The organism is Chitinivorax sp. PXF-14 (assembly GCF_040812015.1).
Lineage (GTDB): Bacteria > Pseudomonadota > Gammaproteobacteria > Burkholderiales > SCOH01 > JBFNXJ01.
Genome location: NZ_JBFNXJ010000007.1, coordinates 55107 through 112540 on the forward strand (window position 1 = coordinate 55107; position 57434 = coordinate 112540).

The window sequence follows — 57434 nt, forward strand, 5'->3', positions numbered from 1 at the left end:
AGTCATAGCCTTCCGATACCCCCACAATCCGGATGTCGAGAAACTTCAGGCGTTTGAGCGTCAATCCCTGTTCGGTAGCATCGCGCGCCAATCGGCTGAGGTCGTCCACCAGCAGCACGTCGAATGCCTGCTGTTCCGCAGCCTGAAGCATCGCGTTGTAGCCTGGCCGAGCACGGGTGGTCCCCGAGACCTCCTCATCGCTGAAGGTGTCGGTAACCGTCAACCCTTCGCGTGCTGCAAAGGCGCGGCAGTTTCGGGTCTGGTCCTCGGTAGAGGTCTTACGCTGTTTGTCACTGAACCGCCCCGGGTTTGGTGGAGGCTCCAACTCTTGAGAGAATGGAACCATGAAGAAACCCATCAAGTACTCCCCGGAAGTTCGTGAGCGCGCTGTGCGCATGGTGCTGGAGAGTCAAGACAACGCTCTTGAGCCTCATCTTCTCCTGCTTCGAGACCCCCATCGAGCGCTTCCTTACCTGTTCGATGAGGAAACGACTGCTGACGGCATCGCACGGTGGCAGGTGGTGGAAACCGAACAGCGGGTGAGCGTGGCGCGGTTGGGAAATGAAATAGCCGAACTACAGGCGCAGGAAAAGGCAGCTCAAACCACCATCAAGAGCGAGTCCGAGTTGTGGGCGCGACTCACCACCGAGCGGGCTCAGGGGCTTCGGTACCTGGGCGAAGGGGAAGCCCAACGGGAAGCACTCGCCCAAATGCCCATCCTGCGCCAGGCAGCCGATGCCGAGGTGGCGGACCCCGAGTCGCCGGCCCTACCCACCGCCCTGGACCGCATGATGATGAGTGCGGAGCGGGAAATTTCCCATTCGGATGTCAGGCTGGCAGAACTGCGAGCCATTCGTTCCTCCATCGAGGAAACTGGCGTAGCGGGCAGTTCCCGGGACGTGGATTGGGTGGTCTCCGCTCTTAAGAGCCTAGGCGTCCGCTCGGCTCAGCCCTACAACCGCTACATTGCCGGAGCGCTGCCCGATTCAGACAAGGCCCGGACTCTAGTAGCCAGTAATCCCAGCCGCTTCGCTGGGGTGTGCGTGGCGGCCAGCGAGTTCGAGAAAGCCCGGGGCATCACGGAAATTCCCCTGAGCCTGACAGCACCCGTCATGGTATCCACCGCAGCGCTCGATGCGGAACCGGGTCGTAGTGACGCCATCGTACTCTCCGCCGAGGACGATGCCCGGTTCAACGTGGAAGCTGCCAAGGTCCTGCTTGTTTCCCTGGAAAAACAAGCGACAGACGAGGAAGCCCGACGAGCCGCCCAGGTGTGCCTGCGGGACGATGCCTGGAACGGCAAGCAGAAGGTGCATGCCTTCCTGGAGCGTTACAGCGCCGTCAAGATGCAGGAAGCTCGGGTAAAAACCGAGCAGCAGGCACTCGATATTACCGCCGCCAGTGAGCGAATTAACCAGGCGGAACAGACGGTAACCGAATGCCAGACTCAAGTCGGGCAGCGCCAGAAGGCGTGCCAGGAGGCTCTTTCTGCGGCCGAAGACGCCAAGCGCGCGACCGGTGACATCGCCCAGTACCAACAAACCCATGAGTTGGACCATGTCTACCGTCGGGCCCGGCTGCAGGAAATTGACGACGCACTGAAGGTCCACTGGGAGCGTCGCTCCGAAATTGATGTGGCCAAAGCTGGGCTGGAGGACCTCAAGGGAAAAGCCATCCGGCAGCAGCTGGTATTGGAAGCTGCCGCCGACAGGCTGGCCCAGGAGCGGGGACAGCTGAAGCATGTCGACAAGGCGTTTCCGGCCAAGGAAACCTTGGAGGCGCAGCCCGAGAGCCTCGTGACCCTGCGGGACCGGCACTGGACGGCGGTGGAAACCCTGGAAACCCAGGAGAAGCTACGGCTCGGGTTGCTGCAACAGCGGTTGGAGCAGGCACGGGAAGCAGTTACTACAAAGACCCTTGCCTTCACCAAGCAATTTGGGGGAGTGGTCCGCTCCGAAGTCACGCCCTATATGGGCTTGGATTTCGAGCAGGCCATTCCGGCCGTGGAGCACGACATCGAGGCAGCGGACAAGGTACTGAGGGGTAAAGAAAGCCAGCTGGCGGTGGAGAACAGTCGTCTGGCAGACTTCCGGCTTAAACACCCACCGGCCTTCGCTCCGACGGAAACTATGCTGGCCCTGGAGGGTGAAGCCCTCACTGCCCGAATTGATTTGGCTGAGAAGTCCCATCAGGCCTGCCTGGAGGAGGTGGAGTCCTCTCGTGAAGAGGCCAAGAAAGCGAGGCGACTTGCTTTGGAAGCTGAGCAGGACGCGAAATTGGCTCAGAAGCATACGCGGACCCTGACAACCCAGCTTCAGCAGAATCGGGTGAACATCGAGCTGTTTGCCCGGCTGAACCAAAGCAGCCGCAAACGGGTGCCCCTGCAGGAAGTGCGCCGGGCATTCTTCGAACTGCGCCCCGAGACCGCGAATAATCCTGACCGGAATGCCCTGCTGCTGGCTGACCTGCGTGGACTGGAAGTGGCCAAGCTCATCCAGTTGCCGGCAGCCGGAAGTTGGGAGAAGCGCGGCAATCCCCCAATGCCCAACTGGATTCAGCTAGTGAGGACTGAGGAGGCTCCGCACCGGGATTATGCGGCGGTGTCCTGGGTGCCCGAACTTGGGTTCTGGCCTGAATTGAAGTGCAATTCTCTCGAAGCGGCATTTGCTATCAACGAGTTTCTTTTGACGCGACGAGGCACCTTGCGCCAGGTTCCTATCAAAGAGCGGTCTCTTCAGATTTTCGGTGATGAGAAGCGTCTGGACTACCTGCGCACGGGCGACACCCTGTTTGCTGGGCGGCTCCGCCTATCGACGCTTGGGGCTTTCCAGGTACCTTTGCCATTGCCCTACCGGCAGGCAGAAGCACCGGGCAAACCGGTATTGGTTCTTGAGAATCATAATAGCTTCTGGAGCTTTGGAGAGTGGAACCATGAGGCCTGTAGGTATGCTGCCGTAGTCTATGGAGCAGGAGAGGGGTTCCGGAGCAGCGGACGGGCTCTGGGCCAGGTTCTTCAGGAGGTGGATGGTGTGGATGTCGAATACCTCGGAGACCTGGACCCGACAGGGGTGCAGATACCCCTTGATTTCAATACGGCTATCAGAGGTGAGCCTAAAGTGAAGCCTGCAACCCCATTTTACCAGTGGCTTCTGGGTCATGGGATACGTCGGCCTCTGGATACTGAGAGTAATACGCACAGTATGATAATCGTGGCTCAGGAGTGGCTGGGTGTAGAATTAGGAGGTCTACTGGCCTCTCTCTGGACAGATGGCTTCTGGATGCCCCAAGAAGGGTTGGGCATTGAGGCCTTGAATGACCATTTCACCCAGAAATGATTTGTTTCTCCCTTGTGATGAGTTAAAGGCGTTGGCCTGACTTGAGCAGAGTGCGGTATGGCAATCAGCGTCGAACGTTTTGCCACCATCATCCAAGTTCTTCCTATCTGGTAATGAAGAACCCTGCGTGTTCGAGAGAAGGTCTCCGACTCGAGAGACTTCCGCTTGCTGGAATGATGATGCTGATGCGGGGAGCAAAATTAATGTCGAATCCTGCCCCCGCAACCAAGAATATCAAGGCCTTACATGCAGCTGCGTGTAGGGCCTTTTGGTTTTCTGGGCCCTGTATAGGGGTGGTGTAGGGTTTTCCGGTCAACGCTCTGTCACCGGTCTGCGGGTAAACAGAACCACAAGCTGATACCAGATTTATGTGGCGGGTGTTGTTTTGCGCCTATAAAACTTACCGATACCGCGAGCAGCTTAAAAGACCGAGGCAGCGAAGACTGGCTGCCGATCACCTTGGCGGCGTTGGCGCTCCAGGGCTTTCATGATCAAGGCACGGATGCCCTCGTCCTTGTAGCGCTGGTACATCTCGGGATTCACCATGTAGTGCAGCCAGCCGAAGGTGGTTTCCATATCGTCGCCGAAGAGCGCTTCAAGCTGGATGGGAACTTCGTCTTCGTCGAACAGCTCGCCGGTCTCATCCTGAATCCGCCGGGCTTCCGGGCGCACCAGGCCAAGCACGATGATGGCGTTTTCGCGCAATGCCTCTGCCAGCGTTTCGGGGGCTGCCGCCTCGTCGTAAATGATGACGCGCATACCGTATTCCTCCTTGAATCCCTTTCAGGTCGGCCTACACCGGCAAGCCGTGCTCGATGGCCAGCAGTTGCCGTTCGACCTCGTGGCCGCCGTGGGCGGTGTCGAGCAGGGTAAGCGGGGCCGCGCCCAGCAGGCGGTGCGGGCGGATCAGCCAGGCGCCGGCACGGGTGGGGTTACCGAAGGCGGCCGCGGCCTGGTGGGCGATGCGCGCCAGGCGCAGCAGGCGTTCGCTGGCGGTTGGGTCGAGCTGCCCACCAGTGTGCAGGCGGCGGGTCAGCGTGGCCGGGCTGAGGCCCAGTGCCGGGGCTAGGTCGGCGGGGGTCAGGCCGTGGCCTTCGGCCAGGGTGGCGGCGGCGCAAGCTGGCAGGCCGGCGCGGACGGCGGCGATCTGGTCGGCGGGCGTGGCTTGCAGGAGGTCGGTCAGGCTGGGCATGGGCGGCTCGCTGTCGATGGGCGCGATGTACCCATAATAATCCGCCAAGCTTTGCGCCGCCTGGCTTGGCGGGTGGCTTTACGGGGTAGCGTTATAACGGTAACGCGGATGTGGAATAACGCTGGAAGCCAGCACTGGCGCGGGTTTGCGGCGCAACCGGCAGGTTGCGTGATGTGTGATAGAGATGAGGGGCTGCGGGTCTCCCGTGAAACCACGTAAGCCATTGATTGCTTGGCGGTTTGTGACGTTGGGTGGATTTTAGGTGGACAGCCGGGCGTGGGCAGGGGCGATTGAGAGGTAGGACGCACCTGGGACAGTGGCAGAACATTTGCCGAACGATCACCGAACAGAACCCGTAAAACCGATCACCACAACCGAACAACCGCCTAACGACTACCGAACACCCGCCGAACGCGCTACCCTGCCCAGTATCGAGACCGGTATCAGGGGGTGGACGATGAATGTGGCGGACTTTATCGCGCAGGCGACGGCGCCCAAAGGCAAGCTGGGGCCGTGGGAGGCGGAGATCGTGGCGCTGCTGGCGGCCGGCGTCAGTTATCGGCAGGTGGTGGTGTTCCTGGCCAGCCAGGGCGTGGCGGTCAGCGTGGGGGCGGTGCATGAGTTCGTGCATGCCAAGAAGCGCGTCAGCAAGTTGGCGGGAGCTAAAGGTGAACCGGTGGCGCCGACCGTCAAGACCGAGGCGCCGGTGGCCAACCCGACCACCACGCCGGCCAAGCCGGGGGAGCTGCCGAAGTTCGTGTGGGATGCGACCAGGAAGCGGGAGATTGATTGGTAGCGGGCAGCAAAAGCCGGTGCGGATTTCTCGGCACCGGCTTTGGAAGATTGCTGCGCAAAAGCGCGTTCCGCTTTATTTCAACACAACACTCGGCACTATCGCAAAAAGCACGCTTCCTGCATTAGCTCGATAGTTGGTAATGTAGCTTCTTGCCTTGGCAATACTTCGTTCAACGAAGTCAGCATCAGCCTCGCCACCGTCCCGATTGCAGTACCAATTATCGTAATTCGATTCGACATTAGCACCGTTGACCGCGTACACATCGCCACCAAGCACGGCAACTTTGATTGCAGACAGTTGCTCCAGCGCCGCCAAAGCGGCTTCCCTCTCAAGCGCCCAGTTACGCACGCCAACACTGTCCAAAGTGCGGCCAACGCTCAAGATAGAATCAATCTCACTAGACCAAATATTTTCCATAACTATTGCCCTGCATCGGGTCTAAACAAGCGATGGTTGATGGAGCCATCGGATTCTTTGATAAATTCAAACACGCCTTGTTTGCCTTTATATTCGCCTGGTATTTTCAGCATGTCGCGGACTACTCCATCCCCGCCAGTGAGTTTGCTTAGCTGTCCAGCATCCTGGAAGCCTTTCACGCTTTCAGGGAAGGCATGAAAATCTCCTTGCTTCATCTGGCCCAACACCTTGTCCGTGTATTTCGTGCCAGCGAAGAAGTCCTTCTCTACCGTCGCTGCTGCCTTTGCGGCATCTAATCAACGAATTCGTTTTCGAGTTTGTCGATCACGCCATGAAACACCTTAACTGCAGCAGGTTCTCTGTTACTCAGATCATCATGGAAGTATTCGACAAAAAACTCCTCCGGCCATAAAGCAAGCTCAAAATCCCCAAGACGTTTTGCTACCCAGTACTTAGATGGGCGTGAATCAACGATGTCAAACAAGCAGAGCGGAGCAAAAACGCACTTCCCAAAATCGTCTCGCACCTGAAGTATCGGACCAGCGTAATAACCTACTTGATACGCCAACCCGAGCACCACATAGGCAGAGCCAATCGTCAATTGAAATAGCGGATTTTCTGATATCCCAACCCCAAGTACGCGCTTTTGCTCAACAGACAAGGTAGTCGCAACGCAGCTCACTCTCATGGCGTCACCATCGGAATGGATTTAAGTTCTACAACTTGGCCGGTGGCCACGTTTTTATAAGCATGTATTTCAAACTGCAATCCATCAACGGCTCGATAACTGCCGCTACTGATCTTTGCCCAGTCGCTGGCTTGCCCACCGTACTCAGCCGCTAATCGAGGAGCATCCCGCAATACCGTTCGGGTTCCATTGCCTGCAACATTCACTCCGCCACCAGATAGAAGTTCAGCAGCTTGCTGTTCGCTAGCCAATGACTTGTTAAGGCGAAGGCCATTGGCAACGCTTTCTGCCCCTGTCGAAACACCCTTTGCGGCCTCTATCTCATTGGAAACAGCTTTTGCACCAGCAGCGGCACGCCCCGGGGCAGAGCCCACCAAATTACCAGGCGATGGTGTGCCCGTTGCCGCACCGACAACGCCTTCAATAATATCCACACATGGTACACGTGTTGAACAGGCGACAGCTATATCAAGGAGGGTTGCCGCGCCCCAATACAAAAAGGGCAACATCGCATACTTCTGTTGATCCCAGACATATTGGGTACCTGATGGCGGGCCTCGAGGCAAGTCGAAAAGCGTATCTACTCCGGAGCCCTGGGGTAGCCCCTGATTCCCATTCATTGCAACCCCGATCTGATCCCCGGTTGTAGTGGCAATCATTAGCTGCTTCTGGGCCTGCATGGCACTTTGATCAGCCACGCCACTCAGAAACCGTTCACGATTGCTCATGGCATCCGTGATCCGTTGATCCAAGGTGCTGCTTTGTGCAATAAACCCACTCGGATCCGTCAACGTCAGCGGGTTGTTCTGCACATACCCATAGCGGTTGTAGTTCTGCGGATTGTCCGGCGAGCCGATCACCGGGTCGGGCGAGAGGAAGATGCCCAGCCACGGATCCTGAACCCGGCCGTTCATGCGCACCAGGCCCTGGTTTTCCAGGTGTTCCTGTCCGGTGAAGCCGCGGTGCGTGACGATGCCCTTGATGCTGTTGCTGCTGTCGTCGCTGCCGTTGAGCTGGCGGCGCTTGCCCCAGGCATCGTAGGACAGGCGCTCGACAACGCTTGCCGCGTTGTCGGTGATCACCGCGATGGAGCCTAAGTTGTCACGGTGGAAGTAGCGCATGTGCGCCATGCCGTTCTGGCTCTCGAAGCTGCCAATCACCTGGCCCGCGGCATAAACGTAGGCGTTGGTCTTCTCGCTGTCTCCGTTGACGTCCCGCTCATAGGTTGCCCCCAGGTCCAGCCTCGGGTTGAGGTAGACCGTGTAGCTACTGCACCCGGTGGCGCTGACGCAGCGTTTGACGCGGCTGTATGCCGACCCGCGATACGCTGCCGTCAGCGGGGCATTCAACTACGATGGCAACGGCAACCTGAAGAGCGACAATGGCCTGGCTGTTGCCTGGACAGCTTGAGACATGCCCGCAACCATCAAGCGCGGCAAAGCGCCGACACTTCCAGCCCCTGGCCAAGCTTGCGTTTGATCATGCGCTATCTCCTGCCATCGCCCGGCGTCCTCGTGACTAGGCGGCTTCGCCAACGGGCGTCGCAATGCGCTCGACAAACGATTGCTCGAGCGTGGCGAGTTTGCCCTGATCAAGCCCGCGGGCCTCAAAGAAGGCCAATGGCGTGGCATACCGCATGCCAACATAGTGGGCGCTGGCTTTCATCGGTGTCAGCACGTCTTCGATCGTGCTGCGGATGAGCCCTGCCTCGGAGTAGGTGTAGGCAGACGCGCCCGCGGTCACCACAGCCAGCATCTCCTTGCCTTGCAGCGCGGTTCCGCCGGGGCCAAAGGCCCAGCCATAAGTCCAGACCTGATTCAGGTAGGCCTTGAGCATCGGCGTGAGGTTGAACCAGTGGATCGGGAACAGATAGACGATGCGGTCGGCCTCTTCACAGGCCCGCTGCTCGGCAGCGACATCGATCGCTGCCATGTCGTTGCCGTATAGCGATTCCAGGTTGCGTATTTCAACGTCGGCAAGGTGGCTGGCGGCTTGCTGCAATGCCTTGATGGTTTGGGACTGCTCCGGATACGGGTGGGAAACGATGACCAGTGTTTTCATATTGATGTCCTTGGAGTCAGGGATAGTGGGGATGTGGCGGCCTGTTTAAGCAACACCCTCGACGAAATAGGCGCGGCTCTCCGCTGCGGCCTGGCGATAAGCAAGGATGGCTTGGTAGGCAGCCGAGTCATGCCAGGCGTGCGCGAGCGCCAGGCTCGGGAAGCGCAGGATCACGATGCGGCCGGCCGGTGGCAGCCCCTCCAGTGCCTCCGGCTGGGCGCCGACGACGATACGCTCGCCGCCAAAGGCCTTGTAGGTGTCCTCGACGCGAGCTTGATACGGCTTGATGCCTTCCGGATCGGTGATCTTCACGTCGATCACGAAATAAGCGGGTGTTGTCATGGTGAGTCTCCTTACTGTGTGGCTGCGAATATCTGGCGGCTCACGGCCGGCGTCATCGCGCCGCGCTCGCCGAATCGGGTGGGACAAGCTTGTCCAGTGAAGGCACCGTTTCCTTGCCGAAAACGATGCGGGTCGGCTTCTGGTCATCAAAGTTGAGCATGGCGGAAGTCCCTGCACGACATTGCGATGGCTGCATTCTGGGCAATGGCATTGATTACTGGAACGGCACGTGTGGTTTATGATTCATAAACCTGAAGTTGATAATCGAACCCCCGAATCGGGAACACGCCATGGATTCCTCGCAACGCGTACGCGCCATCCTGTCCTTCATTCACGTCGCCGACGCCGGCAGCTTCGCGGGCGGCGCGCGGGCGCAGGGGATTTCGTCGGCCGCGGCCAGCAAGAACGTCGCCGGGCTCGAAAAAGCACTCGGCGTGCGGCTGATGAACCGGACGACACGCACCCTGAGCCTGACCGAGGAAGGCAGCGCCTTCCTGCGCCAGGCCCGTATCGCGCTGGAGGCACTGGACGCGGCAACCGATGCGGCCATTGCGTACCGCGCGACACCCAGCGGTAAGGTGCGCATTTCAACCAGCGTGGACTTTGGCCGCGACCAGCTGGCGCCGATCCTGCCTGGGCTGCTCGAGACGTATCCGGGACTCACAGTGGAAGTGGATTTCGACGACCGACTCGTCAATCTGATCCACGATGGCTACGACCTGGCCCTGCGCGGTGGGCGCATCGTGGACTCGTCACTGGTATCGCGTCCGGTGTGCCAGTTCCATCTGGTATTGGTTGCCGCCCCGGCCTATCTGGCACATTACGGTGTGCCGCGCACGCCGGAGGATCTGGCCCGGCACCGCTTGCTGACACGACGTTTTCTCGGTGGCCGTGTATTGGCGTGGAATTTCCGGGCGGCAGACGACAGCATCATCACCTTGAATACCGACAACGCGGTGATGACCCTGTCGTCACCCGAGACGCTTGCCGAGTCTGCCGTCGCCGGCGTCGGCATTGCCGAGGTCGGCGTGCATCATGTCTGGCGACACCTGCTGGCCGGGCGGCTCAAACTCCTGTTGCTGGATGCCCACCATCCCGGCAGCTTCGAGATGACCCTGCAATATCCGCACCGCGCACTGCTGGCGCCGCGCGTCAGGGTGACGGTGGAGTATCTGCTGGAGCGCCTTGCCAGGCTGGAAGAACTTCACGTACCACTTTCCGCGCTGAGAGGCTACGCAGCCTAAGCACCGACACGACGACAGGTTTTCCTACGGCAGAGCAATGTGCTCTCACCCTGACGGGCCGGGCCCCCCTCTCCGCACCCAGTGTTCTCCACCGGCCAGCGGCTCGCATTGCGGGGCGTCGGCCCGGTCGGCTTTGATCTGCCTCAAGTGGATCATCTCCCCTGTCTTTTTATATTCGTCAAATCGAATATACTAAAGCAGTCAGATTTTTCAGGAGGAATGACGATGCGCTTGAAACCATTGGTTCTACTTGCCGGCTTGTGCCTGCCGATGCTGTCGCCAGTCAGGGCGGAGGATCTGCCACCGGGCATGACGCCACAGATGCTGCTGCAGATGCTGGTGACGCGGAGCGCCGCGATGCAGGGCAACCCACAGCAGGAACAGGCCGCGCCGCTGGCCATCGAGAGCCGCACCGAGGCGCAGCTGGCAGCATGGCCCAAGGCGCCGAGCGGGCTGGTCATCGAGGGCATGCGCGACGGTTTCAACGTCAACGGCAAGCGCTTCATCGACCCGGAAGGCCGTATCGTCAAATATGGTTCCGACGCCATGACGGGCAATGTCAGCTACCTGGTGGAGCAGAGCAGCCAGTCCTACCTCGTCAAGATGGCGCGCGCCGGCGGTGCCGTGGAGCCGGTAACGATCGCCGTGGCGAGCCGCGCCGCCGGCAATTGGCAGGTTACGACGGCATCCGGCAAGAAGCTCGTCGGCGACCGCCTGATCCCGACCTCCACCGGCCTGCTGGTGGGACGCGGCAATACCGGCTTTCTGTATGAAACCGGCAAGGGGGCGACCAGCTTTGCCGGGCAGGAGGATTTCGACATCGCCGCCTTCCAGTCCGGCGACATCGGCAGCACCGGCTATGTGCTGCTGGAACGGCGCCAACAGGTGGAAGCGCAGGACAGTGCCTCGAAGCTGTTCAATTCGGTGAAGGCGCTGGGCAGCATGGTCGGCGTGACGGAAAAGCAGGATTACCAGCTGCTCAACGTCAAGACGGGCAAGGCGGTGTCGCTCAATATCCCCATCGACAACAAGTCCGTGACTGTCGGGGCGTCGGGCTGCGTACAGCAGAACCGCTTCGCCCAGCGCTGCACGAACTTCGAATTCGCCGAGTCGCTGTATGACACGAGCGGCTTGCCCAACTACGGCCACTACTTCTGGCGCATCCGCAGGTACAAGACGGCGAACCGCAGCGTGGTCTTCGCGCTGGAAGACGGCCTGCGCCACCTCAACGCCATCGACCTCGACAGCCAGGCCAAGGTCACGCTGTTCGACCGCGTGCTCGGCATCGGCGGCTTCCGCACGGAAGTAAACGGCGAGGGCAAGATCAGCGTGATCGCCAAGATGGGCTTCAGCGAAGAGCGCAAGGACGACGCGGTGGGCGCGCTGAATTAAGACACGGCCCTGCTGCCAAGGCATCGATTCACCGGCTGATTTCTCGGGAAATGGCCGGTGAATTCACATCCGCCTGATCGGCCACGGCCAGCGGCATGGCGTCGCTGCGATGGTGAATGCGCATCTGGCATCAACGCGCCAGACGCATCGATGGCAACGATGCCCGCATCCGCTGATTGGGCCGTGCCGGCCTGTAGCACTGGTGGACGCGGCCAGCCAACATGTAAAACTATTGGGGAGAGATATCATGAAGAAACGGCTGACAGGGATTCTGCTGTTGCTGGCCGCCAGCCTGGCAATGGCGGGCAATAATGCGACCCCGCTAGGACTGGAAGTCGGCACGGCGACCTACGCGCAAGCACAGGCCGCGCTGGGCAAGCAGGTGGCGCTGGAGCAGGAAGGGACCAACAAATATACCGGCGGCCGCATGGTGAAGGCTGACGGAGCGGGACTGGATATAGACGGCCTCCACACGGTACTGTTGATTTTCAACAAGGCCGACGTGCTGGAAGGTGTCGTCCTGACCATGAACAAGGACCCCAAGGGCATCTACAAGGCGTTGTCACAGAAGTACCAGGCGGTCAGCAATCGCATCGATACCTTCATGAACAATGGCTATGCCACGTTGCAAAAGGGCAACTCGTTCATCGAAATCGATACCAAGCCCCTGATGGATGCCTACGGCCAGGCGGTGAACAGCGAAAACGCAGCCAAACAGCAGAAGAAGGCGAACGCCCTGTAACGCGCTTCACCTGGGCATCGTAGGCACGTACGAAAAATTGGCTGGCAACAGACGCTTAGTTGCCAGCAAAAACCGGGGGCGGCAGCGCTCCGGCGTCATCTCGGCTACATTCGATAGCAAAGAGACCAAGCAGCGAGCATGTCGGGCGCTCCGGCCCGGCCAACCCTCTGGACACGGCATGCCGTGCCGAAAGCACTCAGGGCGAGCCCGCATCGCGCTGCAGGCTGGCGGCGGCCGGCAAGGGCATGGCCAGCAGATCGGCGGCCTGCAGGATGCCGGTGCCGTACTCGTTGGCATTCCATGCCACCCCCTGTGGCGGCTTCGCGCTGGCCTTGAGGTTGGCGACGAAGGCCGCCACCCGCTGCCAAGGCTCGGCATAGGCCGCCAGTGCGTCGCGGTGGCGGGCCAGCCACAACGCCGCGGCGCCGCCGACGAGCTGGGTGGCGAACGAGGTGCCATCGCCCTGGCCGTAGCCGAAACGCCCTCCCCTATCCACCGAGCCGCGCCGCACCTGGTCGGCCGGCGCGCTGACATCGACGGTGGCGCCATGGCTGCTGCCCGACCACGGCACGCCGCCGAGCGTGGTGCCGCCCACCGCCACCGTGCGCGGGTAGCGTGCCGGCGCCACCACCGCGTCGATCAGGTTGCCGGCGGCACACACATAGATGATGCCGCGCTCGTAGGCGCGGTCGATCTGCCGCGTGACCTTGCCGGGCAGCACCGGCGGCAGCGCCACACCGAGACTCATGGTGATGACCTGGCAGCCGCGCTCGATCAGCCAGTCGAGCGCATCGGCGAGGCCGTCGGTGTTGTTGTTGATCCACACCGAATTGGTGATGCGCACCGGGATCAGGGGCACGCGCGGCGCGGCGCCGTAGTAGTTCGCATCGGGTGCATAGCCCGACAGCACGCTCGAGGTGCGCGTGCCGTGGCCGCCGTTGGGGCCGGTGACCGGGTCCTCCGCCGAATTGGGGTCGCGCGGGGTGAAGGTACCGATATTGTGGGGCGTCGGGTAGAGCTCGGCGTAGTAGAAATTACGGTCGCGGTCGGTCAGCACCCACGGGCTGCTGCCGTCCTGCCAGCCCAGGCAGGGGTGGGGGGTGAAGCCGGTATCGATGTGGCCGACGATCACGTCGCCATAGTCGATGTGCTCGACGCCGCCGAGCAGCGCCCACGCGGCGGGCAGCTGGCAGGCATCGAGGTGCCAGTCAAAGGTGTCCGCAGCGGCGACCAGCGCGGCAACGGCCGGTGCCGGGGCGGCGGCGGTGCGCGTCGGCAGTTCGAGCACCTCGCGCCATTGATGCAGCTCGACCAGCTCGCCCGGCGCCACCGCGCGTGCCTCGACGACCCCGGCTGTGCGCTGCAGCCGGCGCAGCAGCGGGCGCCCCGGCTCGCGCCGCGCCAGCTCGTTGGCCGCGCTGGCCGGCAGCACCGAGCGCATCGCGCTCAGCGGGTACAGCGCATTGCCGCCGAGGCGCTGCCCATCCGGCTGGAAGGCGGCATTGAGGCGCTGGAACGCGCCCTTCTGGTGGACGATCAGATAGGCTGGTTCACTCATGGCAGGTCTCCGCGGCGATCATGGGTCATGATGGGTTCGGCTCCAGATGTAGTCCCAATCGCGCGCCCAGGCAAATGGATTCGACCATGCGCAGAAACGGAGGCCGGTCGCGCCATCCGCGCCGGCTGTGACACAATGCGGGCAGCCATCCACCGCCCCTTCCACACATGAATCCAGCCATCACCCCGGGCCTCATCGTCCTGCACGGCAACCAGCTCGAACTGCTGCGCGACGCGGTATTCGCCTGGCTCAGGGAGACCCCGCTCGGCCCGCTGGAACAGGAAACCTTCCTAGTGCAATCGAACGGTGTGGCGGAGTGGCTGAAGATCGCGCTGGCCGAACGCCAGGGCATCTGCGCGGCGACCAGCGTCGCGCTGCCGGCGCGTTTCCTGTGGGATTGCTACCGCGCGATGTTCGGCCAGGCCGAGGTGGCGCGCCGCTCGGCCTTCGACAAGGCCGCGCTGAGCTGGCGGCTGATGCGCCTGCTGCCCGACCTGCTCGGCGAGCCCGATTTCGAGCCGTTGCGCCATTTCCTCGCCGACGGCGAGGCCGAACGCCGGCTGCAGCTGGCCAGCCGCCTGGCCGACCTGCTCGACCAGTACCAGGTCTACCGCGCAGACTGGCTCGCCGACTGGGCCCAAGGCCGCGACCAGCTCAGGCGCGCACAGGGCGACGTGATCGAGCTGGCGCCCGATCAGCGCTGGCAGGCACGGCTGTGGCGGGCCATCCTCGCCAGCATGGACGACGCGGCCCGCGGCAAGGGCCGCGCGCACCTGCACCGCCGCTTCGTCGATGCCATCGAGTGCGGCGAGCAGCCGGTGGCCCCGCTGCCGCGCCGCGTGGTGCTGTTCGGCATCTCCGCGCTGCCGCACCAGACGCTCGAGGCGCTGGCGGCGCTGGCGCGCCACACCCAGGTCATCCTCGCCGTGCCCAACCCCTGCCAATACCACTGGGGCGACATCATCGACGGCCGCGAGCTGCTCAGGAGCGAGCGCAGGCGCCAGCAGCTCAAGGGAGGACAGGAGCTGGCCTGCGTCCCGCTCGAAGCGCTGCACGCAGCGAGCCACCCGCTACTGGCGGGCTGGGGCCGCCAGGGGCGCGATTTCATACGCATGCTCGATGCCTTCGACGATGCCGAGGCCACGCGCGGGCGCTTCGCCAACCTGCGCATCGACCTGTTCAGCGAAGGCGATGGCGATACGCTGCTGGCGCAAATGCAGGCGGCGATACGCGACCTCAGGCCGCTGGCCGAGCACCCGCACGGCGTGCCGGCCACAGCCGACCGCTCGATTGAATTCCACATCGCGCACAGTGCGCAGCGCGAGGTCGAAATCCTCCACGACCGTCTGCTCGGCCTGCTGGCCGAGCCACAGGCGGCGCCGCTCAAGCCGCGCGACATCGTCGTCATGGTGCCCGACATCGAGTGCTTCGCGCCGGCCATCCGCGCCGTGTTCGGCCAGTACAGCCGGCACGATGCGCGTTACCTGCCGTTCGAGATCGGCGACGTGCGCGACCGCAGCGTCAACCCACTGCTGGTTGCACTCGACTGGCTGCTACGGCTGCCGCAGCAACGCTGCCGGCAGAGCGAGGCACGCGATCTGCTCGACGTGCCGGCGCTCGCTGCGCGCTTCGGCCTCGACGCCGAGGACCTGCCGCTGCTCGGCCAGTGGATCGAGGGTGCCGGCGTGCGCTGGGGCCTCGACCTGGCGCACCGCGAGGGCCTCGGGCTCGGCGCGGCAGGCGAGCAGAACGCCTGGCTGTTCGGCATCCGCCGCATGCAGCTCGGCTACGCCAGCGGCGGCGAGGCGAGCTTCGCCGGCATCGAGCCCTATGCCGAGGTGGGTGGTCTCGATGCCGCGCTGGCCGGCTCGCTCGCGCTGTTCGTCGAGGCACTGCTGCGCTGGCGGGCCTTGCTCGCCGAGCCGGCGTCGCCGGCCACCTGGGGCCTGCGCGCACGCGAGCTGCTGGCGGCGTTTTTCGCGGCCGACGACGAGGCCGACAAGCTCACGCTGGCGCTGCTCGACGGCGCCCTGCAGCGCTGGCTCGAAGCCTGCGACGACGCCGGCTTCGTCGAGCCGGTGCCGCTCGCGGTGCTGCGCGAGGCCTGGCTCGGCGCGCTCGACGAGCCCACGCTCAATCACCGCTTCGTGTCGGGCGGCGTCACTTTCTGCACGCTAATGCCGATGCGCGCGATCCCGTTCCGCGTGGTGTGCCTGCTCGGCATGAACGATGGCGACTTCCCGCGCCGCGCGCCGCGCGCCGACTTCGACCTGCTGATCCAGCCCGGCCTGGCGCGCCCCGGCGACCGCTCGCGCCGCGACGACGACCGCTACCTGATGCTGGAGGCGGTGCTGGCCGCGCGCGACAAGCTCTACCTGAGCTGGGCCGGCCGCAACGAGCGCGACAACAGCGTGCAGCCGCCATCGGTGCTGCTGTCGCAACTGCGCGACTACCTCGCGGCGGGCTGGCAGCTCGACCTCACCACGCTCACCACCGAGCACCCGCTGCAGCCGTTCAGCCGCCGCTATTTCGAACAGGGCGGGTTGACCACCTATGCACGCGAATGGCGCGCCGCCCACGCCGGCCCCGACGCGGCCCCTGCCGCACTGCCGGATGCCGCGCTGGACGAGGATTTCCGGCTCACGCTGGGCGAGCTCGCGCAATTCGTCCGCAAGCCGGTGCAGTATTTCTTCCGCCGCCGCCTCGGCGTGGTGTTCGCCGACGATGCCGTGGCCGGCGAGGACGACGAGCCCTTCGGCCTCGATGCGCTCGAGCACTACCACATGGCCGACACCCTGCTCGACGACAGCGGCGAGCGCGAGACGCCGGCCGAGATCCCGGCCAGGCTGCGACTGCGCGCCGAACGGCTGCAACGCACGGGCCTGCTGCCGGTCGGCGAGCTCGGCAGCCTGTGGCGCGACGAACTGGTGCACAGCCTGGCCCCGGTGCGCCAGGCCTGGCTCGCGCTGTGCGAGCGCTTTCCGCTCGAAACCGGCAAGCTGCCGCTGAGCTTCGAACACGCCGGCATCACGCTCGACGACTGGCTCGACCGGCTGCATGGCGACGGCCGGCGCAGCGTCTGGCTCGCCCAGACCGCGAGCAAGACGATGAATGGCAAGGACGAACCGCGTGCCGACAAGCTCGTCGACAGCTGGCTCAAGCAGCTCGCGAGCGCCGCCGCCGGCCACGACACCGGCGGCTACCTGCTTGGCCGCAACGCCATCATCGAGATGCAGCCCTTGCCAGCCCCCGAGGCCCGAGCCACGCTCGCCGCGCTGATCGACTGCTGGCGCGAGGGCCTGAGCCGGCCGCTGCCAACCGCGCTCGCCACCGCACTGGCCGTACTGCGGGACGGCAACGCGCAGGAGGCCTACGACGGCGGTTTCGAGCGCAGTGGCGACGTGGCCGAGCCCTGTCTCGCGCGGCTGTGGCCCGATTTCGAGGCCTTGAGCGGCGAGCCCGACTGGGAGCCATGGTCGCGCCGGCTCTATGCGCCATTCGCCGACTGGCTCGCACAGGTGAACGTCGTGGCGATCGCCACCGACGCGGAGGACGAGGCATGAGCCATATTCTTGAACCGCTGGTGTTCCCTCTGCACGGCTCGCGTCTGATCGAGGCCAGCGCCGGCACCGGCAAGACCTGGACCATCGCGGCGCTCTACCTGCGCCTGGTACTGGGCCATGGCGACGAGCAGGCGTTCGCGCGGCCGCTGCTGCCGGCGGACATCCTCGTCATGACCTTTACCCGCGCCGCCACGCGCGAGCTGTCCGACCGCATCCGCGCCCGCCTGGTCGAGGCGGCGAAGTGCTTTCGCGGCGAGGCGCAGGCCGAGGGCGACGCCTTCCTGGCCGCGCTGATCGACGCCTACCCGCCCGGCACGCCCCGGCTGCAGGCCGCCTACCGCCTGACGCTGGCGGCCGAGGCGATGGACGACGCGGCCATCTTCACGATCGATGCCTGGTGCCAGCGCATGCTGCGCGAACACGCCTTCGACAGCGGCAACCTGTTCGACGAAGCGCTGCTGAGCGACCAGACCGCACTGTTCGACGATGCCGTGCGCGACTACTGGCGCCAGCAGGTGTACCGTCTCGACGGCCCGGCACTGGCGGCGCTGCTGCAATGCTGGTCCGATCTCGGCGCGCTCGCGCAGGCCACGCGCCATCTGGTGAACCACGCGGGGGAACTGGCGCCGCCGGAGATGCCGCTCGCACCGCTGATCAACGGCTTCCGGCGCGAGCAGCAGGCCGCGCTCGCGCAGCTCAAGCACGGCTGGGTCGAGCGCGCCGGACGCATGCAGGCATGGCTCACCGCACAGCTGGCGGACAACCCGAAATGCTTCAACGGCACCAAGCTCAAGCTGGAGCGCGCGCTGGGCTGGTTCGACGCGCTACGCAGCTGGGCCGCCGACCCCGCCCAAACCCGGCCCGAACTGAACGACACCGCCTGGAACCGCCTCGCCCCGGACGGCCTGCTGGACGCCTGCAGCAAGGGCGTCAGCCTCGCCGTGCCGGCCGATTTCGACGCGGTATCTACGCTGCAGGCAGCGCTGGCGGCGCTGCCTGAGCTCAAGCCGCTGCTGCTCGCCCACGCCAGTCACCGCATTGCCGCGCGCATGGCGGAACTCAAACGCTGGGGCCGGCAATTCGGCTTCGCCGACATGCTCGAGCGGCTGCGCGCGGCGCTTGAAGGGCCGCACGGCGCAGCCCTGCGCACGCGCATCGTGGGCCAGTTCCCGGTCGCGCTGATCGACGAGTTCCAGGACACCTCGCCGGCACAATACCGCCTGTTCGACCTGCTCTACCGCGTCGCCGACAACGAGCCAGCCCACGCGCTGCTGCTGATCGGCGACCCCAAGCAGTCGATCTACGGCTTCCGCGGCGCCGACATCCACAGCTATCTCGCCGCGCGCCGGGCTACCAGCGGGCGGCACTATGTGCTCGACACCAATTTCCGCTCGACCGGGCCGCTGGTCGCGGCGGTGAACCGCGTGTTCCTCCATGCGGAGGGTGCCGACGGGCGGCCGGGCCACGCGGCGGGCGCCTTCCGTTTCCGCCGCGACGGCGACAACCCGCTGCCCTACGAGGCGGTGCAGGCACGCGGCCGCGCCGAGCGGCTGTGCGATGGCCAGGGCGAGCAGCCGGCGCTGACGCTGTGGCAGGCGCCGGCCGACGACCTCAAGGCCGATGACTACCGCCGGCTGTTCGCCGCGCGCTGCGCCGAGCACATCGTGCAGCAGCTCAACGATGCGGCCGTCGGTTTCCGCCGCGACGCGCCCGACGCAGCTTTCACGCGCCTCAAGCCGGCCGACATCGCGGTGCTCGTGCGCGACCGCAACGAGGCCCAGGCGGTGCGCCGGGCGCTGCAGCAGCGCGGCGTGGCGAGCGTCTACCTGTCGGACAAGGAATCGGTGATGGAAGGCCAGGAGGCCGCCGACCTGCTGCGCTGGCTGCAGGCGGTCGCAAACCCGCTCGATGGCCGTCTGGCGCGCGCCGCCTTCGCCACGCCGAGCGCGGACCTGCCCTTGCCCACGCTGGCCGCGCTGGCGAGCGACGATCACGCCTGGGAAGCACGCGTCGAGCAACTGAAGGCGCTGCACCTGAGCTGGCAACGCCAGGGCGTGCTGGCCATGCTGCGCCGGCTGATCCACGAGCTCGACCTGCCGGCGCGGCTGCTCGCCACGCCGGGCGGCGAGCGCCGCCTGACCAACCTGCTGCACCTGGCCGAGCTGTTGCAGGGCGCGAGCCAGCAGCTCGACGGCGAGCAGGCGCTGATCCGCTGGCTCGCCGAGCAGATCGAGAGCGGCGGCGAGGCCGGCGACGAGCGCATCCTGCGGCTCGAAAGCGATGCCGAGCTGGTCAAGGTGATCACCGTGCACAAGTCCAAGGGGCTCGAATACCCGCTGGTCTACCTGCCCTTCGCGGTGACGGCGCGCCCGGTCGAGCGCCGCAATCGCAGCTTCGTCGATTATGTCGATGCCACGGGTCAGCGCCGGCTCGATCTGGCGCTGTCGGAGCCGGCCATGGCGGCGGCCGAATCGGCACGCCTGGCGGAAGACCTACGGCTGCTCTACGTGGCGCTGACGCGGCCGCGCCATGCGCTGTGGCTGGGCATCGCCGCGCTGCCCGCGCGCAGGAAGGGCGAAAACCGCCTGCACGAATCGGCTCTCGGCTATCTGCTGACCGGCGGCGCCGCGCTGGCGGCCGGCCAGCTGGCCGCCGCGCTCGATGCCTTGCGCGGCGGCAATCCGCATATCGCGATCGAGACGGTGAGCCGCGATGTCGGCCACACCATGCTGTCGCGTATCGAGGCACGCCCGCCGCTGATCGACGCGCCGGTGTACCGCGCCGATTTCGAACGCGACTGGGGCATCGGCAGCTTCAGCGCGCTGACCCGCGCCATGGCCACGCCTGTCCACGCCCTCCCGGTGCCGATCCACGCGCTGCAGCAAAAGCTCATGGATGCGGAGATCGCCACGCCGGCGCCCACCGCCGACGAGGCGCCGTGGCACCGCTTCCCGCGCGGCGCCCTGCCCGGCAACTTCCTGCACGAGCAGCTCGAATGGCTGGGCCACGAAGGCTTCGCCAGCGTCCACGCGCCAGCTTTCGACGTGCGTCTCGCGGCCCGCTGCGAGCGCGCCGGCTGGGAACACCGCCAGGAGGACGTGATCGCCTGGATCAAACAGGTAGCGGTGACACCGCTGCCGCCGCTCGGTGCGGCGCTCAGCGACATCCGCCACGCCGTGCCCGAGATGGAGTTCTGGTTCCCGGCCGATGGTCTCGATGCTGCCGAGCTCGATCGCCTGTGCCACGGCAAGCTGCTCGACGGGCGGCGCCGGCCCGCGCTGCCCGTGCGCAAGCTGCAGGGCATGCTCAAGGGCTACATCGACCTCGTGTTCGAGCACGAGGGCCGCTACTGGGTCATCGACTACAAGTCGAACGCGCTCGGCGCCGGCGATGCCGACTATCACGCTTCGGCGCTGGCCGACGCCATGGCGGCCCACCGCTACGAAGTGCAGGGCGCCCTCTACCTGCTGGCGCTGCACCGGTTGCTGAAAAACCGCCTCGGCGCACACTATGACCCGGCGCGGCAGCTCGGCGGCGCGATGTTCCTGTTCCTGCGCGGCATCGCCGGGCCCACGCACGGCTGCCACCTGCTGCCGGCCGACACGGCGCTGCTCGATGCACTCGACAGCCTGATGGGCGATGCGACGGAGGCCACGGCATGAACACCACGCTGCTCGACCATCTCGACACTCTGGCCGAAACAGGCCAACTGCGCCGCCTCGGTGCCGCGTTCGCGCGCTTTGTCGCCTCGCTCGGCGAGGCGGGCCCACCGCTGATCGTCGCCAGCGCCCTGCTGTCCGAGCTTGAAGGGCGCGGCCACAGCTGCCTGCAGCTCGATGAACTGGCCCGCGAGCCCGGCACGCTGCTCGGCTGGCCGCCGGAGACCTGGCAGGACCTGGCCGCCAGCGCCGGGCCGCTGCCTGACGATGTCGACGGCTGGCGCCGTGCGCTCGCCGTCTGCACGCAGGTGTGGAACTGCGATCTCGCCGACTGCGCGCAACCGCTCGTGCTCGACGGCCAGCGCCTCTACCTGCGCCGCTACTGGCGCGACGAGACGCGGGTGGCGCGGGCGGTGCGCGAGCGGGCGGCGATGGCACGCGAGGTGGATACGGCGGCCATCCAGCACTGGCTCGGCCGCCTGTTCGATACCGGCGACGACCGGCCGGACTGGCAGCAGGTCGCCTGTGCCGTCGCGGTGCGCGCCGGTTTCTCGGTGATCACGGGCGGCCCCGGCACCGGCAAGACCTACACCGTGGCGCGCCTGCTGGCGCTGCTGTTCGCGCTCGCCGACGAGCCAGGCCGCCTGCGCATCGCACTCGCGGCGCCAACGGGCAAGGCGGCGGCGCGCCTCAAGCAGGCGATCGACCAGGCGCTGACGGCGCTGGCCGGCAAGGTCGGCACGGCCCTGCCGCTGGCCGCGCTGATGGCGCGCATGGGTGCGGCGCGCACGCTGCACAGCCTGCTCGGCGCGCGGCCCGACACGCGGGCCTTCCGCCACCACGCGGGCAACCCGCTCGACGTCGATGTGCTGATCGTCGATGAGGCCTCGATGGTGCATCTCGAAATGATGGCCTCGCTGCTCGACGCGCTGCCACCGCAGGCCATGCTGATCCTGCTCGGCGACAAGGACCAGCTCGCCTCGGTCGAGGCCGGCGCGGTGCTCGGCGACCTGTGCCGCGACGCCGAGACCGGTGCCTACGATGCGGATACCGCAGCGTTTGTCGCCAACGTCACCGGCCATGCGCTGCCCGACGCCTTTCTCGGCCATGGTGGCGCACTCGCCCGGCAGACCGTGATGCTGCGCAAGAGCCGCCGCTTCGGCGGGCCGATCGGCGCGCTCGCGCTGGCCGTCAATGCCGGCGACCCGGTGGCGGCGGAGGCCTGCCTGCGTGCCGGCGCCGACCCGGCCCTGGCCTGGCATGCCGGCACCCACCAGGCCGCGCTGCTCGATCTCGCGCTGGCCGGCCGGCCCGGCGCCGAGGGCGGCTACCGCGCCTACCTGTCGCTGCTCGGCCAGCCGCCGGCCGACGCCACCGCGCACGAAGACTGGGTGCGCCAGGTGCTGCTGGCCTTCGAGCGCTTCCGCATCCTGTGCGCAGTGCGCGAGGGCGAGTGGGGGGTGAGCGGGCTCAACCAGGCGATCGAGCAGCATCTCGACGCACAGGGGCTGATCCGCCGCCGCGGCGAGTGGTATGTGGGGCGGCCGGTGATGGTGACGCGCAACGACTACGGGCTCGGCGTGTTCAACGGCGATATCGGCATCACGCTGGCCGACCCGCAGCGGCCCGATGCGCTGCGCGTGTACTTCCTCGAGGGCGAGGCGGTGCGCTCGGTGCTGTCGACGCGCCTGCGCGATGTCGAGACGGCCTACGCGATGACGGTGCACAAGTCGCAGGGCTCCGAGTTCCTGCACACGGTGCTGGTGTTGCCGCCCGAGCCGGTGCCGGTACTCGCGCGCGAACTGGTCTACACCGGCATCACGCGTGCGCGCGAGCGTTTCACGCTGGTATCGCCCGAGCCGTCGGTGCTGCGCATCGCCATCGAGAAACGCACGCGCCGCGCCAGCGGCCTGCGCGACCGGCTGGCCTGAGCCGCTTCTAGGCCTTGCCGACTGCCGCGCGCGGCGCGCCGAATGTCGGCAGCCGCTCCGCCAGCTTGCGCGTCACCAGCGAGATGGCGAGGATCAGCAGCAGCGAGACGGCGAAATCGACGGCCAGCCAGCCCGTCGGGTGGATGAAGAAATGCGTGTGCAAGATGTAGATTTCCAGCACGCAGGCGGCAAACGGCTTGAACGGCGCGTGCACCCAGGCCGGCAGGTGCAGCCGCAACAGGCCCTGGATCACGAACAGCGCCAGCGCCGAAATCGCGACGAGCGAGGTCACCGGCGCGCCGAAGCCAAAACGCGCGATGGCGGCGGCCACGGCCAGTGCCACGAACAACAGCACGCTGTGGCGCACCGACGCCTGCCAGCGCTGGTTCACATAAGCCACACCGAAACAGAACGAGAACGCCGTCAGCCACAGCATGTGGCCGTAGCGGATGCGGTCGGACAGCACGAAGGCCGCCAGCAACAAGGCGAAGGTCGCCACGGTGCCGCCCGCACCGGGCCGCAGCAAGCGCGCCAGCAGCGGGTAGGCGATGTAGAACAGCAACAGCAGCGTGAAATACCATAGGCCACCGCCGAAGGGGCTCGGGTTGGGCAGGTAGAACCAGCTGAGAAAGCCGCTGAGCCCGGTCACGCCGAGCAGCGACTGCCAGCTGAAGATGCCTGCCCGCCCCTGCACCAGGAACAGCACCAGCAGCAGCAGATTGATCGCCAGCAGATCGGGCCCGAGCCGGCTCAGCTTGTTGCCGATGAAGCGGCCGGCGGCCGGCGTGGCGCCGTAGATATGGGCGGTGAAATAGCCCGAGGCAAAACCGAACAGGCACAGCGCGGCCGACACGACGATCCAGAACGCCGACGGCGGAAAGAAATGGCCGGCAGCAACGATGAGGATGGATGCGACCTTGGCGCTCTCGAAGTTGCGGCTGACATCCTGCGAAAACGCCATGAAATCTCGACTCCTTGCCTGGAACACGCGGCGGACATGCCTGCGTCATCGCCAGTGTCGCAGATTTTGCCGGGCAGGGGCAGTCGCGTCGGCGTCAGGCGCGCAGCTCGGCGAGACGCGCGTTGTGCTCCCTGAGCCAGCCGGGCAAGGCGTCGCCGGCCATCGGCCTGGCGATCAGGTAGCCCTGGCCCAGCGTGCAGCTCGATGCCTGCAGCAGGCGCCAGTCCTCCATGGTCTCGACGCCCTCCGCCACCGTGGTCAGCTTGAGGCGGTTGGCCATGTCCAGCGCCGACTGCAGGATCACGCGCAGGTGCTCGCGCTGGTGCGCGCCATGCACGAAGGAGCGGTCGACCTTGAGCTCGGTGAACGGGATGCGCGACAGCTGCTGCATCGAGGCAAAGCCGGTGCCGTAGTCGTCGATCGACAGCCCGAAGCCCTTGAGCCGCAGCCGCGCCAGCGTGCCGAGCGACATGCCGAGATCGGCCACGATGGAGCTCTCCGTCACCTCCCACACGATCTGCTCGGCCGCCAGCCGGTGGGCGTTGAGCAGCTCGGCCACCTCGGTGACGAATTCGGGTCGGTTCAGCAGCAGCGGCGACAGGTTGACGGCAACCGACAGCTTGAGGCCATGCGCGTTCCAGACCGCGGCCTGCTCGAAGGCCTGGCGCACCACTTCGAGCGTCAGATCGTGGATCAGCCCATGCGACTCGGCCAGCGGGATGAACTGCACGGGCGGAATCCAGCCGTGCTCGGGGTGCTGCCAGCGTGCGAGCGCCTCCACCCCCTTGATCATGCCGGTCTTCATGTCGACCTTGGGCTGGAAATGCACCGAGATCGTCCGCGACACGATAGCGTGGGCCAGCTCCGCGATGCTGGCCACGGGCGCCGGGCTGGTCACTGGCGTGTAATGGCCGGGGGTGTCGCGGTGCCGCAACAGCGCGGCGCGCAGCTGCGCCTCGGTCAGCGGCTTCTGCAGCGCGGCCAGCAACGGCAGGCCGAGCGCCTGGGCCATGGTCTCGACCGAGCTGATCAGCGTGCTGTCCTTGCTCGACGCCACGATCAGCAAGGCCGGCAGATGATGTTTGGCGAGCTGGTGGATGAACTCGACGCCATCCATGCCCGGCATTTCGAGGTCCACGATCACCAGCCGCGGGTGCGGCAGGGTGGCCAGTTTCAGCAGCCCCTCGGCGCCGTCCGCCGCCTCGTATACCTGGGCCATGCCCACCTTGCGGCACAGCTCCACGGCATGCTGCCGCTGCAGCGGGCTGTCGTCGACCACCAGCACGATGTCGATCGGCGGGTTGAGCGGATCAACGGCCATGGCGCTCGATCACTGTGGCAATGCGGTCGAGCGGGATGACCTCGCTGACGCCGCCCAGTGCAATCGCCTCCTTGGGCATGCCGAACACGACACAACTCGCTTCGTCCTGGGCATAGGTGGTGGCCCCCGTGCCGTGCAGCTCCTTGAGCCCGCGCGCGCCGTCGTCGCCCATGCCGGTCATGATGAAGCCGACCGCGTTGCGCCCGGCCGCCTTGGCCACCGAGCGGAACAGCACATCGACCGATGGCCGGTGGCGGCTCACCAGCGGGCCGTCGACCACCTCGACGTAGTATTGCGCACCGCTGCGCTTGACCAGCATATGCCTGCCGCCGGGCGCGATCAGCGCCAGGCCGGGTACGATGCGGTCGTTGCTGGCGGCCTCTCTCACCTCGATGCGCGACAGGCTGTTGAGGCGACTGGCAAAGCTCTGCGTGAACTTCTCCGGCATGTGCTGTACGACGACGATGCCCGGGCTGGTGGCCGGCAGCGCCGTCAACACCACCTCGAGCGCCTGGGTACCGCCGGTCGAGGTGCCCAGCGCCACGATCTTCTCGGTCGTCGGCAGGTGATGCGCCGCACCCGGCGCATCGAGAATGGCGTCGGCCGACAGCTTGGGCGCCGCCATGCGCTCGTTGATCAGCGCATCGACGCCGCCGGGGCGTGCCGCTGGCCGCTCGGCCCCGGCAGGCGCGGGCCGCAGCCGGTTCATGCGCGCCTGAGCTGCGGCGCGCACGGCCGAGATCAGGTCGGCGGAGCTGTCCTGGATGAAATCGCGCAGGCCGATCGAGGGCTTGGTGATAACACCGATCGCGCCGGCAGCGAAGGCCTGCATGGTCACGTCGGCACCCTTCTCGGTCAGCGACGAACAGATCACCACCGGGGTCGGGCGCGAAGCCATCAGCTGCTTGAGAAAGGTGATGCCGTCCATGCGCGGCATCTCGATATCGAGCACGATCACGTCGGGCCACACCGTCTTCATGCGCTCCATCGCGAACAACGGGTCGGACGCGGTGCCGACGATCTCGATGTCGCGGTGCTTGCCCAATACCTCCTGCATCACCTGCCGCACCACGGCAGAGTCGTCGACGATCAGTACCTTGATGCTCATGGCTAGGCCGGCACCGCCTGCGGCATGGAGGCGCCATAGCGCACCCACACGTCGCCGGTATCGAGTTGAAATCGCAGGTAGCGGTAGCCGCGGCCGCCGAGATCCTGGTTGATTGCCTTCAGGCCGGTGTCGGCGATCAGCGTGCGGGCGAACTCGGCGTTGATCTGCCCGACGCCCTCGGCCTGCTCGCGGTCGAACACGCGCGCGCCGCCGAACAGCTTGACCTCGCAGCCTTCGATATCGGCACCGTGCGCCGCCATCTGCCCGCACAGCAGCGCCATCGCCTCGTCGCCATAGCGCCCGTCGAGCGCCGCCGGAGCGCGCTGCGGCATGCCATGCCTGGGCAGCAGGAAATGGCACATGCCGCCGATCTGGCGGCGTGCATCCCACAGGGTGATGGCGACGCAGGAGCCGAGCACGGTTTCGATGCGCTCGTCGGGGCGGCCGACATAGACCTCGCCCGGGTTCAGGTAGACGCGGATGCTCATGGCGCGCGCTTCCGGTAGATCGACGGCATCACCAGCTCCAGCCCGCTGTCCATGCCGTGCAGGCTTTCCGAATGGCCGACGAACAGCCAGCCGCCCGGGCGCAGGTGCTCGGCCACGGCACGCACCACGCGCGCCTTGGTCGGCAGGTCGAAATAGATGATCACGTTGCGCAGAAACACCACGTCGAACAGGCCCAGGGATGAAGGCAGCCCCATCAGGTTGAGCTGCCGGAATTCCACTTTCTTGCGCAGTTCCTGTTGCACCAGGAACTGCCCCTCGTACTGCCCCAGCCCCTTGAGGCAGAAGCGTTTCAGGTAATCCTTGGGGATCTTTTCCCCGCGCGCCATCGGGTACAGGCCACGGCGCGCCGCCGCCAGCACGCGGCTCGAGATGTCGGAGCCGAACACCGCCCACGGCAGATGTGCGCGCGTCGCTTCGAGCAGCATCGCCACCGAGTAGGCTTCCTCGCCGGTCGAGCTCGCCGCGCTCCATATCTTCAGTGTATGCGAGCGATCGGCGCTCGGCAGGATTTGCTGCCGCAGAAAATCGAAATGCTTGTGTTCGCGGAAGAAGTAAGTCTCGTTGGTGGTGATCAGGTCGATCGCCTGCTGCCGCTCCTCGTCCTGCTCCGGCGCCATCAGCAGGTTGTAATAGTCCTTGAAGCTGGGGAGCCCGAGCATCCCCAGTCGCTTGACCAGGCGCCCGCTGACCAGCGATTTCTTCGAGCTCGACAGGTGCAGGCCGATCTCGCTGTGGAACAGCTGCCGCAGCAGGCGGAACTCCTCGTCGGACAGCGTGGATGGCGGCAGCATCATCGCACCCAATGGGGAGCCCCTCAGTCTGCGGTTTCTTCACCGTGCGTCAGGCCGATCAGCGCCGACATCTCGTCCACCGACAGCACCTGATGGATGTCGAGCGTGATGACGAAACGGTCGTTGCGGCTGAACATGCCCTCGATGAAGTCGGCGCGGATCTTGGCGCCGAACGAGGGCCTGGGCTCCATCTCGCTGCTGTCGAGCGTCAGCACCTCGTTGACGGCATCGACGATCACGCCGAGCGGCTGCATCTCCTCTTCCTGCGCCACCTCCAGGATCACGATGCAGGTGCGCCGCGCGATCTGCGTCTCGCTGCGGCCGAAGCGGATCGACAGGTCGATCACCGGCACCACCGCCCCACGCAGATTGATCACCCCGCGCAGGAAGGCCGGCATCAGCGGTATCTCGGTAAGGCCGCCAAATTCGATGATCTCGCGGATATGCTCGATCTGGATCGCAAACAGCTCCGCTCCCAGGGTGAACGTCAGGTACTGGCGCGTCTGTACCTGCTCCTTGGCCTTGACGGCCCTGCCGTTCTGCGTCGCAAGCTGGGACATGGGCGTATTCCTCAGAAACGGGTGAACGAGGTTTCGTCGACCGTCTCGTCACCCCGGCTCGCCTGTGCCGCGCGCGCGCGCGGCTGGGCGGCTGCGGCCTTGCGCTGGGCCGGGCGCTGGCCGACGACCTTGCGCCCCTGGCCATCCACCTTGAAGAAGGTGATCAGCTCCTGCAGCTGGATGGCCTGCGCGCTCATTTCCTCCGATGTCGACGACAGCTCTTCCGAGGCCGAGGCGTTCATCTGCGTGGTCTGCGCCAGCTGGGTCACCGCGGTATTGATCTGCTCCAGCCCGTTGGTCTGCTCGCGCGAGGCGGCAGTGATTTCCTGCACCAGGTCGGCCGTCTTGCGGATCGACGGCACCATCTGGTCGAGCAGGCCGCCGGCGCGCTCGGCCAGCGTCACGCTGTTGCCGGCCACCGAGCCGATTTCCTGCGCAGCGACCTGCGAGCGCTCGGCCAGCTTGCGCACCTCGGCCGCCACCACGGCGAAGCCCTTGCCGTGCTCGCCGGCACGCGCGGCTTCGATCGCCGCGTTGAGCGCCAGCAGGTTGGTCTGGTAGGCGATGTCGTCGATGATGCCGATCTTGTCGGCGATCTGGCGCATGGCCACCACCGTCTGTTTCACCGCGTCGCCACCTTCGGCCGCATCGGTCGACGATTTGCTCGCCATGCCGTCGGTGACGCGGGCGTTCTCGGCGTTCTGCGCCACAGTGGCGGAAATCTCCTCGACCGAGGCGCTGGTTTCCTCGACGTTGGCCGCCTGCTCCGAGGCATTCTGGCTGAGCGCCTGAGCCGAGGCCGACACCTCCTCCGAGGCCGAGGCCAGCGAATCGGCCGAGGTGCGCACGTCGGAGATGATGTCGGTCAGCTTGGTCACCACTTGGCGCAGGCTGAACAGCATGCTGCTGCTGTCACCCTGGCGCACCGGCACATCGACCGTCAGGTCGCCCTCGGCAATGCGCTGCAGCAGATCGACAGCATATTCGGGCTCACCGCCAACCTGGCGCGTGACAATTCTTGCCAGCAGGATACCCAGGGCGATCGATAGCCCAAAAGCGATCAATACCGCCACAATGGTCAACAGCCGTACGCTCGATACCATCTTGCTGTTTTGCTGGTTGGCGTCTTCGGCCTGCTTCTCGTTGTCGGTGGCAATCTCGTCAAACACCTTGTCGATCTTGCCGATCAGGATACGCAAGTCGCCGTTGATCAGCTTGGTCGCCTCCTGCTCCTGCCCGCCCCTGATCAATTTGATGGCGTTGTCGCTCATCTTGAGATAATCGGCTTGCATCACCTTGAACTCCTCGCGCCACCGCACCTCATTGGCGGAGGGCTCGGTTTTCAGGTACAGGTCCCAGAATTTGTTGGTCTTCTCGTTATACCCTTCGTATCTGGACACGGAGGCATTCAGGCCCTCGGGGTCGGCCGCCTGACTCATCATGCGCACCACCGTGCGTGCCGAAGCGACCATATTCACATTGGCTCGTCCCAGATTGCTGATGGCCAGCAGGTTGGTGACATAGATGCTCTCGCCACCCTCGCCGACCCGCTGGATGTTGATCACACCCCACGCGCCGATGATCAAGGTCAACATGGACGACAACACGAATGCCACCAGCAGCTTGGACCCCAGCTTCAACCTCATGAACCATCCCATTGCCGTCTCCTTAACCAATATTTTGTTGTGGACTGGACTGCTGCGACAGCGACGCGTCCCTAGCCGCCCCCTCGCTACGACTGGCACTCGTCACCAAGTGCGGTACATCGAGAATCAGCGCCACCCGCCCGTCGCCGAGAATGGTCGAGCCGCCGATGCCCTTGACCCGGGTGAACAGGCTGCCCAGCGGCTTGATCACCGCCTGGAATTCACCGAGCAGGCGGTCCACCACCAGGCCGGCGCGGGTCTGCCCGTACTGCACCACGACCAGGCTTTCGCGCCGTGGCGCCTCGCCCGGCAGCTCGAACAGCTCGCGCAGGCGCAGGTAGGACAGCGGCTCGCCGCGCAGATTGACGATATGGTGGGCATTGCCGGCCGAACTGTGGTCGGCGCATTCGATCACCATGTCGAGCGGGATGACGAACACGGCATCGTTCACCATGACCTGGAAGCCGTCGATGATCGCCAGCGTGAGCGGCAGGCGGATGCGCACCGTGGTGCCCTGGCCGAACACGCTGAGGATATCGACCTCGCCGCGCAGCGATTCGATGTTCTTTCTCACCACGTCCATGCCGACGCCGCGCCCGGACAGGTTGGTGACGGCCTCGGCGGTGGAAAAGCCGGGCTCGAAGACGAGGTTGAAGATCTCGCTTTCGCTCAGCACCTGGTCGGCGCTGACCAGGCCACGCTCGATCGCCTTGGCGAGTATGCGCTCGTGGTCGAGACCCTTGCCGTCGTCTGACACCTCGATGACGATGCTGCCCGACTCATGATAGGCATTGAGGCGCAGCGTGCCGGTGAGCGGCTTGCCGCGCTCCAGGCGCACCTCGGTGGGTTCGATGCCGTGGTCCATGGCGTTGCGCACGATATGCATCAGCGGGTCGGCGAGTTTCTCGACCATCGATTTGTCGAGCTCGGTCTCGGCGCCGGTGATGACCAGCTCGATGTTCTTGCCGAGATCCTTGGAGATGTCGCGCACCACGCGCGGAAAACGCTGGAACACCTCGCCGATGGGCACCATGCGCAGCGTCAGCGCGGCATCGCGGATCTGCTCGACCAACGCAGACAGCGTCTGCGTGGCCTCGTCGAACTGATTGTCCTGTTTCTTCTTGGCCACCAGGTTGGCGCCGGCGCCAGCGATCACCAGCTCGCCGACGAGGTTGATCAGCTGGTCGAGCTTGTTCACCTCGACCTTGATGAAACGCTGCTCCTGCGTGCGCTTCTCCTCGCCCTGCTTCTGCTTGGAGAGCGCGGCGGCGACCACCGTGCCGGGCACCAGCTTCTCTTCGACCAGCATGGTGCCGATCGGCTTGGGCGGGATCGGCTGCGCCTGTTGCTTGTCGAGAATGGCTTCAAGCTCGTGCTCGGTCAGCGCGCCGCCCTTGACCAGTATCTCGCCCAGCCGCTTGGGTGGCTCGGGCAGGGTTTCGATCAGCTTGATGTATTCGGCGATCTTGCTGTGCGGCGGAATGATGTGGATCTGGCTTTCATCGCGCACGAACTCGAAAACCCCGTCGATGGTCTGGCGGTCGGCATCCGACGCAAAATCGATCTCGAAGCCGAGGTAGCAGCTTTCCGGGTCCAGCTGCTCGGCGTCGGGCAGGTTGTCGACCAGCGTGTGCAGGTAGGTGATGCGGCCCAGCGTGGCGAGGTAGCGGATGAAGGACAGCGGGTCCATACCGTTCCTGAGCACGTCGATGCCGAAACGCAGCGACAGGTGCCAGGTGTCGGCATCGACATGGCCGCCGCCCTCGATCTCGACTGCCGCCTCGCTCGGCTCCGCCTGCGGGCTGGTGGTGGCGGGCAGGTGGACGGCATCCTTCACGCCGAGATAGCCGTTGAGCCCCGCTTCGAGGTCGATGCGCGCCGCTGGATCGGGGTCGTCGCGTTCACGGCCGTCCTCTATCATATCGATGAGCGCCGAGATGTAGTCGCCGCAGCGTAGCAACAGCGACAGCATGGCCTCGTCGATGGCGAGCTTGCCGTTGCGCACGCGGTCGAGCAGGCTCTCGACGATATGGGTGAAGGCCACCACGCCGTCGAGCGCGAACAGCCCGGCCGAGCCCTTGATGGTGTGGGCCGCGCGGAAGATGGCGTTGATCGCCTCGGGCGTCGCGCCACCCTGTTCGATATCGAGCAGCGCCGCCTCCATCGCGGCCAACAGCTCCCTCGCCTCCTGCACCAGCGCACTGCGTGCGGCATCGAGCTCCATGGCGGCCCCTAGTTGAGATGGGTGATCAACACCGGGTCGCCCAACACCCCGGCCAGGTTGAGCAGGTCGATCACGCTCAGCGCCGCGGCACTATGACGCACGAAGCTCAGCTGCCTGGCGGTGCGCGCCGCCTCGCGCTTGAGCATGAGCATGAGCTGCACACCCGAGGTATCGATCTCGTCCACGTGCGACAGGTCGATCTCGATGTCGTGGCCGCTCGCCAGGCACTCCAGCAGGGCCGGCTTGAGCTCCGCGGCACGAAAGATGTTGAATTCACCTTCGATGCGAGCCAGGATACGCTCGCCTTGTTGCTCGATGACCAGCGCCATGATTGGCCCTCAGCGGGTGCGGTGGGTTAAGGGAGAATCAGCTTGGCTACGGCATCCAGCAGGATAGGCGGCTGGAATGGCTTGATCACCCAGGCACGCACGCCGGCCGCCTTGCCTTCGGCCTTCTTGGTCTCGTCGGCCTCGGTGGTAAGCATGATGATGGGCGTGAACTTGTAGTTGGGCAGCTGCTTGGCCGCCTTGACGAAGGTGATGCCGTCCATGTTCGGCATGTTGACGTCGGAAATGATCAGGTTGAACTTGCGCCCGTCGAGCTTGGTCAGCGCGTCCTTGCCGTCCACCGCCTCCACGACCTCGTAGCCGGTACTTTTCAGGGCAATCGCCACGGTCTGCCGCAGGCTGAAGGAGTCATCCACGATCAGGATGGTCTTGCTCATTACTCGATACCTCGGTGGTTGGCATACCTAGCGTTATAGGTGAGCGAACGGCAGCTAGACAAGATGAGACGCGCAGGTCGTCCGGGCTATTTCATGACCATGAAATCGGCGCCGCGACCTCAGAAAAACTCGACCGATGACGTCGCCACGCCGGCCGTCGCGCTGCCCGCATGCGCCTCGCGCTGTTCCAGCGTGGTATAGGTTTTTTCCAGATCGGCCAGCCAGCGCTCGCGGTCGAGTGCCGGTATCAGCCCCTGGCGCCCGGCCGTGTCGATGGCATCGCGCAGCTTGTCGATATCGCGCTGCACATGGTCGAGAATCTGGCTCACCCGGTCCTGGAACTGCAGGTTCACCAGCACATCCTGCACCTCGCGTTCCACCGCCTTGCTTTCGCCCTCGAGCTGCTGCACGGTCTGGTTCAGCCTGACCGCGGTTTGCTGGAAACCCGAGATCACGGCACGGATCACCGTGTTGGAGTTGCCGATCAGCGCGGCGTCGTCCTGCGCCAGCCGGTCGGCCACCGCCGACGCAGAGCCGATGGCCTGGTTCACCGCATCCACCTTCTCGCTGATGCGCTTGCCCGTCTCGCCCGACATGGTGGACAGCTTGCGCACCTCATCGGCCACCACGGCAAACCCCCGTCCCGCCTCGCCCGCCCGCGCCGCCTCGATGGCGGCATTGAGCGCCAGCAGATTGGTCTGCGTGGCGATGGCGCCGACCTCGGAGGCCATCCGCTTGAGCTCTTCGTTGAATTGCCCCAGCTCACTGATCTCCTTGAGCAGCTGGCTGCGTGCCCCCAGCGCCTGTTCGAGCGCCTGCACGATGCCGCCGAGCTCCTGCTCGGATTGCGAAATGGCGTGCAGCACCTCGCCGCCGCTACTGGCAGAGGCCAGCGATACCGCCGCGCCGAGCCGCTCGTTGATGCCGGTGAAGCGCATGGCCAGGGTATCGACCGCCTCCCGCGTCTGGTTCCGGCCCAAGTCGATGTGGCGGCGCCACAGCGGCAGGATGCTGGCCAGCAGCGGCGACAGGGTATCGGCTGCCGGCTCCGGGCCGGCCTGGGCTGCATCGCCCACGGGCGGCATCCCTTGGGCGACAGTGGGCGGCTTCGACAGCCACAGCCAGGCAGCGCCGATCAGCAGACCGGTAATCAGCCCCTGCCACCAGCTGGCGGCAAGCACGCTCATCAGCACTAGGTTGACCAAGGCGAGCACACCCGCCAGCAATAGATTTCTCGGTAAGGACATGTTCGGCAATCGCAATGGTCTCTGTATCGTGCTAGTTGATCGCGCAGACTAAAGCAAGCCGGCCAGGGGCGGCCCCGCGCAGCATCGTGAAAAAAACCTGCACCGCGCGCAAAATTCTTGCGTATCACGCGATTGGCATATCACGTTGACAATCGCTGCCGGGCACGGCAATATCTATTTGATACATCAGTCTTTTCTACTATTCCCGCATTGCGGGATTCGCATCTTCTTCCCGCAAAACCCCATCAGCCGGGGCTTGGCGGCTCACAGAACCTTTGCAATTCCGGCCAAACAGTGGTTCGATACGCAGTCAGGCCATGTCCCGGCCCTGCTCCGACAATACCAAACGAGGATTCCATGAGAACCAAGAAAGAACTGATCGACCTGGTCGCCGAACGTACTCAACAGCCAAAAACCGTTGCCGAAGCTTTTGTTGACGCGCTGGGCGACGCCATTCGCGACGTGCTGGCCAAGGGCGACGAATTCGTACTGCCAGGCGTCGGCAAGTTCGCGGTGAAGGCCAAGGCTGCCAAGACCGGCCGCAACCCGAAGACTGGCGAAGCGATCGAGATCGCCGCGCGCAAGGCTCCGTCCTTCAGCGCCGCCAAGGCACTCAAGGATGCCGTGAACGTCTGATCGTTCACCCGGCACCACCCAGACAGCCCCGCAAACGCGGGGCTGTTTGTTTTCACGGGGCGGCGAAGGCCGGATCGCTCTCCGCACCCGGCCTCGGCTTCCAGGCAATCGAGTAATAGTGACCACGGGCGCGCGCCCACGGGTCGAACACATTGCGCACCGACTGTAGCTCGGGCGCCAACTCGGGCATCGCACGCAGCAGCACGCGCTTCAGCGGCGACACCTCGACCGCGTGGCCGTTGTCGGCCTCGGGCTCCATCTTCCGCCCATCCGGGCCGTTGTTGTTGACCCAGTCCACCCCAAGCCTGGTGTAGAACTCCGGGCGGAAGCTGGAGGTAAAGAAACGGTCGCTGAACAGCCGCCGCGAGGCGTTGAGGATGAACACCTGGAACTGCGTCTCAGAGATCGCGAAGCCATGTGGCCGCGTGAATTCCGCCAGCCAGCCGACCACGGTATCGACATCCTCGATGTTGTCGACCAGGCTGCCATCCGGGTGGCCCAGGCAGTCGTTGATCGGCGAGCCGTCGTCGTTGCGCTGTGAGCTGGTGATCACCTTGGTGGCATCGCAGCGATGCTGGCCGTAGACCTCGCGCATCACGCCGATGATGCGCTCCTGCTCGTGCCGCTGCGGCGAATCGGCCGGCAGTGTGTGATCGACGAAATCGTCGAAGCCCGTCAGTGTCTTCAGCCCGTACTGGCGGCGGAACTCGTTGAAGCGCGGCACACCGCGCTCGCGGTCGCGCAGGATGTCGAGCGCGGCGATATCGGCCTGCCGGATCGGCGCGGGCTGGCGCGTGATGTCGAGATTCTGCAGGAATTGCGGCGTGTTCTGCAGCGTCAGCAGGCCCAGCCGCTGGCGCCCCATCGACAGTGCCCAGCTGGCCAGCCCGTGATCGCGCATGGCGGCGGTGGCGCGGCCACGGAAGGTCTGCACCACGGCCACCTTGTTGCGGATCTGGTTCGGGTCCTGGTTCCACTCGCGGTATTCGATCAGGTCCGGCACCAGGGCGTGCAGCCGGTACACCGACACGAATTCCTCGGGGAAGTTGAACGGTGAGCCGAAGTGGTTGATGCCGCCGTTCACATGGTCGGGATTGGAGATGCGCCACAGGTCGTCCTTGGCCGGGTCGTATGCGGCGAATACCCTGTCGTCGGCGTAGACATGGCTGCCCAGGCCGAAGATGCCCGGCCCCGAGGCAAAGGCCGAGTACCATTGCGTGGCTTCCTTGGCCTCCTTCGACTTGCCGAAGTTGTCCGTCACGATCTTGGCCAGCGCGCGCTCCACCAGCTCCTTGCCGTCGAACAGGCCCTTCCAGTTCGAGTTCATGCCCAGGTAGAGCGGCTCGTCGTAGAGCAGCTGCGGCGTCCACTCGGTGGTATGGATCTTGGCGATCTCGGCCGACACCACCAGCCGTGCCGCCTCGAACAGCTCGCCCGCGCTCACATCGCGGTTGGTGATCACGCGGTCCGGCTCGCTCGGCCGACGCAGACCCGAGTCCTCGTCCGGCTTCGCCGCGGCCAGCTGGCGGAAGGCATCGACAAAGGCATTGTGTTCACGCGCGAACAGATTGGTGTAGAAGCTCGTGCCAATCGACCAGTTGTCGGGGAAGGCCGTCGCCTCCTGGCCCGACCACTGCGGCGCGATCGGGTCACCCGCCTCGAACACCGGCAGATAGCCCTTCGCCTCGCCCTCACCGGGGCGCTTGCCCACATGCACCAGCAGCAGCCTGGCCGGGTCAGCCGGCGAGCGCTTCACGCGGCGGCGCGAGGTGTCGTCGTAGCCATAGATCTGCGAGGCATCCCACCAGGCCGTGACATTGTTGCGCATGGTCTTGTAGGCGCGCGTGAGGTGCGGCTTGCCATCTACCGTGATGACAGCCGGCGCGCCGCTGTCGGCGACGTAGCCGCGGTCGATCACGTCCGCCGGGCGGCAGCCCAGCCGCGCGACATCGGCCGGGCTCAGCGGCTGCTCGACATTGCCGACGCGCTGCGAGGAGCAGCCCAGCGGCATCGTCGCGGTGTCGTTGTGGCCGTCTTCCAGATGCGAGAACCAGTCGTGGGTCATGAACTGGATCCAGAACGCCGCCAGCACGTTGAAGAACGGCGCCTTCTGATAATCGCAGCTCGCCGCCGGCGAATCCCCGGGCAGGCCGTAACCGTGCTGGCACTTGTCCGGCTGCGACTGCTGGCGCGTCAGCAGCTTGCGGCTGATCACCTGTGGGTCGGGCCGCAGCAGCGCCAGGCGGTCGCCATGGCGGTTGCGCGCGAGCAGGTTGTCGCTCAGGTCGGGAAAGGTGGTCTCGAACTCGACATTACGCGCAAACAGCTGGTGTGACGCCCCCATGGCCGGGTTGCGCAGATCGTTGCAGCTGCCGTCGAGATTGCGGAAGCGGATCAGCTCGCCCTGGCACAGCTGCGGGCCGGCGCCGCCGACCGCGGCGTAGAACGGATGGCCGCTGGCGAGCCGCATCTCCGGCCAGGTCTTGATCGCAGGCCCGGCGACACCTTCACGTCCGAGCAGGTAATCGCGGAAGGTGCCGCTGTTGTCGAACAGGTTGAACTTGATCAGCTCCATGCGCTGGTATTCGAGATCGAGCAGCGCACCGTCGATGCCTCGCCCGTTCGCCCCGAGGTGGCCACCGACACCATCGCTGCCGGGCGTGAGGCTGCCCGTGTCGGCGGTGGCCCAGTAATGCGCCCAGTCGACGTAGGGCAGGCCCATATAGGCCTTGGCACGAGGCCCGCCGCGGCAACCGGCGGTCGCCGGCTGCACCTTGCCGAGAAAGCGCTGATCGCGCTCGGCGGCGATCGGGCGGAAACCACCCAAGAGCATTTGGCCACAATCGCCGGCATCGGCCGGCGCCTCGTCCTGCGGCGGGTTGCTTGCACAGCCGGCCAGCGTGGCCACCAGAAACAGCAACAGTCCCAAACAGCGCGTCGTCATCGCCCGCCCTCCTGCTGGTTGGTCAGCGCCTGCACAGCGGCCGGGCGCTCAGATTCTAAGCATTCGCCAAGAAACCACGGCCTTCAAGCCCCGATTGGGGGTGCACATTACACCGCCAACGTCACATCCGCCCATGGCGATGTCAGGCCGGCAAATGGCCAGCCAGCGCATAGCTCCGCCCAATATCGCATGCCTGCATGTGGACTTGCACACATGGCCTGCAGCACAAAAAAACGGCCCCGAAGGGCCGTCGATGCGTCGATGCCATGCCCGCTCAGGCAGACCAGTCCACCATGCCGGTGTAGTAGGTCAGCAGCACCAGCCCGCCAAAGGCGATGCGGTACCAGGCAAAGGCAGTGAAATCGTGGCGGACCAGGAAGCGGATCAGCGCCCGCACAGCGATCAGCGCGAAGATGAAGGCAACGATGAAGCCGATCGCGAACACCCCGATGTCCGAGCTGCTCAGCGCCTCGCGATGCTTGTACAGGCTGTAGAGCGAGGCCGCGCCCAGCGTCGGGATGCCGAGGAAGAACGAGAACTCGGTGGCCGTCTTGCGCGACAGGCCGAGGAACAGGCCGCCAATGATCGACGCACCCGAGCGCGAGGTCCCCGGGATCAGCGCCAGGCACTGCGCGAAGCCGACCTTCAGCGCATCCTGCCAGCTCATGCGATCGACATCGTGCACGCGCACGGTGTGCTCGCGGCGCTCGGCCCACAGGATGATCAGGCCGCCGACGATGAAGGCCGACGCCACCGGCACCGGCTTGAACAGCACCGCCTTGATATGCTCGCCGAACAGCTTGCCGAGAATCGCCGCCGGGATGAAGGCAACGATCAGGTTGGTCAGGAAGCGCTGCGCGCCGAGGTCACGCCGCGCATTGGCCAGCGCGCCGAACAGCTTGGCGCGGTATTCCCATACCACCGCCAGCATCGCGCCCAACTGGATGAAGATCTCGAAGACGTCGCGCTTTTCCTTGTCGAGGAAATTCAGTAGATCGCCGGTCAGGATCAGGTGGCCGGTCGACGAAATCGGCAAAAACTCGGTGATACCCTCGACCATGCCCATGATCAGGGTTTTCAGAATCAGAATGAGGTCCATTGGAAATTCAGGGTTGATTGAAGAAATCGCAGGAGCGCGGGATTCGCTCAGCGCCATGACACGCAAAAAATGTTCCCGGCATATCGCCGGATGATACCGTGATTGTGTGACAGCCGCGCCAAACAAATGGCCCACCCGCGTTGGGTGGGCTATTGCCGATAACGCTTGAACGAAGCGGCGGTTTACCGCGCCCGACGACTCAGTTGCCGACCGCGAGCCGCACGCCGAAACCGACGAATACCGTGCCCAGCAGCTTGTTGAGCAGCTTGGAGAAGCGCGGCGCCTCGGACAGATGTGCACCGATGCGCGAGGCAAAGCAGATCAGCGCCGTCTGGTACAGGCAGTTCATCGCCAGGAAGGATGCGCCGAGGATCAGAAACGCCGGCGCCCCGGCATCGCGCGTCACGAACTGCGGAAAGAAGGCCATGAAAAACACGATCGCCTTGGGGTTCGACAAGGTCACGATCAGCCCGCGGCGGAACGCATCGCCATCGGTCGGCGGCACCGTCAGCACCGCGTCGCGCGCACGCCAGGCGCTGAAGCCAAGCCATACCAGATAAGCCGCGCCGGCATACTTGACTGCCTGAAACGCCACCGGGTTGGCCCGAAGCAGCGCCGCCACGCCGACCGCCGCCAGCGTCATCAGCGTCGCATCGCCCGCGCTGGTGCCGGCCAGCGCCATGAAACCGGAACGGCGCGAACGCATCGACCAGCCGAGAATATTCATCGTCCCCGGCCCCGGCGACAGGATCAGCAGGATCGAGGCGGCGATGAAGGCCCAGATGTCGACGATACCCATAATGTACTCCAGATGGCAAAAACAACCATTCTATCAGCGGCTTGGGATCGCGGCAGGGGCAGATCGACGGCAAATGGCCCGACACAGCGCGTGGGCTGATTAGGTTGGCGCGAGGCGCGTCCGGCTTGGGCTCCCTGTGCACCGAGATCGGCGCGCGCGGCGACCGGGAGGCCCCCCGTACAGGCCCGGCTCACACCAGCACGTGGCGAGCCGATTCGAAATAGGCAAATACCTGGCGCTCGATCTCCGCATCGACGTAGTGTTCCGGGCGGCGGCCATGCGGGCACGGCAGGCGCGGCGTGGTACCGAACAGCCGGCAGATCAGCGGCCGCTCGGCATACACCGTGCAGCCGCACTCGCCCAAGTGCGGGCAATTCAGCGCCGCCAGCGCCGCCGCATGCTCGGCCTCGGTCTTCACCGGCAGCCGCGCCATCTCCACCGTCGAGGTCGTCACCGGCCCGCAACAGTCATGGCAACCCGGCACACACTCGAAATCGGGGATGCGGGTGCGAAAGAAACGGACTTTCTGGATATTGCCTATCATGGCGCATTCAACTTATTGAGAGCTGCAACCGTCAAGCTAGCAGCACGAGGTATTGCAACACAACCGAGATCGGTGTCAGTCGTGCAGACGGAATGGCCGATGGGCCACAGCCTGAATCTGGTGAAGGCAAAATGCGGGGATGGCACATCGCAGGAGACGAAATCATCCTTTTCTATGTCGCCGGCTCATTTGCCGTCCATCACGGATGTTCAGTCCCATGAGGAAAAGATTGGTCGCGCCAGCCATCAATTCCAAGCACTGCACAATGTAAAACCAGGTATCAAATTCACCGGCCTGCGCCTTGATTCTCAGAAAAACTGCTGCTGGAATCAGAATAAGCACACCATTTGCGCCAATGATGGGCATACGCCGACGCTTTGTGACGAGTAAGGGGAAGGTGCTTTTTCCACCCATGGCCAACCCTGTGGCCCCTGTCATCGCCATACATGGAATGAAGACAACGAGCGCATAAGTAACGGCGATCTTTACGTTGGTGACAGCGCCATGGTCCAGGAACAGTTCTGAAATAAGTGTGGAAATCCAGAATGTGGCAATAAACAGGAAGGACGCAATGCCTGCAACTACGTGAATATTACGTTTCATCACGTTCTCCTCGAACCGGAACGCAATGAAGCTTGGCAAGTTGAGCCAGGGTTCGTTGTGTTGTCGCTATGTCATTTTCGGAGAATGCCTCAGCTATCTTGGCAGCGTGTTTCTCCCACGCCAGATTCACCCGCTGAAATAATGAATCACCCTTCTCGGTAAGATAGTAACGCGGGGAGCGTTGATGCGAGGGATTCGGGCGCTTTTCAATCAACCCATCTTCAACAAGGAGATTGAGTTGCTTCTGTGCCCCTTGGCGCGAGACGCCCATCTGCTCGGCGATTTGTGGGGCTGTCTGTTCTTGTCCGGCCCAAGCGATAGCGCCAAGTATTTGCCAGCGGGCACTGGTCAGGTTGAACGGGGCGGTAAAGGCATCCCCCCACTCCAGCATCTTGCCGTTCGCATGGAAAAGTGCGAGGACGGTCTCTGAAATGAGTTGGGTAGTCTTTGCTTGCATACGATGAGTCTCACGGCAACTAACACGACAACCAGTTTCCATTAACGGAAACTGGTTGTCAATCACTATCTCATCTCGGCAATGCCGCAACCAATGAAACACAATGCAGTGAGAACAGTTAAAGCCATCTGACTGGCCGCTATGAGGTCAAATGCAGACTTGCCAAAGTTGGAGAGTGGCTGTCGGCCGGTAGCGATAATTCTGTCGCCCAGCTTCAAAAGCCCTTTTCGCTCGACCGCAGTTGAGCTGAGGACGTTTCAAAGGGCAATCTCCGGCCCCCTCACCCGAACCGCAGCCCAAAAACAAACCGGCGCGGCATCCCGCTCATCGGGACACCGCGCCGGCTTCGAGTCATGGCGGTGCGGGTGGCCCCCACCCGCCTCGCCTACTTCTCCAGAATCGCCGTCACACCCATGCCGCCTGCCGTGCACACCGAAAGTAGCGCGCGGCCGCTGCCCTTCTCGTTGAGCAGCTTGGCGGCGGTAGCCAGCACGCGGCCGCCGGTGGCGGCGAAGGGGTGGCCGACGGCGAGCGAGCTGCCCTTCACGTTCATTTTGGCGGGGTCGATGCTGCCGAGTGCGCGGGCCAGGCCCAGGCGCTCGCGGCAGTACTTGTCCGATTCCCAGGCGCGCAGCGTGCACAGCACCTGGGCGGCGAAGGCTTCGTGGATTTCGTAGAAGTCGAAGTCCTGCAGCGTCAGGTTTGCGTCCTTGAGCATGCGGGCAACGGCGACGGTCGGCGCCATCAGCAGCCCTTCCCCACCGACGAAATCGACCGAGGCAGTCTTGCCGTAAGTCAGGTAGGCGAGCACGGGCAAGCCGCGCGCACGCGCCCATTCTTCGGATGCCAGCAGCACCGACGAGGCGCCATCGGTCAGCGGCGTGCTGTTGCCGGCGGTCAGCGTGCCCTTGCCCGAGCTCCTGTCGAAGGCGGGCTTCAGCGTCGCGAGCTTGTCCAGCGTGGTGTCGGGGCGCAGGTGGTTGTCGCGGGTGACGCCGGCACAGGGCACGATCAGGTCGTCGAAGAAGCCTTCTTCATAGGCCTTGGCGGCCTTCTTGTGGCTCTCGTAGGCGAGCTTGTCCTGATCGGCGCGGGCGATGCCCCACTCCTTCGCCATCAGTTCGCAATGGTCGCCCATCGCCATCTTCGTGCGCGGCTCGCCGGCGCCCGGCGATTGCGGCTTGAGTTCGCCAAAGCCGAAACCCTTGAACGCAGCCAGCCGCTCGCCGAAGGTCTTGGCGTTCGAGGCCTTGATCAGCCGTTGCGCGAACTTGCGGCCGAACACGATGGGCGCGTCGGAGGTGGTGTCGGCGCCGGCGGCGATGGCCGAGTCGATCTGGCCGATGGCGATCTTGGCGCCCAGTTGCAGCGCGGCCTGCAGGCTGGTGCCGCAGGCCATCTGCAGCGTGTAGGCGGTGGTCAGCGGCGACAGCCTGGTGCCGAGCACGGCCTCGCGCGCGAGGTTCCAGTCCTTCGAATGCGAGATCACCGCGCCGGCGCCGACCTCGTCGATCTCCAGCCCGGCAAGGTTGAACTTGTCCGCCAGGCCGTTGATCGCAGCCGACAGCATGTCGAGGTTCGTCAGGTCGGCGTACAGCGTGTTGGAACGGCAGAACGGGATGCGGCTACCGCCGACGATGGCGACGCGGCGCAGGGAACGGTCGGACATGATGGGCTCCGGCTGGGGTGGGCGACGCAGCCATCATAGCACCGATTCGATCAAACGCTTGATTGAAATCAAGGTAAGTCAGCAGCAGACGCGATGCTAGCTTGCGCCCGGCACCGCGGCCCAGCGGCCTGTTTGCAGGCACCGGAGATAGGCGCTCATGGCCCGCCGACTGGCGGGCACGGTATCTGGCAGCCTGGCTTTGCAAGGTATCTCAGCCCCTGCTATCGGGGCGCGCCGAGCGGAACGGGCGACGCACTTTCGGCCATGCCGGCGCAGCCAGCCGGGCGGCTCACCACCCGGCGCGGCCAGCCCCGGTCGTGCGGATCAGCCGCAGACAGGCGGTCGTGTCGCCGTCAGAAGCCGTTCTCGGTCACCAGATTGCCCGGCTGGCCACGCCGCGGCACGTTGAGGCCGTAGCGCTCCTGCAGCAGCTGGCGCAGGTCGGCCACCATATTGGGGTTGCCGCAGATCATCACGTGCGAATGCGCCTTGTCGACGGCCACCCCGGCGACGCGCTCCAGCTCGCCGCTCGTCAGCAGCTCGGTGATGCGCCCCTTGAGCGTGCCGGGCTTTGGCTCGTCACGGGTGACGGCACGCAGGTAGCGCAATTTGTGCGTGAACTCGCCGACCATCGGGTGCTCGGCAAAGGCGGCGATCTCGGCCTCGTAGGCCAGCTCGCTTTCGTGGCGCGCACCGTGCACCAGCACCAGCCGTTCGTAGTGCTGCCACACGGCCGGGTCCTGCAGGATGGACAGGAACGGCGCCAGCCCGGTGCCGGTGGACAGCATCCACAGGTCGCGGCCGAGCTCGAAGCGATCGGTGGTCAAATAGCCGAAGGCCTGCCGGTCGAGGTAGATGTCGTCGCCCACGCCGAGCCTGGCCAGCTCGGGCGTGAATTCGCCATCGGGCACCACGATCGAATAGAACTCGAGAAAGTCGTCGTAGTCGGCCGAGGTCATCGAATAGGCGCGCCACACGATCTGCTCGCCCTTCTTCACGCCGAGCCGGGCGAACTGCCCCGGGATGAAGCGGAAGCCGGGGTCGCGCGTGATGCGGAAGGTAAACAGGCTCGGCGCCCAGGTCTGCTTGGCGATGATGGTCTGGCGGGTATACTTCTCGTTCTGGCTCATGGTCGGATCCGGCTTGCCGCGCTGGCGGCGGCGCTGATACCGCCATTCTACTTGGCCGGCCCGGACGATTCACCCACGATGGCAGCAGGGTTGCCATGGGCGGTACGGCAATCTGCTAAAACGAAGACATGAACGCTACACGATACGGCAACGAGCCTGCCCCTCCGACCCAGCCGGGTAACGGGGCCATGCGCAAGGCCGAGGCGCTACGCCAAGGCCAGGCGCAAGTGCTTGAGATGATCACCAGGGATGAGCCGTTGTGCGTGACGATGGCCCTGCTGATGCGCCTGATCGAAGCGCAGGGTGATGGCATGCTGTGCTCGCTGATGCTGCTCGAGGACGACCAGCAACATGTGCGCAGCTGCGCCGGGCCCAGCCTGCCGCCAAGCTACCTGGCCCTGCTCGATGGCCTGGCGATCGGCCCGTGTGCCGGCTCCTGCGGCACGGCGATGTATCGCCGCCAGCCCGTCGTCGTCGCCGATATCATGAGCAGCCCGCTATGGGCACCCTACCTCGATCTGGTGAAACCCTACGGGCTACGCGCCTGCTGGTCGACGCCGATCATGCTGAAGGATGAACAGGTGCTCGGCTCGTTCGCCATGTACTACCGCGAGCCACGCAGCCCTGGCCCGGCGGAACTGGCGTTGACCGCGGTGGCGACCCATATCGCGGGCATCGCCATCAAGCGCGAGAAGAACGAGAGCGAGTTGCGCCGCCATCGCGAGCAGCTCGAAGCCCTGGTGCAACAGCGCACGGGCCAGCTCGAGGCCTCCAACGCCGAGCTGACCACCGCGCTGGTACAGCTCCAGCACACCCAGCGCGAACTGGTGCGTACCGAGAAGCTCGCGAGCCTGGGCTCACTGGTTGCCGGCGTGGCACACGAGCTGAACACCCCGCTCGGCAATGCCATGCTCTCCGCCGGATCGCTGGTGGCGCATGCGCAGCGTATCGAGGCGGCGGTGGTACAAGGCGTACTCAAGCGCAGCGACCTCAGGCAGTTCCTGGCCGACATCGCGCAGGGTGGCACGCTGTTGACCCACAATCTGGCCCGCATCAATACGCTGATCCAGCACTTCAAGCAGCTGGCGGTCGACCAGACCACCGACTTGCGCAGCCAGTTCGCGCTGCATGCGCTGGTAGTGCGCGCGGTCGACGCCATGTCGGCGCGCGCCGACATGGCCAAGCACCAGGTCGAGGTCGACATCGACCCCGCCATCGTGATGGACAGCTACCCCGATGCGCTAACCGAGGTCCTCTGCAACCTGCTCGACAATGCGCTGATGCATGGCCTGCCGGCCGGGCAGGCCGGCACCGTGCGCATCACCACCGGCATAGCGGATGGCGGCAACATCCGGCTGGCGCTCGAAGACAGTGGCCACGGCATCGCTGACGAGCTGCTGCCGCGCATCTTCGACCCCTTCTTCACCACACGGCTCGGCCAGGGGACATCCGGCCTGGGTCTGTACGTCACCCACAATCTGGTCACCGGCGTGCTCGGCGGCCATATCAACGTGGAAAGCCAGGTCGGCCACGGCACGCGCTTCCTGATCGAGCTGCCGCAGACGGCGTCACGGCCGTAGCGGCGCCCGCCGGCGTGCCGGCTACACCGCCCCACCGGCACGCAGCGCGGCAATCGCCTCGTCTGCATAACCGAGCTCGCGCAGGATCGCCTCGGTATGTTCGCCCAGCGCCGGACCGAGCCATTCGGTCGCGCCGGGCGTGTCGCTGAGCTTGGGCACGATGCCGGGGACCTTGAACGGCTTGCCGTCTGGCAGCGTGGCGCTCTCGATCATGCCGCGCGCAAGGAATTGCGGGTCGCGGAACATGTCGGCAACCGAGTAGACGCGGCTTGCCGGCACCTCGGCCTGCTCCAGCACCGCCAGCACCTGTTCCTCGTCGTGGGCCGCGGCCCAGCCGTCGATCACCGCGTACAGCTCGGCGCGGCGCGCATCGCGGCCGGCATTGTCGGCGAGCGTCGGATCGGCCGCCAGGTCGTCGCGGCCGATGGCCAGCATGAAACGCCTGAAGATGGCGTCGCCATTGGCGCCGATCTGGATGTGCTTGCCGTCCCGGGTGGTGTGGATGGACGACGGCGTGATGCCGGGCATGATGTTGCCGCTGCGCTCACGGATGAAGCCCATCACGTCGAACTCGGGCACCAGGCTTTCCATCATCGCGAACACCGCCTCGTACAGCGCGACATCGACCACCTGACCGCGGCCGCCGTTGACCTCGCGATGCCGCAGCGCCATCAGCGCGCCGATCACGCCCCACAGCGCGGCGATCGAATCACCGATCGAGATGCCGGTGCGCACCGGCGGGCGGTCCTCGAAACCCGTTACGTAGCGCAGGCCGCCCATCGATTCGCCGACGGCGCCGAAGCCGGGCTGGTCCTTGTACGGGCCGGTCTGGCCGAAGCCCGACAGTCGCAGCATGACGAGGCCCGGCTTGATCGCCGACAGCACGTCCCAGCCTAGGCCAAGCTTTTCCATCACACCGGGGCGGAAGTTCTCGATCACGATGTCAGCCTCGACGACGAGCCGCTTGACGATCTCGACCGCCTCGGGATGCTTCAGGTTCAGCGTCAGCGACTGCTTGTTGCGCGCCTGCACGAACCACCATAACGACGTGCCCTCGTACAGCTTGCGCCATTTGCGCAGCGGGTCGCCACCGTCGGGCGACTCGATCTTGATCACCTCGGCGCCGAATTCGGCACAGATACGGGCCGCAAAGGGGCCGGCAATCAGCGTGCCGAGTTCGATCACCTTGAGGCCGGTGAGGGGTTTGTTGGGTGGGGTCATGGCGGGGCTCCATATGCGATGAGTGAGTCTAGTGCCGGTCGCCACCGCAACTCAAGGCGCCAGCCTTGCGTATGGCGAAATTGGGGTACATCGCGGGAACGCTCGTGAAGCGACTCCATGCTTGGGCAGCCATCATCACCGGCCTGGTATCCAGCCTCGGCCACGCAGCCATTCATGGCGTGATGCGCGGGCGGACATGCTCGCAGACCCCATCCCACGGATACCGGGCGAGCTGGCGTCAAGGCCATGCACAGGGCTGTGTGCGGCCCATCGTACGCGCATCGTCTTTCCTGCCCATGCGAAGCTGCTATGGTACGTAGTGAGGGCCTGCCTGGTATTGGCGGAGCCGTTCAATCAACGGGTATTGCGCAATTTCCGCGCTGTGCGGCGCGGCTGATCGGGGACCATGACAAGATGAACGACCATGTGAAGACGGTACAGGCAATCTATGAGGCATTCGGCCGGCGCGACATCGAGGCCATGCTCGGCTATCTGGACGACGACGTGAGCTGGGAAGAGTGGGACGACAACCAGGCGCAACTCGCCGGCGTGGCATGGATGGCGCCGCGCCGCGGCAAGGCCGGTGCGGCGGAGTTCCTGCGCATCGTCGGCGGCTTCACCTTTCACAGCTTCAATGTCGTGAGCCTGCTGGCGGGTGAGGACAAGGTGGCGGCCGAGGTGACGGTCGAGGCCTCGGTACCATCCACCGGCGGCCATTACCGCGACCAGGAAATGCACCTGTGGTGCTTCAACCCGGCGGGCAAGGTGGTGAGCTTCCGCCACTACCTCGACACGGCCAAGCATATCGCCGTGGCGAAAGGGAATAGCGACCTGCAGAACCCGGTGTAGCGGCGGGAGGCAGTCCACGGGCCGGACCGGCTGGTTTCACGTGAAACCAGCTATCAGGCCTGCCCGCCCAATAGTGCCGCCAGCTCGACGGCGGTCTTCACGCCCATCTTTTCGAGGATGCGGGCGCGGTGCACTTCCACCGTCTTCATGCTGATGTCGAGGTCGTCGGCGATCACCTTGTTGAGCTTGCCGGCAATGATCAGCTTCATCACCTCGCGCTCACGCGGCGTGAGCTGCGCCAGCCGCGCCTCGATGCCCTGCCTCGCGTGCCAGCGCCGGCGCTGCTCGGCGTCACGCTCGAGGCAGCGCTCGGCCATGTCGACGAGGTCGTTGTCGTTGAACGGCTTCTGGATGAAATCGGCGGCCCCGCCCTTGAGCGCGTTGACCGCCATCGGCACGTCGCCATGGCCGGTCAGGAAGATCACGGGCGGGTGATAGGGCTGGGCCTTGAGCGCATCGAACACCTCGAGGCCGGACATGCCCGTCATGCGCACATCGAGCAGGATGCAGCCGAACTTGTCGGGGTTGAAGTCGGCGAGAAACACCTCGCCCGAGTCGAACGCGACGGTTTCGTGCGCACGCGTCGAAAACAGCCAGGCGAGCGCCTCGCGCGTGTCCTGGTCATCATCGACGATACAGATGGGGCGCTCATTCGACATGGGCGGGTTCCTTTTCCACAATCACCGGCAGGGTAAAACAGAAACAGGCGCCGCCGGTGGCTGCCGCTTCAAACCAGAGATGCCCGTGATGGCTTTCGACGATGGAGCGACAGATATTGAGCCCCATGCCCATGCCTTCGGACTTGGTACTGTAGAACGGCATGAACAATCGCGCCACGTCGGCCTCGCCAATGCCGGGGCCGCTGTCCTCGATGCGCACCGCGACGCGGCCTTCGTCCAGCCGGTAGCGCACGGCCAGACGGCGCTGCCGCGCGGGGGTATCGGCCATCGCCTCGATGCCGTTCTTGATCAGGTTGAACAGTACCTGTTCGAGCATCACCCGGTCGGCCATCACGGCAACCGCGGCATTCGGCCGCTCGACGCTGAGCTTGACCGAGGACTTGCGCAGCTCGGCGGTCAACAGGCCGAGCACGGTATCGAGCATCTCGGCGAAATCGCAGCGGCTGCGGTGCGGCTCGCGCTTCTGCACGAATTCGCGGATGCCGCGGATGATCTGCCCTGCCCGCTTGGCCTGTTCGCCGATCTTGGTGAACGCCTGGCGCAGCATGCCCATCGACGGCTTGTCGTGCTCGAGCACGTTGAGGCCACCGGTGCTGTAGCTGGCGATCGCCGACAGCGGCTGGTTGAGCTCGTGCGCGAGGCTGGAGGCGATCTCGCCCATGCTGATCAGGCGTGCGGTCTGCTGCAGCTTTTCCGCCTGCTGACGCTCGAGATCGGCCGCATGCCTGGTTTCGGTAATGTCGGCCGCAATGTCGAGCCATACCTCGGCGCCATCGACCCAGGCGCTCTTGCGTCGATGCATGTGATACCAGCGCTGCGACGGCGCATGGTAGACCTCGATGTCGGCCGCCTCGGCCTGCGGGAACGGCACCATCGGCAAGGCGCACAGCGGCGGGCCATCGTCGGCCAGGCCGAACACGTTGCGGAAGGGCTGGTTACACATGAGCAGCTGGCCGCTCGACACCTGGCTGACCGACACAGCCGCGTCGAGCCCGTTGAGCAGCGTGACGAAGCGTTGCTGCGAGGCCCTGAGCGCCTCGCGCTCGCGCTTGAGCTCGGTGATGTCGTAGAGCGAGCCGACCCAGCCGACATGGCGGCCATCGGCGTCGATCAGTGGCGAGGAATACACGCGCACATCGATGCGGTTGCCGTTCTTGTGCATCATGCGCGTGGTGTAGCCGGTGGACGACACGTCGCCGCGCAGCACCGCGTTGAGCGAGTCGGCGCATTGCTTGGCGTCCTCGGGCGGCCAGTAGGGCAAGGGCGGCTCGGCACCGACCAGCTCGCGCTCGTGGTAGCCGATCAATTCGCAGAAGGCGCGGTTGACGTAGGTGATGCGGCCATGGCGGTCGAGCGCCGTCATGCCGGTGCGCATCGAGTCTTCCATCGCCTGGCGCCAGGCCGTCTCGCGCTTCAGCCGCTGCTCGACCGCCAGCCGCTCGCGCATGTGCTGGCGAAGGCTCCACAGCGAGGCGAGCATCAGCAGCGACAGGCCGATCAGCGTCACCGGCAGCGCCTGGCCGAGTATCCCGCTGCCCCGCTTGTAGTTGTCCGCGCGCAGCTTCAGTGTGTAGCCGAAGGCATCGAAATTGATGACGTGGAAATCGTCGCTGCGTTCGAGGTTGAGATCCACCTTGCTGGCGATCAGCCTGCCCTCGATATCGGTGATGCTGATCTGGTAGCGCTTGGCGATCCACCACGGCACCAGGTTCTGCAGCAGGCTCTTGAGCGAGTAACGCACGGTCAGCAGGCCGACGACCCGCCCCGTGTCGATGATGGGCGTGAACAGGATCACCGCCGGCGAGCCGTTGGGCGAATACACCACCGGCGAATAGTTGGGCAGCGCGGTGCGCAGCGTGCGCTGGCGGGTATCGACCAGGTCGGACTGGCTGAACAGGGCCGGCGCCATCGCGTCGATCGGCATCTGGCGCTCCACCCTGCCCTGCACGTCAAGCTGGGCGGCGGCCGTCACCTCGGCGCTGGTCGCGGCCAGAATGCGGATGTTGGAGCGGAACTTGATGTCGTCCATGCCGCCAGCGGCAATCTGGCGCGCGAGGTTCTCCAGCGTATGCTGGTTGGTCTGCAGCTGCAGCCGGATGGCCTGCTCCAGCCACAGCACATCCTCGATCAGGGCATCGCGCCGCTTTTCCTGCTCGTTGGCATGCAAGAGCCACAGGAAGCTCAGCAGCGCAGCGACGAACAGCAACACCGAGACACTGGGCATGAGCCAGAGCCAGCGGTTGCGTTGCGGCAGGGACAGGCGGCGCGCTTTCATCGAGTCAGTCAGGGGAGCCGGTTGCGGGATTCAACCCCGATTGTACCGCGCAACCAATATTGGAATTCCCCTACATGAAGCAAGCCGCCGCAGGCGACGCCGTGCCCCGGCTGGCTCGCCGCCGTGGCACCCACCATCCCGCCTGTCGGGGCTATCCGCCAAGCAGGCCGGATTTCAGCACGTTCAGGCCCTGGTCAAGCAAGCCGCCCTGCTCGATGCTGCCGTTCGGCGTGAGCTTGTCGACCACCTGTGGTAATAGCTGCGCCAGATGCCCGCCCACCTCGTCTGGCGACACGCCGAGCTTGCCGGCGATGTCCGCCAGCGGCCCGCTGCCGAGCACCTGCTGTAACTGGTCGGCCGAGATCGGCTGGTTCGCGCCCGTCCCCACCCAGGACGCGACGACATCACCAAGCCCACCCTGCTGAAATTTTTCCACCAGGCCAGACAGGCCACCTTGCTGGTTGATCAGCTGGCTCACCGAACCCAGCAGGCCATCCTGCTGCGCCCCCTGGCCCAACAAGCCACCCGCGATTTGATCGAGCAATCCCATGTCGGTCTCTCCATACCGTATCGATGCGCTTTATATATAGCGGACTTTCCGTCTGCGGACAGAGTTGGGCAGATTTCCTATACTGCATATGTTCAAGCCAAGATCACCCGGACCCCGCATGCTCAAGAAAATCCACGTCAGCCAACTCAAGCTTGGCATGTACATCCATGACCTGAATTGCGACTGGTTCACCCATCCCTTCGTGGTCAGCCGTTTCAAGCTCAGCACGGACGAAGAAATCGAGCGCATCGTCAAGGCGGGCATCCACGAGCTGTCCATCGATACCTCCAAGGGGCTGGACGTCGCCGACGCGCCAACGCAGGAAGAAGCGGATGCCGCCGTCGAGGCCGAGATGATCGCCGTGGCCGCCAGCATGAACAGCGCGCCGCTGCGCCTATCGCTGGCGGAAGAACTGGCGCGGGCGCAACAGGTCAAGAACCAGGCCCACAAGCTGGTACGCAACGTGATGCAGGACGCACGCCTGGGCAAGGCCATCGAGCTCGATCAGGTCGAGCCGGTGGTGGAACAGATCACCGAGTCGATCCTGCGCAACGCCGGCGCGCTGATCGGCCTGATGCAGATCAAGAGCAAGGACGACTACACCTTCCTGCATTCGGTCAGTGTGTGCACGCTGATGGTGGCATTCTGCCGCTCGCTCGATCTCGATGCCGAAACCACGCGCCAGGCAGGCCTCGGCGGGCTGCTGCACGATACCGGCAAGGCGCTGGTGCCCGACGCGGTGCTGAACAAGCCCGGCCGCCTGACCGAGGAAGAGTTTGCGATCATCCAGCGCCACCCCAAGGATGGCTACGACATCCTGCTCAAGACGCCGCAGATCGGTCCGATCCCGCTCGATATCACGCTGCACCACCATGAGCGCATGGATGGCAGCGGCTATCCGGACAAGATGCCGGGCGACCAGATCAACACACTGGTGCAGATGTCCTCGATCGTCGATGTCTACGACGCGATCACGGCCGACCGCTGCTACCACAAGGGCATGCCCGCCACCGACGCGCTGCGCAAGCTCTTCGAATGGAGCAAGCACCACTTCAACCCCAACCTGGTGCAGGCCTTCATGCGCTGCGTCGGCATCTACCCGGTCGGCACCCTGGTCAGGCTGGAGAGCGGCAAGCTGGGTGTGGTGACCGAGCAGAACGAAAGCAATCTGCTGTCGCCCAAGGTCAAGGCATTCTTCAGCACCAAGTCGAACGTCTACATCAAGCCGGTCGAGATCGACCTCGCCAAGCCCATGGGCAAGGGTGGCGCAGACAAGATCGTGAGCCACGAGAGCCCCACAAAATGGGGCCTCGACCCCATGCGATTTCTCGCTGCAACCTAGTCCTGGCGCGGGGTCTCGGCCTCCGCCGAGCACACCCGCCGTAATCGTCAAATGCCCCGTAGCGGGGCATTTTTTTGCCATTGCCCACGATTGGTGCAAATACTCGAAATCCTGGCGGAAAACCCCGAATCGCCGCCGGTTATGGCCGGAATACCTTGTCAGTACTTATCGTTAGATGTTACCGAGATGTAAATTATGCCAACATGTTGTGCTGGCGCCACTTGCTCCACGCTATATATTCAACGCCCAAAAAAATATAATTTGGTTTTACCTGCTGTAGGTGGAATTACCTATACATCATATAGTTGACCTAACACGCAAGGCTAATGGCATAATTCGGTCGGGAGTCTTAAATCTGGATCGAGAAAGGAAAACTCATGAAGTTCTCGCGTAAATTGATGGGCGCAGCTGTCGCTGCCGGCTTGGCCTTCGCCGCCGCTGGCGCGCAAGCCGCTGTCGACCACACCTTCAGCGTCGGCTCGCTGCCCTACAGCCAAGCCGTTACCTACACCAACAGCACCACGTTCTTCGACGACGTATTCAACTTCTCGCTGAGCCACGGCAGCGATGTGAACGTCGGCTTCGGCGAAATCACGTCGAGCGCGTTCCCCAACCTGTTCAAGCTGTCCATCCTGGACGCTGACGTTTACCAAAAAGTCGGCAACAGCTACTCGCTGGTATACGACGGTATCGCTCAAGCCGGTTCGCAAGAGCTGTTCAGCTCGTTCAACACCGGCCTGCTCGGCGCTGGCAACTACATCCTGAAGGTCAGCGGCGCCGTTTCCGGCATCGCTGGCGGTGGCTATGTTGCGCAAATCGCTGCTGTACCGGAACCTTCCGAGTACCTGATGATGCTGGCTGGCCTGGGCATCGTTGGCTACGCAGTTCGCCGCAAGCGCGCTGTCTAAGCAGTAAACGCTCCTGCAGAAACGGGCACCGATGGTGCCCGTTTTTGTTTGGCAAGATGCAGCCGGTGGCCCGGCTGCCATGCGTCGTCACTGCCGCAGCGTGAAATCGGCCCGGCTGGCCGGCCCGCTGCCGTCCTTGTCCTTGCCGTCGAGGTGGGGCGCGATCAGGAACACCCTGTCCTCGCCAAGCCTGGCGGACTTCAGCAGATAATCCTTCACCAGCTGCGCGCGGCGATTGGCGAGCAGGCGCAGGTCTTCGGCGGTCAGTGAGAGATTCGCCAGCATCAGCTTCTCCATCTCCGCCACCGGCAGATCTTTCGGCAGGCCGATCAGGTTACGCGGCTTGGGGAAGCTCTCCTGCTTGTAGGCGGCCTTCAGGTAGACGGGGTACTCGGCCTCGCTCACCGTCAAGGTCGCCTCGTCCGCGGCCTGCCCGTCGGCCAGCCTGGCCTTGAGCTTCTGCGCCCTGACCATCTCCTGCAGCTTGGCGCGCCGCAGCCCAACCAGGTCGTTGTCGGCATCGACGCGCCCGGCAACATCCATGCGGATCGCGGGCTTGTCCGTCATCGCCTGGCCCAGCTTGTCGAGCTTGTCACGCGCGGCCGGTGACAGCTCGGCCAACCCCGGCTGGAACTCGACGAAAGCCATGTCCTCGCCACCGCCGAAGGCGCTGCCCAGCAGGCTGAATGGCGATGTCACAGCCTTCTCGAACAGGTTCTTGATCACCTGCCAGATGATGCCGCCGACACTGAACTGCGGATCGTTCAGCGTACCGCTGATCGGCAGGCGCACATTGATCTGGCCCTTGCGGTCGGTCAGCAGCGCCACGGCGAGCTTCACCGGCAGCGAGACGGCCTCGGGGCTGTCGATCTTGTCGCCGAACGCGAGCTGGTCGAGAAACAACGCATTCTCGGCCTTCAATTCACCGTTCTCCACGTGGTAGCTCACGTCCATCGTCAGCTTGCCGCGCTCGATCGCGTAACCCACATACTTGCCCGAATACGGCGAAGTGGTGGGCATCTCGAAGCCCTTCACGCCGCCCTTGATGTCGAGAAACAGGTCCTTCGCGAGCGGGTTGAGGCTACCCTTGATCTCGACCGGCGCGTGATTGTCGACGCTGCCCGCGAGCGCCAGCGTGGCGCGTGTCGCGGCGTTGGACGACAGGCCGCTGACGGTGCCGCCGATCTGCGTCAGGTTGGCCGAGTAGTTGGGCTTGATGAAGTAGTCGCTGAACTGGATGTTGCCGCCCGCCAGTGTCACCTTGGCCACCGAGATCGGCGGCAGCTCGGCCTTTGCCGTGGCCACCGGCGCCGTTGCCTGGGCTGTTGCGGCTGCCGCGGCCGGCTCGGCGGGGGCTGCGTCGGCAGCTCGCGGCTCGGTGGTCGATACCGCACCGCCCTCGTGCACCACGATATCCTGCAGATTGAGGCGACCGTTGGCATTGACGATCAGCCGCGAGAAGAAGTCGCTGAGCGCGACCTCGCCGACATCGAGCTTCAGCGGCTGGCTTTGCGCGCGGATATTGCCGACGTACAGCGACTTCCAGCTGAGGAAATCGGCAGCATTGAGCTTGTCCACGGCCTGGAAACCGGTCACCGCCAGATTGCCGCGGTAGCCCGCCTCGAATGGCGCGGCCTGCTTGAGCGCGAGCTGGCCGCGTGCGTTGAGCTGGCCGCGCGTCAGCGCGATGTTCAGGTGCTCGGCGAAATAGGGCTGCACGCCGACGATGTCGAGATTCCTGGCATTCAGCGCCAGGTCCGCCGCGAACGGCGCCGGCGTCAGGCTGCCCTTGACGGCCAGCGTGCCGCGCTTGCCCAGCGCCAGCGAGATGTCGACCTTGCCCTGCTCGCCGGGCACCGTGCTGAGCTGTTCGAGCTTCGCGTCGAGCTTGGACACGGCAAGCCTGACCGCTTGCGAGGGCGACTTGTCCTGCCAGTCGATGCCATAGCCGGCGAGCCTGAGCGCAGCCATGCGTACCGCCCACGGCTTGCCTGCAGGCCCCGCTCCTGCTTGCTCCTGCGGCAGGGCGGCGAGCCAGTTGAGGCGGCCCCTCGCGTCGCGGCTGAGGGCAAGCCGGCCATCGTCGCTGGCCAGCTCGGCGAGATCGAGCCTGCGCTCGCGGGTGTCGAGGGCCAGGCCGGCGAGCGTCAATCTGGGGATCGTCAACGCCGGTGATTTCTCACCCTTCAGGCCCAGCTTGAAGTCCGCCAGGCTGGCCTTGACCTCGCTCAGCGTGAAATTGTCCGGCGAAAAGCGGTACTCGCCGGCGAGATCGAGCTGGCCGCCCGTCAGCTGCAAACCAGCCGGCAGATACGGCGCATAAGCCGGCAGCACCGCACCGTCGAGTTCGACCTTGCCTTGCGCGGTGAATGGCGATGCCGTCAGCTCGCCTTCGTGGTGCAGCCGTTCGCCGCGCTCGCTGCGGGCGCTGATGACCAATTTGGCCGGGTGGCTGGCCGGCAGCGCGAGGCCCGCCAGCGTCAGATCGAGATCGTGCAGGGTGGTCTCGAAGCCCTCGCCGGGCACGGCGTCGTTCCAGTGTAATACACCGCCGCGCAGGGCGATTTCACCGAGCGCGAACTGCGTGGCGGCGCGCGCTTCGGCCTTGGCGGGCTCGGTGCTGCCCGCAGCGGGTTTGCCGTCGCCGGCCGGCAGCAACTTAAGCAGGTTCAGCGCGCCATCCTTGCCGCGACGCACATGGAGTTCAGGCGCCTCGAGCGCCAGCCTGGTGAACCGCAACTTGCCGGCCAGCGGTTGCAGCTCGCCGAGCGTCAGCGTGGCGGCTTTCCAGGCCAGCAGCGGCGAGTCGTCCAGCTCGGCCAGGCGCAGCTTGCGCACGCTCACGCTGCCGCCCAGCGTGACCGCCGGCTCGCCCTGCGCCGGCTTGCTGAACGCCACCGTCAGCCGGCTGTCGAGCAGCGCCTGTTGCAGCTTGAAGCCGAGTTTGAGCGGCAGGTAATCGACCCAGCGCGTCAGGTCGAGGCCATCGAGGTCGAGCGCCAGTGTCGAGTCGAGCGTGGTCTTGAATGGCTTGGCGCGGCCCTTGAGATCGAATACCGCGCCATCGATGCGTGCCGCCAGCCCAGGCTCGACGGCGGTGTCGGTGTAGTAAGGCAGGCTCGACACGAACGGCAGCTTGAGCGTCAGCGCCTCGATCCGGTGCGTCTGCTGCTCGGGCTGGTCGATGAAGTCGATGCGGCCATCGAGCAGCTGGATGTTGTTCAGCGAGAAACGCGGCTTCTCGGGCGGGCTCGGCTCCTTGAGAAAGCGCTCGACGATATCCGAGATGTTGTAGCGATTGGCCCCGGTGCGTACCAGCCGCAGCTGTGGATGATCGAGGCGAATCTCGCGCAGCACCGCGCCGCGCTGCCAGATCGATGCCAGTTCGAGGTCGAGCAGCAGCGAATCGAAGCGCAGCAGCGGCAGGCCATCGCTATCGACGATGCTGACGCCCGACAGCGTGGCCTTGAACAGATAGGGGTTGATCGACAGACCGTCGATGCTGACCTTGCGCTGCAGCTTCTCGCCTGCGAGTTGCGCCACGCGGTCCTTCAACAGCGGCGGCAAGGCCAGGCCGGCCGCCCCGAGTACCACCACGATGCCGGCACCGGTAAGCGCCGTGCGTTTGAGCCATTTGTTTTTCATTGTTGAAACCCGATTGATGCGGTTTGGCGTTTTTATCAAGCATAGTCGGTGCGCGCCGCCGAGTCGGCGGCAGGGGCTCGCCCCGACTTACCCGTCAGCGGGTCAGCGTTTCCAGCTCGGAGAGCCAGCGCAAGGCGTGAACCCGGTCGGTGCCGCACATCTCGGCGGCGGGTATCAGGCTCGCGCACACGGCCGGCCGGCGCGGATCGCCGAAAATCCGGCAGCGCTGCGCGTCATCGAGCTGGATGCAGCGCACCCCGGCCGGCTTGCCGTGCGGCATGCCGGGGATGGGGCTGGAGATCGACGGCGCGATGCAGCAGGCACCGCAGCCGGGGCGGCAGGCTGCCGCCGTCACGCTGGCGCCGGGGGTGCTTAGGTTCACGCGCTCAACCTGGCCAGCACGCCACCGTCGCGCCACAGCGGCAGGTAGCGCTCGCGGTAGAGCCAGGCCTCGTCGTCGCCGCCGATGCTGACATGTTCCGGATCGAGCTT

General features: G+C 65.0%; 49 protein-coding genes (2 of these 49 cut by a window edge). 13 read left to right on the forward strand and 36 right to left on the reverse strand.

Translation table 11 applies throughout. The annotated features are described in order from the left end of the window. On the reverse strand, positions 1-397 hold the 5' end (the start) of the coding sequence (locus ABWL39_RS10390) for a recombinase family protein (protein WP_367790528.1). Its footprint begins 1340 nt before the window's first position; only the first 397 of its 1737 coding nucleotides appear in the window; it begins with the start codon at positions 395-397; its stop codon lies off the left edge, out of view. Here ABWL39_RS10390 and ABWL39_RS10395 point away from each other — a divergent pair. Beyond that, on the forward strand, positions 345-3335 hold the full coding sequence (locus ABWL39_RS10395) for a hypothetical protein (protein ID WP_367790145.1): 2991 nt from the start codon (positions 345-347) through the stop codon (positions 3333-3335). The two genes, ABWL39_RS10390 and ABWL39_RS10395, sit on opposite strands and share 53 nt — an antisense overlap. Positions 3336-3755: 420 nt before the next feature. On the opposite strand, the gene ABWL39_RS10400 is transcribed toward ABWL39_RS10395, so the two are convergent. Next, the gene (locus ABWL39_RS10400; protein ID WP_367790148.1) at positions 3756-4094 is read right to left on the reverse strand and encodes a hypothetical protein; all 339 of its coding nucleotides are present in this window, start codon (positions 4092-4094) and stop codon (positions 3756-3758) included. Between the two features lie 34 nt (positions 4095-4128). Further along, entirely contained in the window at positions 4129-4527 is a 399-nt protein-coding gene (locus tag ABWL39_RS10405) for an antitoxin Xre-like helix-turn-helix domain-containing protein (protein WP_367790151.1), read from the reverse strand. 463 nt (positions 4528-4990) lie between these two features. On the opposite strand from ABWL39_RS10405, the gene ABWL39_RS10410 reads away from it, so the two are divergent. Then, positions 4991-5323 (forward strand): hypothetical protein, encoded by a 333-nt coding sequence (locus ABWL39_RS10410; protein ID WP_367790154.1) that lies wholly within the window; start codon positions 4991-4993, stop codon positions 5321-5323. A gap of 72 nt (positions 5324-5395) precedes the next feature. Here the strand turns inward: ABWL39_RS10410 and imm40 are convergent, their stop codons facing one another. The 6 genes from imm40 to ABWL39_RS10440 all read right to left on the reverse strand — a co-directional run bounded on the left by imm40 (position 5396) and on the right by ABWL39_RS10440 (position 8831). Beyond that, positions 5396-5740, reverse strand: a complete 345-nt coding sequence (gene imm40, locus ABWL39_RS10415) for an Imm40 family immunity protein (RefSeq protein WP_367790157.1) — start codon at positions 5738-5740, stop codon at positions 5396-5398. 2 nt (positions 5741-5742) lie between these two features. Further along, the gene (locus ABWL39_RS10420; RefSeq protein WP_367790160.1) at positions 5743-5955 is read right to left on the reverse strand and encodes a hypothetical protein; all 213 of its coding nucleotides are present in this window, start codon (positions 5953-5955) and stop codon (positions 5743-5745) included. A gap of 77 nt (positions 5956-6032) precedes the next feature. Further along, the gene (locus ABWL39_RS10425) at positions 6033-6428 is read right to left on the reverse strand and encodes a hypothetical protein (protein WP_367790164.1); all 396 of its coding nucleotides are present in this window, start codon (positions 6426-6428) and stop codon (positions 6033-6035) included. Next, entirely contained in the window at positions 6425-7777 is a 1353-nt protein-coding gene (locus ABWL39_RS10430; protein ID WP_367790167.1) for an RHS repeat domain-containing protein, read from the reverse strand. The genes ABWL39_RS10425 and ABWL39_RS10430 overlap by 4 nt, the downstream gene beginning before the upstream one ends. A gap of 169 nt (positions 7778-7946) precedes the next feature. Continuing rightward, positions 7947-8489 (reverse strand): NAD(P)H-dependent oxidoreductase, encoded by a 543-nt coding sequence (locus ABWL39_RS10435; protein WP_367790170.1) that lies wholly within the window; start codon positions 8487-8489, stop codon positions 7947-7949. A 45-nt stretch (positions 8490-8534) separates the two neighbouring features. Continuing rightward, positions 8535-8831: a DUF1330 domain-containing protein gene (locus ABWL39_RS10440; protein ID WP_367790173.1), complete on the reverse strand. Its 297-nt coding sequence runs from the start codon at positions 8829-8831 to the stop codon at positions 8535-8537. Positions 8832-9121: 290 nt separating this feature from the next. Here ABWL39_RS10440 and ABWL39_RS10445 point away from each other — a divergent pair, with 290 nt between their 5' ends. From ABWL39_RS10445 to ABWL39_RS10455, 3 genes are all read left to right on the forward strand, one after another. Next, on the forward strand, positions 9122-10075 hold the full coding sequence (locus tag ABWL39_RS10445; protein WP_367790176.1) for a LysR family transcriptional regulator: 954 nt from the start codon (positions 9122-9124) through the stop codon (positions 10073-10075). A 225-nt stretch (positions 10076-10300) separates the two neighbouring features. Continuing rightward, a complete protein-coding gene (locus tag ABWL39_RS10450) occupies positions 10301-11467 on the forward strand; it encodes a hypothetical protein (protein WP_367790179.1) in 1167 nt (388 codons plus the stop codon). Positions 11468-11714: 247 nt separating this feature from the next. Further along, on the forward strand, positions 11715-12209 hold the full coding sequence (locus ABWL39_RS10455) for a hypothetical protein (RefSeq protein WP_367790182.1): 495 nt from the start codon (positions 11715-11717) through the stop codon (positions 12207-12209). 196 nt (positions 12210-12405) lie between these two features. Here the strand turns inward: ABWL39_RS10455 and ABWL39_RS10460 are convergent, their stop codons facing one another. Then, entirely contained in the window at positions 12406-13767 is a 1362-nt protein-coding gene (locus ABWL39_RS10460) for a S8 family serine peptidase (protein ID WP_367790185.1), read from the reverse strand. 167 nt (positions 13768-13934) lie between these two features. On the opposite strand from ABWL39_RS10460, the gene recC reads away from it, so the two are divergent. From recC to recD, 3 genes are read left to right on the forward strand one after another with little or no spacing between them, the layout of a single operon-like run. Next, the gene (gene recC / locus ABWL39_RS10465; RefSeq protein ID WP_367790189.1) at positions 13935-17330 is read left to right on the forward strand and encodes an exodeoxyribonuclease V subunit gamma; all 3396 of its coding nucleotides are present in this window, start codon (positions 13935-13937) and stop codon (positions 17328-17330) included. Further along, positions 17327-20992 carry an exodeoxyribonuclease V subunit beta gene (recB, locus tag ABWL39_RS10470; protein WP_367790192.1) on the forward strand — a complete coding sequence of 1222 codons (3666 nt, stop codon included), beginning with the start codon at positions 17327-17329 and terminating at the stop codon, positions 20990-20992. The genes recC and recB overlap by 4 nt, the downstream gene beginning before the upstream one ends. Then, positions 20989-22920, forward strand: coding sequence for an exodeoxyribonuclease V subunit alpha (gene recD, locus ABWL39_RS10475; protein ID WP_367790196.1), 1932 nt, complete (start codon positions 20989-20991; stop codon positions 22918-22920). Before recB ends, recD begins: the two co-directional genes overlap by 4 nt. A 7-nt stretch (positions 22921-22927) precedes the next feature. On the opposite strand, the gene ABWL39_RS10480 is transcribed toward recD, so the two are convergent. The 11 genes from ABWL39_RS10480 to ABWL39_RS10530 form a co-directional block, all read right to left on the reverse strand. Continuing rightward, the gene (locus tag ABWL39_RS10480) at positions 22928-23881 is read right to left on the reverse strand and encodes an acyltransferase family protein (protein ID WP_367790200.1); all 954 of its coding nucleotides are present in this window, start codon (positions 23879-23881) and stop codon (positions 22928-22930) included. 94 nt (positions 23882-23975) lie between these two features. Then, on the reverse strand, positions 23976-25202 hold the full coding sequence (locus ABWL39_RS10485; protein WP_367790203.1) for an EAL domain-containing protein: 1227 nt from the start codon (positions 25200-25202) through the stop codon (positions 23976-23978). Continuing rightward, positions 25192-26310: a chemotaxis response regulator protein-glutamate methylesterase gene (locus ABWL39_RS10490; RefSeq protein WP_367790207.1), complete on the reverse strand. Its 1119-nt coding sequence runs from the start codon at positions 26308-26310 to the stop codon at positions 25192-25194. The genes ABWL39_RS10485 and ABWL39_RS10490 overlap by 11 nt, the downstream gene beginning before the upstream one ends. A 2-nt stretch (positions 26311-26312) precedes the next feature. After that, positions 26313-26798 carry a chemotaxis protein CheD gene (locus tag ABWL39_RS10495; protein WP_367790210.1) on the reverse strand — a complete coding sequence of 162 codons (486 nt, stop codon included), beginning with the start codon at positions 26796-26798 and terminating at the stop codon, positions 26313-26315. Then, positions 26795-27613 (reverse strand): protein-glutamate O-methyltransferase CheR, encoded by an 819-nt coding sequence (locus ABWL39_RS10500; RefSeq protein WP_367790531.1) that lies wholly within the window; start codon positions 27611-27613, stop codon positions 26795-26797. Before ABWL39_RS10500 ends, ABWL39_RS10495 begins: the two co-directional genes overlap by 4 nt. Before the next feature lie 20 nt (positions 27614-27633). Next, positions 27634-28170, reverse strand: coding sequence for a chemotaxis protein CheW (locus ABWL39_RS10505; protein ID WP_367790213.1), 537 nt, complete (start codon positions 28168-28170; stop codon positions 27634-27636). 11 nt (positions 28171-28181) lie between these two features. Beyond that, a complete protein-coding gene (locus ABWL39_RS10510) occupies positions 28182-29828 on the reverse strand; it encodes a methyl-accepting chemotaxis protein (protein ID WP_367790216.1) in 1647 nt (548 codons plus the stop codon). A gap of 10 nt (positions 29829-29838) precedes the next feature. Next, complete coding sequence (locus tag ABWL39_RS10515; protein ID WP_367790219.1) at positions 29839-32040, reverse strand: chemotaxis protein CheA; 2202 nt, start codon at positions 32038-32040, stop codon at positions 29839-29841. Between the two features lie 8 nt (positions 32041-32048). After that, a complete protein-coding gene (locus ABWL39_RS10520; protein ID WP_367790223.1) occupies positions 32049-32369 on the reverse strand; it encodes a lipid asymmetry maintenance protein MlaB in 321 nt (106 codons plus the stop codon). Between the two features lie 26 nt (positions 32370-32395). Beyond that, positions 32396-32764, reverse strand: a complete 369-nt coding sequence (locus ABWL39_RS10525) for a response regulator (protein ID WP_367790226.1) — start codon at positions 32762-32764, stop codon at positions 32396-32398. A gap of 119 nt (positions 32765-32883) precedes the next feature. Further along, positions 32884-34011, reverse strand: a complete 1128-nt coding sequence (locus ABWL39_RS10530; protein WP_367790228.1) for a methyl-accepting chemotaxis protein — start codon at positions 34009-34011, stop codon at positions 32884-32886. A 357-nt stretch (positions 34012-34368) separates the two neighbouring features. On the opposite strand from ABWL39_RS10530, the gene ABWL39_RS10535 reads away from it, so the two are divergent. Beyond that, positions 34369-34647: an HU family DNA-binding protein gene (locus tag ABWL39_RS10535; protein ID WP_367790231.1), complete on the forward strand. Its 279-nt coding sequence runs from the start codon at positions 34369-34371 to the stop codon at positions 34645-34647. A 52-nt stretch (positions 34648-34699) separates the two neighbouring features. Here the strand turns inward: ABWL39_RS10535 and ABWL39_RS10540 are convergent, their stop codons facing one another. From ABWL39_RS10540 to ABWL39_RS10575, 8 genes are all read right to left on the reverse strand, one after another. Continuing rightward, positions 34700-37591, reverse strand: coding sequence for a peroxidase family protein (locus tag ABWL39_RS10540; RefSeq protein WP_367790234.1), 2892 nt, complete (start codon positions 37589-37591; stop codon positions 34700-34702). Positions 37592-37865: 274 nt separating this feature from the next. Beyond that, positions 37866-38690, reverse strand: coding sequence for an undecaprenyl-diphosphate phosphatase (locus tag ABWL39_RS10545; RefSeq protein WP_367790237.1), 825 nt, complete (start codon positions 38688-38690; stop codon positions 37866-37868). Positions 38691-38889: 199 nt separating this feature from the next. Further along, on the reverse strand, positions 38890-39489 hold the full coding sequence (locus ABWL39_RS10550) for a LysE family transporter (RefSeq protein WP_367790240.1): 600 nt from the start codon (positions 39487-39489) through the stop codon (positions 38890-38892). 190 nt (positions 39490-39679) lie between these two features. After that, entirely contained in the window at positions 39680-40033 is a 354-nt protein-coding gene (locus tag ABWL39_RS10555; protein ID WP_367790243.1) for a YkgJ family cysteine cluster protein, read from the reverse strand. Positions 40034-40195: 162 nt separating this feature from the next. Continuing rightward, positions 40196-40636 carry a hypothetical protein gene (locus ABWL39_RS10560; RefSeq protein ID WP_367790246.1) on the reverse strand — a complete coding sequence of 147 codons (441 nt, stop codon included), beginning with the start codon at positions 40634-40636 and terminating at the stop codon, positions 40196-40198. Continuing rightward, positions 40626-41093 (reverse strand): MarR family winged helix-turn-helix transcriptional regulator, encoded by a 468-nt coding sequence (locus tag ABWL39_RS10565; protein WP_367790249.1) that lies wholly within the window; start codon positions 41091-41093, stop codon positions 40626-40628. The genes ABWL39_RS10560 and ABWL39_RS10565 overlap by 11 nt, the downstream gene beginning before the upstream one ends. A 385-nt stretch (positions 41094-41478) precedes the next feature. Continuing rightward, complete coding sequence (locus ABWL39_RS10570; RefSeq protein ID WP_367790252.1) at positions 41479-42762, reverse strand: acetyl-CoA C-acetyltransferase; 1284 nt, start codon at positions 42760-42762, stop codon at positions 41479-41481. A 353-nt stretch (positions 42763-43115) separates the two neighbouring features. After that, complete coding sequence (locus ABWL39_RS10575) at positions 43116-43892, reverse strand: ferredoxin--NADP reductase (RefSeq protein ID WP_367790255.1); 777 nt, start codon at positions 43890-43892, stop codon at positions 43116-43118. 128 nt (positions 43893-44020) lie between these two features. Here ABWL39_RS10575 and ABWL39_RS10580 point away from each other — a divergent pair, with 128 nt between their 5' ends. Further along, a complete protein-coding gene (locus tag ABWL39_RS10580; protein WP_367790257.1) occupies positions 44021-45472 on the forward strand; it encodes an ATP-binding protein in 1452 nt (483 codons plus the stop codon). A 21-nt stretch (positions 45473-45493) separates the two neighbouring features. Here the strand turns inward: ABWL39_RS10580 and ABWL39_RS10585 are convergent, their stop codons facing one another. Further along, positions 45494-46693: a CaiB/BaiF CoA transferase family protein gene (locus ABWL39_RS10585; RefSeq protein WP_367790260.1), complete on the reverse strand. Its 1200-nt coding sequence runs from the start codon at positions 46691-46693 to the stop codon at positions 45494-45496. A 414-nt stretch (positions 46694-47107) separates the two neighbouring features. Between ABWL39_RS10585 and ABWL39_RS10590 the strand changes: the two genes are divergently transcribed. Next, positions 47108-47542 (forward strand): nuclear transport factor 2 family protein, encoded by a 435-nt coding sequence (locus tag ABWL39_RS10590; RefSeq protein WP_367790263.1) that lies wholly within the window; start codon positions 47108-47110, stop codon positions 47540-47542. A gap of 53 nt (positions 47543-47595) precedes the next feature. Here ABWL39_RS10590 and ABWL39_RS10595 read toward each other — a convergent pair whose 3' ends face one another. From ABWL39_RS10595 to ABWL39_RS10605, 3 genes are all read right to left on the reverse strand, one after another. Beyond that, complete coding sequence (locus ABWL39_RS10595) at positions 47596-48201, reverse strand: response regulator transcription factor (protein WP_367790266.1); 606 nt, start codon at positions 48199-48201, stop codon at positions 47596-47598. Further along, positions 48191-50497, reverse strand: coding sequence for a PAS domain S-box protein (locus ABWL39_RS10600; RefSeq protein WP_367790269.1), 2307 nt, complete (start codon positions 50495-50497; stop codon positions 48191-48193). The genes ABWL39_RS10595 and ABWL39_RS10600 overlap by 11 nt, the downstream gene beginning before the upstream one ends. 151 nt (positions 50498-50648) lie before the next feature. Beyond that, positions 50649-51068, reverse strand: a complete 420-nt coding sequence (locus ABWL39_RS10605) for a YidB family protein (RefSeq protein WP_367790534.1) — start codon at positions 51066-51068, stop codon at positions 50649-50651. 97 nt (positions 51069-51165) lie between these two features. Between ABWL39_RS10605 and ABWL39_RS10610 the strand changes: the two genes are divergently transcribed. Together ABWL39_RS10610 and ABWL39_RS10615 are read left to right on the forward strand one after the other, a co-directional pair. Then, positions 51166-52389, forward strand: a complete 1224-nt coding sequence (locus ABWL39_RS10610) for an HD-GYP domain-containing protein (RefSeq protein ID WP_367790272.1) — start codon at positions 51166-51168, stop codon at positions 52387-52389. Between the two features lie 377 nt (positions 52390-52766). Further along, positions 52767-53297, forward strand: coding sequence for an FxDxF family PEP-CTERM protein (locus ABWL39_RS10615; protein ID WP_367790275.1), 531 nt, complete (start codon positions 52767-52769; stop codon positions 53295-53297). Between the two features lie 87 nt (positions 53298-53384). Here the strand turns inward: ABWL39_RS10615 and ABWL39_RS10620 are convergent, their stop codons facing one another. The 3 genes from ABWL39_RS10620 to ABWL39_RS10630 form a co-directional block, all read right to left on the reverse strand. Further along, positions 53385-56942: a DUF748 domain-containing protein gene (locus ABWL39_RS10620; protein ID WP_367790278.1), complete on the reverse strand. Its 3558-nt coding sequence runs from the start codon at positions 56940-56942 to the stop codon at positions 53385-53387. 94 nt (positions 56943-57036) lie between these two features. Further along, the gene (locus ABWL39_RS10625; protein ID WP_367790281.1) at positions 57037-57324 is read right to left on the reverse strand and encodes a YkgJ family cysteine cluster protein; all 288 of its coding nucleotides are present in this window, start codon (positions 57322-57324) and stop codon (positions 57037-57039) included. Beyond that, positions 57321-57434 carry the final stretch of a YecA family protein gene (locus ABWL39_RS10630; RefSeq protein WP_367790284.1) on the reverse strand. The gene runs 1731 nt beyond the window's last position, so the window shows 114 of its 1845 coding nt (coding positions 1732-1845); the start codon falls outside the window, past its right edge; it ends in the stop codon at positions 57321-57323. Before ABWL39_RS10630 ends, ABWL39_RS10625 begins: the two co-directional genes overlap by 4 nt.

Excerpts from the sequence above, each read along its gene's own strand:
- ABWL39_RS10395 (WP_367790145.1), top strand. The coding sequence starts at position 345 with ATGAAGAAACCCATCAAGTACTCCCCGGAAGTTCGTGAGCGCGCTGTG.
- ABWL39_RS10400 (WP_367790148.1), bottom strand. The coding sequence starts at position 4,094 with ATGCGCGTCATCATTTACGACGAGGCGGCAGCCCCCGAAACGCTGGCA.
- ABWL39_RS10405 (WP_367790151.1), bottom strand. The coding sequence starts at position 4,527 with ATGCCCAGCCTGACCGACCTCCTGCAAGCCACGCCCGCCGACCAGATC.
- imm40 (WP_367790157.1), bottom strand. The coding sequence starts at position 5,740 with ATGGAAAATATTTGGTCTAGTGAGATTGATTCTATCTTGAGCGTTGGC.
- ABWL39_RS10420 (WP_367790160.1), bottom strand. The coding sequence starts at position 5,955 with ATGAAGCAAGGAGATTTTCATGCCTTCCCTGAAAGCGTGAAAGGCTTC.
- ABWL39_RS10425 (WP_367790164.1), bottom strand. The coding sequence starts at position 6,428 with ATGAGAGTGAGCTGCGTTGCGACTACCTTGTCTGTTGAGCAAAAGCGC.
- ABWL39_RS10435 (WP_367790170.1), bottom strand. The coding sequence starts at position 8,489 with ATGAAAACACTGGTCATCGTTTCCCACCCGTATCCGGAGCAGTCCCAA.
- ABWL39_RS10440 (WP_367790173.1), bottom strand. The coding sequence starts at position 8,831 with ATGACAACACCCGCTTATTTCGTGATCGACGTGAAGATCACCGATCCG.
- ABWL39_RS10445 (WP_367790176.1), top strand. The coding sequence starts at position 9,122 with ATGGATTCCTCGCAACGCGTACGCGCCATCCTGTCCTTCATTCACGTC.
- ABWL39_RS10450 (WP_367790179.1), top strand. The coding sequence starts at position 10,301 with ATGCGCTTGAAACCATTGGTTCTACTTGCCGGCTTGTGCCTGCCGATG.
- ABWL39_RS10455 (WP_367790182.1), top strand. The coding sequence starts at position 11,715 with ATGAAGAAACGGCTGACAGGGATTCTGCTGTTGCTGGCCGCCAGCCTG.
- ABWL39_RS10460 (WP_367790185.1), bottom strand. The coding sequence starts at position 13,767 with ATGAGTGAACCAGCCTATCTGATCGTCCACCAGAAGGGCGCGTTCCAG.
- recC (WP_367790189.1), top strand. The coding sequence starts at position 13,935 with ATGAATCCAGCCATCACCCCGGGCCTCATCGTCCTGCACGGCAACCAG.
- recB (WP_367790192.1), top strand. The coding sequence starts at position 17,327 with ATGAGCCATATTCTTGAACCGCTGGTGTTCCCTCTGCACGGCTCGCGT.
- recD (WP_367790196.1), top strand. The coding sequence starts at position 20,989 with ATGAACACCACGCTGCTCGACCATCTCGACACTCTGGCCGAAACAGGC.
- ABWL39_RS10480 (WP_367790200.1), bottom strand. The coding sequence starts at position 23,881 with ATGGCGTTTTCGCAGGATGTCAGCCGCAACTTCGAGAGCGCCAAGGTC.
- ABWL39_RS10485 (WP_367790203.1), bottom strand. The coding sequence starts at position 25,202 with ATGGCCGTTGATCCGCTCAACCCGCCGATCGACATCGTGCTGGTGGTC.
- ABWL39_RS10490 (WP_367790207.1), bottom strand. The coding sequence starts at position 26,310 with ATGAGCATCAAGGTACTGATCGTCGACGACTCTGCCGTGGTGCGGCAG.
- ABWL39_RS10495 (WP_367790210.1), bottom strand. The coding sequence starts at position 26,798 with ATGAGCATCCGCGTCTACCTGAACCCGGGCGAGGTCTATGTCGGCCGC.
- ABWL39_RS10500 (WP_367790531.1), bottom strand. The coding sequence starts at position 27,613 with ATGATGCTGCCGCCATCCACGCTGTCCGACGAGGAGTTCCGCCTGCTG.
- ABWL39_RS10505 (WP_367790213.1), bottom strand. The coding sequence starts at position 28,170 with ATGTCCCAGCTTGCGACGCAGAACGGCAGGGCCGTCAAGGCCAAGGAG.
- ABWL39_RS10510 (WP_367790216.1), bottom strand. The coding sequence starts at position 29,828 with ATGGGATGGTTCATGAGGTTGAAGCTGGGGTCCAAGCTGCTGGTGGCA.
- ABWL39_RS10515 (WP_367790219.1), bottom strand. The coding sequence starts at position 32,040 with ATGGAGCTCGATGCCGCACGCAGTGCGCTGGTGCAGGAGGCGAGGGAG.
- ABWL39_RS10520 (WP_367790223.1), bottom strand. The coding sequence starts at position 32,369 with ATGGCGCTGGTCATCGAGCAACAAGGCGAGCGTATCCTGGCTCGCATC.
- ABWL39_RS10525 (WP_367790226.1), bottom strand. The coding sequence starts at position 32,764 with ATGAGCAAGACCATCCTGATCGTGGATGACTCCTTCAGCCTGCGGCAG.
- ABWL39_RS10530 (WP_367790228.1), bottom strand. The coding sequence starts at position 34,011 with ATGTCCTTACCGAGAAATCTATTGCTGGCGGGTGTGCTCGCCTTGGTC.
- ABWL39_RS10535 (WP_367790231.1), top strand. The coding sequence starts at position 34,369 with ATGAGAACCAAGAAAGAACTGATCGACCTGGTCGCCGAACGTACTCAA.
- ABWL39_RS10540 (WP_367790234.1), bottom strand. The coding sequence starts at position 37,591 with ATGACGACGCGCTGTTTGGGACTGTTGCTGTTTCTGGTGGCCACGCTG.
- ABWL39_RS10545 (WP_367790237.1), bottom strand. The coding sequence starts at position 38,690 with ATGGACCTCATTCTGATTCTGAAAACCCTGATCATGGGCATGGTCGAG.
- ABWL39_RS10550 (WP_367790240.1), bottom strand. The coding sequence starts at position 39,489 with ATGGGTATCGTCGACATCTGGGCCTTCATCGCCGCCTCGATCCTGCTG.
- ABWL39_RS10555 (WP_367790243.1), bottom strand. The coding sequence starts at position 40,033 with ATGATAGGCAATATCCAGAAAGTCCGTTTCTTTCGCACCCGCATCCCC.
- ABWL39_RS10560 (WP_367790246.1), bottom strand. The coding sequence starts at position 40,636 with ATGAAACGTAATATTCACGTAGTTGCAGGCATTGCGTCCTTCCTGTTT.
- ABWL39_RS10565 (WP_367790249.1), bottom strand. The coding sequence starts at position 41,093 with ATGCAAGCAAAGACTACCCAACTCATTTCAGAGACCGTCCTCGCACTT.
- ABWL39_RS10570 (WP_367790252.1), bottom strand. The coding sequence starts at position 42,762 with ATGTCCGACCGTTCCCTGCGCCGCGTCGCCATCGTCGGCGGTAGCCGC.
- ABWL39_RS10575 (WP_367790255.1), bottom strand. The coding sequence starts at position 43,892 with ATGAGCCAGAACGAGAAGTATACCCGCCAGACCATCATCGCCAAGCAG.
- ABWL39_RS10580 (WP_367790257.1), top strand. The coding sequence starts at position 44,021 with ATGAACGCTACACGATACGGCAACGAGCCTGCCCCTCCGACCCAGCCG.
- ABWL39_RS10585 (WP_367790260.1), bottom strand. The coding sequence starts at position 46,693 with ATGACCCCACCCAACAAACCCCTCACCGGCCTCAAGGTGATCGAACTC.
- ABWL39_RS10590 (WP_367790263.1), top strand. The coding sequence starts at position 47,108 with ATGAACGACCATGTGAAGACGGTACAGGCAATCTATGAGGCATTCGGC.
- ABWL39_RS10595 (WP_367790266.1), bottom strand. The coding sequence starts at position 48,201 with ATGTCGAATGAGCGCCCCATCTGTATCGTCGATGATGACCAGGACACG.
- ABWL39_RS10600 (WP_367790269.1), bottom strand. The coding sequence starts at position 50,497 with ATGAAAGCGCGCCGCCTGTCCCTGCCGCAACGCAACCGCTGGCTCTGG.
- ABWL39_RS10610 (WP_367790272.1), top strand. The coding sequence starts at position 51,166 with ATGCTCAAGAAAATCCACGTCAGCCAACTCAAGCTTGGCATGTACATC.
- ABWL39_RS10615 (WP_367790275.1), top strand. The coding sequence starts at position 52,767 with ATGAAGTTCTCGCGTAAATTGATGGGCGCAGCTGTCGCTGCCGGCTTG.
- ABWL39_RS10620 (WP_367790278.1), bottom strand. The coding sequence starts at position 56,942 with ATGAAAAACAAATGGCTCAAACGCACGGCGCTTACCGGTGCCGGCATC.